This is a genomic window from Cryobacterium sp. TMT3-29-2 (assembly GCF_004564305.1).
GTDB classification, from domain to species: Bacteria; Actinomycetota; Actinomycetes; order Actinomycetales; family Microbacteriaceae; genus Cryobacterium; species Cryobacterium sinapicolor.
Genome location: NZ_SOGK01000073.1, coordinates 1 through 55,222, shown reverse-complemented (window position 1 = coordinate 55,222; position 55,222 = coordinate 1). Strand labels below are relative to the sequence as shown.

The window sequence follows — 55,222 nt, the reverse complement described above, 5'->3', positions numbered from 1 at the left end:
GAGGGCCTCCGTGGCATCGACTTGAGTGTGGTAACCCAATCGATACCGGAGGTCCTCACCTTTTTAGCTCACGCCACGCTCACAACCTCCGTGGGAAGAACACCTAGCGCGGCCCGAACGAATTCGACGGAGATTTTGCCCGGATCGGCCTCAAACTGACCGTAAAACCGCTTTCAGACCAAAATCTCCGTCGAATTGGTTCGACGCCGGCTGCTCGTTCGACGCCAAATATGGTGTCTGACCGAGTGGAATCGAAGGGATCAGCACGGCCGTGACATGGTCGCGGTGCGAGTAGCGTTGAGGTTGACGGAGTGCCGCGGATCGGCCTGAACCTGTCCGTGAACAAGGGGAGATTTTCAGATGACGGATGCCGCGATGGACCCGATCTCGGCGGTTGCGCCCCGGCTCGGCGGGCGGGCGTCCTCGAGCCAGCGTTGGTCGAATCTGATGTTCGTGCACTGGCGTGTGGAAGCCGCCCTCGTCGCGCCGCTGCTGCCGGAGGGCCTCGTGCCCGACGAAATCGACGGGACCAGCTGGGTCGGGTTGATCCCGTTCGTGCTTGACCGGGCCACCGTCTTCGGTAGCCCGCCCATCCCCTACTTCGGTTCTTTCGTCGAGGTGAACGTGCGCCTGTACGCGGTGGACGCGAATGGGCACCGCGGTGTGGTGTTCGTGTCGCTGGAGGCCTCCCGCCTCGCCGCCGTGCTGGCCGCCCGGGCGCTGTTCTCGATCCCGTACATGTGGTCCCGCACCCGTCTCGAGGTTGCGACGGGGGACTACCGGTACACGTCACGCCGCCACCTGGCCGCCGGAGCGCACACCGACATCGTGGTGCGGCCGACCACCCGCCCGGTCGTCGGTGACCCGCTCGCCGACTTCCTGACCGCGCGATGGGCGCTGTTCACGCGCACACGAGGTCGCACGGTGCACCTGCGCAACCATCACGAGCCGTGGGAGCTCTTCCAGGCCGAGCTGGTCAGTCTCGACGACACCCTGCTCGCAATGGCAGGGTTTCCCGGGCTGGCCGGACGCGCGCCGGAATCGGTGCTCTACTCGCCCGGCGTCACCACCTGGTTCGGCGCTGCCGGCTGAGTCGCGCCGGGGTCGGCGAGGCAGGGTCTTTTCCTCCACAATGTGATCCTGATCGGGTTCTCCACAGGCTGTTCCGGGGCGAGCGGATGCCGCCTCGAATGTCGGTGGGTGACCGTAACGCGTGTGTCATGAAGCCCTCATTCATTGAAGAACACGAGGCCCTCGGGGAGCAGTTCGAGGCGATCGCGGAGGCCCATCGGGCCATCGCTGCGGCGTTCGCGAGGCGGGCGGAGTTGGTCGAGGCGGCTCGCCGGTTCGGGAAGTCCCCGCGGCCCGGCTTCCCGGTTCCGCTGGGATGCCGCCGAGGTCGCGGGGCGGGAGTTTGTCAGTGAACTCGCGTGCACGATCCGGATTCCGCGGCGCACGGCGGAGAACCTGATCGCGGAGAGCCGGGCCCTGGCCGAGGAACTCCCCGCGACCCGCGCCCCTGCAGGCTGGGGAGATCAGTTGCGTTCCTGAGCGAACCGGCCACGGTCATCCACTCGGCGACGACCGCATCGTCGACCACAGCGGCGCCCGTGCCGGCGTCCCAACCACCACCACAGGGCCCGCGCCAGAAACCGGGACGGAGGCCGTGCCAGAAACCGGGACGGAGGCCGTGCCAGAAACCGAGACCTCGCCAATCTGTGACGCCCGGAGGGTAGGCCCGGCCATGAACGGCTGGGCTTCACCGCTTCCCACCTGGGCTTCAAATATGCGGTACCCGCGATCCCCTGACGCCTGACCCGGTTCAGGCGGCGCCGACAAAGGCGAGCAGGCCGAGCAACCGTGCGGCGATCCCTGCGCACGTGATCGTCGCGGCGAAGAACACGGCCACCCAGACCACGCCCGGGACGTGGGTCAGACGGGCCAGCTGATCAGCGTCGGAGGCGGTGCCGCGGGTCCGCGACCGGGAGCGCTGCAACTCGACCACGGTGCGCACGGCCCCGAGCAGCAGAAACGCCGTGATCAGCAGGGCGAAGACACTCTGCACCGGGGGAGTACCGAACCAGGTGATGCCGAAGACGAGGCCGGCGGTGACGAGCACGGACCAGAGCCCGAACCAGTTGCGGATCTGCACCAGAAGCAACGCCAGGGCCGCCAGCAGCAGCCACAGCAGGCCGATGTCGTAGCCGAGACTGAGCATCCATGCGGCGCCGAGCCCCAGCAGAGCCGGCGCCGTGTACCCGGCCAGCAGGGTCAAAACCATGCCGGGGCCGCGCGGGCGCCCGCTGCTCACCGTCAGCCCGGAGGTGTCGGAATGCAGACGGATGCCGCCCAACCGGCGGCCGCTCACTGTCGCCACCACCGCATGGCCACCCTCGTGCGCGATCGTGATGACGTGGCGGCTGACCCGCCACACGGCCGGAACCAGCACGAGCAGGGCGGCGGCGGCGATGGTCAGCCAGGCCGTGACCGCGGGCAACGGTTCGTTGCGGGCGGACAGCTGCCCCCACAGTTCGACCAGCCCATCCATGGTTTTCAGCCTAGATGACCTCGACAGAGAGTCTTATGCTGGCCGCAGACACTGGATACGAGTGAAGGGACGATCCCATGGGTGCTTCGGACAAGATCAAGAATGCTGCCGAGGAGGCCGCCGGCAAGGCCAAGGAAGCCGCTGGCAAGCTGACAGACAACGAGCGTTTGGAGGCTGAAGGCAAAGCCGATCAGACCAAGGCGAACCTCAAGCAGGCCGGTGAGAACGTGAAGGATGCCATCGCGGACTGATCGACCCAACTCCAGCGACTGACTATCAACAACAACCCATCGAACCGTGAACCATTGAAAGGCAGGGAGAATCATGAATGTCCTCCTCATCGTTATCGCGATCATCGCCGTCGCTCTTCTCCTCACCGGAGGATTCGTCGAGTCGCTCAACTTCCTGATCTGGGTCGGCATAGTGCTCGTCGTCATCGCCGTGATCGTCTGGTTGGTCCGGGTGATTTCGGGCAAGCGGACCTAGCCGGGCACCAGTCATCCACCTCACCGAGAAAAAGAGAAAGCCCCGGAAGTCCGGGGCTTTTTCTACTGTGGGCGATACCGGACTCGAACCGATGACCTCTTCCGTGTGAAGGAAGCGCGCTACCAACTGCGCCAATCGCCCCTGTGGCCGAAGCGTCAACCACGAGTTCTGATACTAGCCCACGAGCGGGTGCGTGGCGCACCTCGGGACCACCACAACACGCCGGGGCGGCCCGGTTTGAATATGCACCGGACTATCGGCTAGAGTCTTCCAAGCGCGCAGAAATGCGAGCAGTTGCGGATGTGGCGCAGTGGTAGCGCATCACCTTGCCAAGGTGAGGGTCGCGAGTTCGAATCTCGTCATCCGCTCGAATGGAATCGGCCGACAGGTCGGTTCTTTTTGATACGAATCCCAAGTGGTGGGTTGGCCGAGAGGCGAGGCAACGGCCTGCAAAGCCGTGTACACGGGTTCGAATCCCGTATCCACCTCCACTCCCGGAAAGCAATTTCCAGGAATTGGGCGATTGGCGCAGCGGTAGCGCGCTTCCCTGACACGGAAGAGGTCACTGGTTCGATCCCAGTATCGCCCACAGAATTTGTGCGAAACAAACAATCCCCCGGTGACTCGGGGGTTTTTTTGTTTGCCCGCAGGGAGCCGAGAATCCCGGTGAAATCGGCCCGTCCTCGGGGGCGCACCGTGCGGAATCGTCGGGAAGGTGCGGCGGGCTCGGCCGGAATCGGCTAGAGTCTTTCAAGTCAGCTGAAACGCCGACAAATGCGGATGTGGCGCAGTGGTAGCGCATCACCTTGCCAAGGTGAGGGTCGCGAGTTCGAATCTCGTCATCCGCTCGAATTGGGTCGGCCGAAAGGCCGATTCTTTTTGGTACGAATCCCAAGTGGTGGGTTGGCCGAGAGGCGAGGCAGCGGCCTGCAAAGCCGTATACACGGGTTCGAATCCCGTATCCACCTCCACTTCTGAAAAGCGATTCTCAGGAAATGGGCGATTGGCGCAGCGGTAGCGCGCTTCCCTGACACGGAAGAGGTCACTGGTTCGATCCCAGTATCGCCCACACAGTTCGTGCGAGACAGACAAACCCCGGTAAATTGGGGTTTTTTCTATACCCGAAATGCTGTGCCCGATCCTGTCGGGCCGGCGGAGGGGTCCCCTCCGGCGCGCCGCTAAAGTTGAGGGGGTTCGAACAACACTGAGGAGTAATACACGTGGCTGACGGCTTTGAGCTATTCACCGACCGGTCCGTTGTCGCAATGCGCGTCAACGGCGAGCTCAAGGATCTCGCCACGACGGTGACTCCGACGGATGTCGTCGAACCGGTGACCATCGGCTCACCGGACGGCCTCGGCATCCTGCGCCACTCGGCCGCTCACGTGCTCGCGCAGGCCGTGCAGACCGTGAACCCGGCCGCACGCCTGGGCATCGGCCCGCCCGTCACCGACGGTTTCTACTACGACTTCGACGTCGAGGAGGCGTTCACACCCGAGGACGTCAAGTCCCTTGGGAAAGCCATGGACCGCATCATCCGTCAGGGCCAGCGTTTCGTGCGCCGCGTCGTGACCGACGACCAGGCCAGGGAAGAACTGGCGACCGAACCGTACAAGCTCGAATTGATCGGGCTCAAGGGCGGGGCGGCGGAAACCGCCGATAACGAGTCGGTCGAGGTCGGCGGCGCCGAACTCACCATCTACGACAACGTGGACCCGAAGACGGGCGAGACGGTCTGGAAAGACCTGTGCCGCGGCCCGCACCTGCCGAACACCCGCATGATCGGCAACGGATACTCCCTGACCCGACTGGCCGCCGCCTACTGGCGTGGGTCGGAGAAGAACCCGCAGCTGCAGCGCATCTATGGCACCGCGTGGCCCACCAAGGACGAACTGCGCGCTTACCAGGCACGCCAGGAGGAGGCAGCCAAGCGGGACCACCGCAAGCTCGGCGCCGAACTCGACCTCTTCAGCTTCCCCGAGGAGATCGGCTCCGGTCTTCCCGTCTTCCATCCCAAGGGCGGCATCATCCGCCAGGAGATGGAGAACTACTCCCGTAAGCGGCACACCGAGGCCGGCTACGACTTCGTCTACACCCCGCACATCACCAAGTCGAACCTCTTCGAGACTTCCGGGCACCTCGATTGGTACGCCGACGGCATGTTCCCACCGATGAAACTCGACGCGGAGTACGACGCCGATGGCCACATGACCCGTCAGGGCGTCGACTACTACCTCAAGCCGATGAACTGCCCGTTTCACAACCTGATCTTCCGCTCCAGCGGCCGCAGCTACCGTGACCTGCCCATGCGCCTGTTCGAGTTCGGTTCGGTCTACCGCTACGAGAAGTCCGGCGTCGTGCACGGCCTCACCCGGGTGCGCGGCATGACCCAGGATGACGCGCACATCTACACCACCCGCGAAGGTATGAAGGATGAGCTCACCGGCACCCTCAACTTCGTGCTCAAGCTGCTCGCCGACTACGGTCTCGAGGACTATTACCTCGAACTCTCCACGAAGGACCCGAAGAAGTTCGTCGGTACCGACGAAGCCTGGGCGGAAGCGACCGACACCCTGCGCGAGGTCGCCGAAGCATCCGGGCTCGAGCTCGTGGCCGACCCGGGCGGCGCCGCGTTCTACGGACCGAAGATCTCGGTTCAGGCCCGCGACGCGATCGGCCGCACTTGGCAGATGTCCACGATCCAGCTGGACTTCAACCTGCCGGAGCGATTCGACCTCGAGTACACGGCCCCCGACGGCTCCCGCCAGCGCCCGGTGATGATTCACCGGGCGCTGTTCGGGTCGATCGAACGCTTCTTCGCGGTGCTCACCGAGCACTACGCCGGTGCCTTCCCGGTGTGGCTGTCCCCGGTGCAGGTCGTCGGCATCCCGGTGTCCGAGCAATACGGCCCATACCTCGACGAGATCGTCGGCCGCCTCAGAGCCGCAGGCGTGCGCGCCGAGGTCGACCACTCCGACGACCGCATGCAGAAGAAGATCCGCAACCACACCAAGGCGAAGGTCCCCTTCCAGTTGATCGTCGGTGAGGACGACCGGGACAACGGTGCGGTCAGCTTCCGGTTCCGCGACGGCACCCAGGACAACGGGGTGCCGGCCGATGAGGCCATCCGTCGCATCATCGCCGCGATCGAGACGCGCGCGCAGGTCACGACACAGGGCCAGGTCTGAGATGGAGGTACCCAACGACGAGTTCGAGGGACTCGAGCAGTCGTCGGAGTTCGCCGCGGTTCCGGATGCCTTCCAACGGCTCTGGACCCCGCACCGGATGGTGTACATCCAGGATGGCCAGCAGCCGCACCCGGACGACTGCCCCTTCTGCCTGGCCCCGAGCATGACCGACGAGAAGGCCCTGATCGTGGCCCGCGGCACCCACGCTTACGTGCTGCTGAACCTGTTCCCCTATAACAGCGGCCACCTGCTGGTCTGCCCCTACCGCCACATCGCCACGTACGACGAGGCCAGCCCGGAGGAGATCGCCGAGATCGGCAGCCTCACCCAGGTGGCCATGCGGGTGCTGAAGACGGTGTCGCACTGCGACGGTTTCAACATCGGCATGAACCAGGGCCGCATCGCCGGTGCGGGCATCGCCGAGCACCTGCACCAGCACATCGTTCCCCGCTGGGCACTCGACTCCAACTTCTTCCCGATCATCGCCGGAACGAAGGCGATTCCCCGCCTTCTGGGCGATGTGCGGCGCGAAGTCGCGGCGGGCTGGCCCCTGGATGGCAACTAGCCGTATAAAACCCTCCATCGGCACCCGCCGGACGGAACCGACCACCCCCAAGGAATAGAATCACAGCTATGACTGAAACCACTTCCGCCTTTGGTTCGAGCCGCGTCAAGCGTGGACTCGCCGACATGATGAAGGGCGGCGTCATCATGGACGTCGTCAACGCCGAGCAGGCTCGCATCGCCGAGGACGCCGGTGCTGTCGCCGTCATGGCCCTTGAGCGGGTTCCCGCCGACATCCGTTCCCAGGGTGGTGTCGCCCGGATGAGCGACCCCGACCTGATCGACAGCATCATCGCCGAGGTCTCCATCCCGGTGATGGCCAAGGCGCGCATCGGTCACTTCGTCGAAGCGCAGATCCTGCAGGCCCTGAACGTCGACTACATCGACGAGTCCGAGGTGCTCAGCCCGGCCGACTACGTCAACCACATCGACAAGTGGAACTTCACGGTCCCGTTCGTCTGTGGCGCGACCAACCTGGGTGAGGCGCTGCGGCGCATCAACGAGGGCGCGGCCATGATCCGGTCCAAGGGCGAGGCCGGCACCGGAGACGTCTCCGAGGCCATGAAGCACATCCGCACCATCAAGGGTGAGGTCGCCCGCCTGTCGGCCCTGAGCAAGGACGAGCTGTACGTCGCCGCGAAGGAACTGCAGGCCCCGTATGAGCTCGTCGCCGAGATCGCCGCCACCGGCAAGCTCCCCGTCGTGCTCTTCGTTGCCGGCGGAGTGGCCACTCCCGCCGACGCAGCCCTGATGATGCAGATGGGCGCGGACGGCGTGTTCGTCGGCTCCGGCATCTTCAAATCGGGCAACCCGCAGGCGCGTGCCAACGCGATCGTCAAGGCCGTCACCTTCTACGACGACCCCAGCGTCATCGCATCCGTCTCGCGCGGACTCGGCGAGGCCATGGTCGGCATCAACGTGTCCGACCTGCCCGCCCCGCACCGCCTCTCCGAGCGCGGCTGGTAGCCACCCGTTCGTGAGCGTTGGAGTTCTTGCTCTTCAGGGTGACTTCCGTGAGCATGCCGTGGTTCTTCGGAACCTCGGCGCCGAGGTCGAGCTCATCCGCCGCCCGGAAGAACTGGCCCGCATCAGCGGGCTCGTGATCCCGGGCGGCGAGTCCAGCGTGATGGACAAACTCGCCCGCGCGTTCGGCCTGGCCGAACCGTTGGCCGGGGCCGTGCGGTCCGGCCTGCCTGTCTACGGCACCTGCGCCGGTCTGATCATGCTGGCCGACACCGTCATCGACGGCATACAGGGGCAGCAGACGATCGGCGGCTTCGACATCGCGGTTCGCCGCAACGCCTTCGGTTCGCAGACGCTCTCATTTGAAACCGACCTCGATGTGCCGGTGCTCGGTGAGCCGCTGGTGCACGCCGTGTTCATCCGGGCACCCGTGGTGGAGTCCGTCGGGCCGCGCACCCGCGCACTGGCCACTCTCCCGGACGGCCGTTGTGTCGCGGTCGAGCAGGGCAACCTCCTTGGCACATCGTTCCACCCCGAGATCACCGGGGAGCACCGCTTCCACGCATACTTTCTGCAGAAGGTGGCCGCCGCCGGCTACCGCCGCTAGGCTCCGGTCATGGCTGGCTGGGTGGCGCTCCTGCGCGGAATCAACGTCAACGGCATCACGATCGCCATGACGGACCTGCAGGATGTGTTCCGCGCACTCGGCTGCACGGATGTCCGCACCGTCCTGGCCAGCGGCAACGTGCTCTTCACCTCGGGCGAAACGGATGCCGCGGCACTCAAGGCCGACATCGAACGTGCGCTCTCCGACACCTTCGGCTACCAGGCCTGGATCGTGCTCCTTGGCGTCGCCACCCTCGACAGCGTAGTGAGGGCGTTCCCGTTCGATGCGGAGCGGAACGGCTGGCATCCGTACGTCGTGTTCGGATCAAATCAGTCCCCGCTCGACGAACTCATCGACGCGGCGGGGGAACCGGATCCGGAAACGGAGCAGGTGCTGCCCGGAGTGGGCGTGCTCTATTGGCAGGTGCGACGAAGCATCGGCATCAACAGCCCGTTCAGCAAGTTGAGCGGGAAGGCCCGCTACCGGTCGACCACGACCACGCGCAATCTGCGCACCCTGAACAAGCTCATCGCATCGGCTCCGGGCGCGTGAAACCCGTCCCATCAGGCATCGCGGGTTAGAATGAGGCGCACCTCAAGGTGCAGCGACCAGTGGCACAACAGTGCAGCGACCAGTGGCAGCAAGCACCCCGGCGCCAATCGACAGCCACGTCACGACAGCCAAAGACAACGGGAGACTCATGTCCGGACATTCCAAGTGGGCGACAACGAAGCACCAGAAGGCGGTCACCGACTCGCGTCGGGCCAAGGCCTTCGCCAAGTTGATCAAGAACATCGAAGTCGCGGCCCGCATGGGTGGCGCCGACCTGTCGGGCAACCCGACCCTGGTCGACGCGATCCAGAAGGCCAAGAAGACCTCTGTGCCCAACGACAACATCGACCGGGCCGTCAAGCGCGGCGCCGGCCTGTCCGGCGAAGTCGTCGACTACACGACCATCATGTACGAGGGCTACGCCGCGCACGGTGTCGCCGTCATGATCGAGTGTCTGACCGACAATAAGAACCGCGCAGCTGCCGAGGTGCGCACGACGATGTCCCGCAACGGTGGCAACATGGCCGATCCGGGCAGCGTGGCCTACAACTTCCACCGCAAGGGCATCGTCGTCGTGCCGAAGAGCGCCGCCCTCACCGAAGACGACGTGCTCCTCGCCGTGCTCGACGCGGGTGCCGAAGAGGTCGTCGACGACGGCGAGAAGTTCGAGGTCTTCAGCGAAGCCCACGATCTCGTGGCGACCCGCTCCGCCCTGCAGACAGCCGGGATCGACTACGACTCGGCCGACATCGCGTTCGTGCCTCAACTCAAGGTCGAGGTCGACGCCGAGACCGCCCGCAAGGTGTTCCGGCTGATCGACGCACTCGAAGAACTGGACGACGTGCAGAACATCTACAGCAACTACGATGTGTCGCCCGAGGTCATCGCGGAGCTTCAGGCCGAAGCCGAGTAGCGCGCCGTGTCGGTCCGGGTTCTGGGCATTGATCCCGGGCTGACCCGCTGCGGTGTCGGCATCGTCGACGTCGCCGGCAACCGCTCCGCGACCCTGGTCGATGTGACCGTGCTGCGCAGCTCGCCCGATCTGCCGCTCGAGCAGAGGCTCCTGCTGATCAGTCGGGGCCTGGAGGACCTGCTCGACCGGCACAAGCCGGCCGTCGTCGCGATCGAGCGGGTATTCGCCCAGAACAACGTCAGAACCGTGATGGGGACCGCCCAAATCAGCGGCGTCGCGCTTCTCCTCGCCGCCCAGCGAGGGTTGACGGTCACCCTGCACACCCCGAGCGAGGTCAAGGCCGCCATAACCGGCTACGGGTCTGCCGACAAGGCTCAGGTCGGCACCATGGTCGCGCGGGTGTTGGGCCTGGCCGAGGTGCCCAAGCCCGCGGATGCCGCGGACGCGCTGGCCATCGCGATCTGCCACGCCTGGCGCACCGGGGCGGCTGGCGGCACCCTGCCGACCAGCGTCGACGTGGTGCCCGGCACTCTGACCCCGGCTCAGAAGGCATGGCGCGCCGCCGAGCGCAGCGCAGTGTCGCCGGTGCCCCGTAGTCTGAAGCGGTGATTTCTTCCGTTCGTGGCCTTGTCCTGTCTGCCGTGGGTCCCGCGGCCGTGATCGAGGTCGGGGGAGTCGGACTGGCCGTTCAGGTCACCCCGGCCACGGCCCTCTCCCTGCGCGTCGGCACGGAGGCCCGCCTTTCGACCACCCTCATCGTGCGCGAGGACTCGCTCACCCTCTACGGCTTCCCATCCGCCGACGAACTCGAGGTCTTCGAGCTTCTGGTCGGCGTCACCGGGGTCGGTCCGAAATCGGCCCTTGGCGTGCTCGCGGTGCTCAGCCCCGGCCAGATCGCCCAGGCCGTCTCGGCCGAAGACGACGGCGCCTTCCGCAAGGTCAGCGGCATCGGGCCGAAAACGGCCAAACTCATCGTGCTCTCCCTGGCCGGTAAGGTGTTCGTGACGACCACAGCGGCGGCATCCGCCCGCCCGGCACCCACCAGTGCGTCCGCTAACGTGCAGGCCGCCCTGATCGGGCTGGGCTGGTCGGAGAAGGTGGCCGCCCAGGTCGTGGACGAGACCCTTGCCGAAACCCTCGAACCCGAACAGGTCGGCGTCGCAGCGCTCCTCCGCCTCGTGCTCACCAGACTCGGCCCGGCCCAGCAGGCATCGGAGCGCCGCTCATGAGCGGCGGGCAGGGCCTGGCCGGTGACCCCGGCGTGGAACTGACCAGGCCGGAACTCGAAGGCGACGCCGAGCTGGCCTTCGAGGGAGCCCTCCGCCCGCGTAGCCTGGGCGAGTTCGTCGGCCAGCAGAAGGTGCGAGGGCAGCTGCAGCTGCTCCTCACCGCGGCCACCATGCAGAGCCGCACCCCCGACCACATCCTGCTGGCCGGCCCGCCCGGACTCGGCAAGACCACTCTGGCCATGATCATCGCCTACGAGGGCAACCGTCCGCTGCGGATGTCCAGCGGCCCCGCCATCCAGCACGCCGGCGACCTGGCCGCCGTGCTGTCCTCGCTGGTGCCCGGCGAGGTGCTGTTCATCGACGAGATCCATCGGATGGCCCGTTCCGCCGAGGAGATGCTCTACCTGGCGATGGAGGACTTCCGCATCGACATCATGGTTGGCAAGGGCGCCGGCGCCACCTCGGTTCCGCTCGAGTTGGCACCGTTCACCCTTGTCGGCGCCACGACCCGGTCCGGGCTGCTGCCCAACCCGCTGCGCGACCGGTTCGGCTTCACCGCCCACCTGGAGTTCTACGCCGACCATGAACTCGAGCAGGTGCTCGGTCGGGCGGCCAAACTACTCGGCCTGGTGATCGACACGGAGGCCATCGCCGAGATCGCCGGGCGGTGCCGTGGCACACCCCGAATCGCCAACCGACTGCTCCGACGGGTGCGGGACTACGCGCTGGTGCACGGCGGAGACGCCGATGTGGCAGCGGTGCACGCCGCACTGGAGCTCTACGACGTCGACGCCATCGGGCTCGACCGGCTCGACCGAGAGGTGATGCGCATCATCCTGACCCGTTTTGGGGGAGGGCCCGTGGGCCTCAACACTCTCGCGGTGTCCGTGGGGGAGGAATCCGAGACCATCGAGGCCGTCGTGGAGCCGTTCCTGGTGCGGATCGGGTTCCTGATGCGCACTCCGCGCGGCCGAGTGGCGACCACGGAAGCGTGGCGGCATTTCGGCCTCGCCGCGCCTCTGGCAGGCGGGCCGCCCGTCCCTCTTATGCTGGATGATCTATAATTCGAGTTGGTTCGCTTGGAACCATTCGTGCCGGTTCTCTGAGGAGCCGGCCCGCACAGACTTCGGCTACGTGCCGCAACCGGAAGGTCACACAGTTTTATGGATCCGTTGACTCTTGTCATGCTCGCCGTTCTCGCGGCGCTCGTGTTCTTCATGTTCCGCAACAGCCGCAAGCGCCAGAAGGACCTCGCCGCCCTGCAGGCCCAGATGGTCGTCGGCGCTGAGGTCATGACCAACTTCGGTATGTACGGCACCATTCTCGCGATCGATGAGGAGGCCAATAAGGTCGCCCTCGAGATTGCGCCCGGTACCGTCGTGCAGCTGCACCGTCAGACCATCGCGCGCGTCGTCGAGCCGATCGTGGCCGAGCCCGCAGAAGAGGGCGTCGCCGAGCTGAACCAGGGCAACGCCACCGTTATGGGCGAGCCCGACTTCGGCCAGCGCGTCGCCGACTCCGACGACGAGCCCAAAAAGGGCGACGCGTAACCAATCCCTCTCCATGCCCGCGCCCCGGCGCGGGCATGAGCATGAGCATAGAAAGCTGAGTTCTCTGGTGGCAAAGTCGTCTCCGGCCAAAAAGGCCTGGCGTTCCCTCACATGGCTGGGGGTGATCATCGTCGGCCTGATCGCGCTCAACACGGCCGGCGTTCTCACCGGCAGTGGATCCTGGACGCCCAAGCTGGCCCTGGACCTCGAGGGCGGCACGCAGATCATTCTCGCGCCGAAGCTCGAGTCGGGGCAGTCCGTGTCCTCAGAGCAGCTCAACGAGGCCGTCAAGATCATCCGGCAGCGCATCGACTCGGCGGGCGTCTCTGAGGCGGAGATCAACACGCAGGGCGGCCAGAACATCGTCGTGTCCATCCCCGGTGTGCCGGACGACGAGACGATCAACCGGATTGAGTCCTCGGCGAAGCTCGAGTTCCGTCCGGTTCTGGTGGCAGGCGCCCCGTCCGCGGCCAGCGTCGGTGAAGACATCGTGGGAGAGGACGGGGTCACGACCCCGGCCCCGACCCCCGCGGTCGACCCGAACCTGGAGAGCACCCCGACGGCGGTGCCCACCGACGGGAGCGACCTGAACTGGATCACCCCCGCTCTCCAGGCACAGTACGAGGCCTTCGACTGCAGCCGGATCGACACCACCAATGTGGCTCCGGCCGGTGAGCCACTCGTCACCTGTGAAGCCGACGGCTCCATCAAATACATCCTCGGCCCGGTCGAGGTCAGCGGCGAGAACGTCTCCGATGCGACCAACGGCCAGCAGACCACGCAGAGCGGGGCCACAACCGGCGAATGGGTTGTCAACATCACCTTCGACGGCACCGGCACCAAGGCCTTCGCCGACGTCAGCACACGGCTGAACGCCCTCACCGGAGCGCAGAACCAGTTCGCGATCGTGCTCGACGGCAACGTGATCTCCGCCCCGCGCACCCTGGCGGCCATCACGGACGGCAACGCACAGATCAGCGGTGACTTCGACCAGGACTCGTCGAAAGCCCTCGCCGACCAGCTCAAGTTCGGCGCCCTACCACTCAGCTTCGCCGTGCAGAGCCAGGACACCATCTCGGCGACGCTCGGGTCCAGTCAACTCACCGGCGGTCTGATCGCCGGTCTGATCGGACTCGTCCTGGTCGTGCTCTACTCCCTGATCCAGTACCGGCTGCTCGGCCTCGTCACGGTCGCGTCCCTCTCGGTTGCCGCGATCATCACCTACCTGCTGATCACGATCCTCTCCTGGCGTGAGGGCTACCGGCTCTCGCTCGCCGGTGTCGCGGGTCTTATCGTCGCGATCGGTATCACCGCGGACTCCTTCATCGTCTACTTCGAGCGGGTGCGCGACGAACTCCGGGACGGGCGCGGTCTCGAATCATCGGTCGAAGCAGGCTGGAAACGCGCCCTGCGCACCATCCTCGCCTCCGACGCGGTCAACATCCTGGCGGCCGGCGTCCTGTTCATAGTCGCCGTCGGCAACGTGAAGGGCTTCGCCCTCACCCTCGGGCTGACCACGCTCGTCGACGTGCTCGTGGTGATGCTGTTCACTCACCCGATGCTCCAACTACTGGCGCGCACGAAGTTCTTCAGCGACGGCCACAGGCTCAGCGGCCTCGACCCGCGGGCGCTGGGTGCCACCTACCGCGGCCGGGCAAAATTCCGCCCCTCGGATGACCTCCCGTCCGCCAAACTGTCCTCGGCCAGCCGTGAGGCGGCCAAGCGTCAGACCATCGCTGAGCGCAAGGCGTCAGAACTCGTCGGTTCCACAGCGGATCGATCGACCGACGGGAAGGATTCCTAATGGCCAGCTTCTCCCAGTTCGGCAACGACCTGCACACCGGAAAGCGCTCATTCGACATCGTCGGGCGCCGCAAGACCTGGTACTTGGTCGCCGTGGTGGCGCTCTTCGTGGCCATCGTGGTTCCTCAGCTGCGCGGCGGCTTCGTCTTCGGCATCGAGTTCACGGGTGGCTCCGAGTTCGTGGTCTCCCAGGTCGCCGAACAGGATCAGGCAGTGGCCGCCGACGCCGTGACCGAGGTCGTGCCCCTGGCGGTTCCGAAGGTGTCCAGCGTCAGCACCACCGGTATCCGCGTGCAGACCGACCAGCTCACCAGCGACGAGACCCGAGAGATTCGCGCCGCCCTGGCCGATGCCTACGCCGTGCCGGTCGAACAGGTCACCGCATCCTTCATCGGCCCGGTCTGGGGCCAGGACATCACCGGTCAGGCTCTGCGCGGACTCGTCATCTTCCTCGTGCTCGCCGCCATCGGCATGGCCCTGTACTTCCGCACCTGGAAGATGTCTCTCGCGGCCATGACCGCGCTGATGCACGACCTCGTCATCACCGCCGGGATCTACGGAATCACCGGATTCGAGATCACCCCCGCAGCCGTGATCGGATTCCTCACGATCCTCGGCTACTCGCTTTACGACACGGTCGTGGTTTTCGACAAGATTCGGGAGAACACCTCGGAGCCCGGCGCGGAGACGCGCACGTTCGCCGAGTCGGTGAACCTGGCCGTGAACCAAACCCTGGTGCGCTCGATCAACACTTCGGTCGTCGCCGTGCTGCCGGTCGCGTCGATCCTCTTCATCGGAACCCTTGTGCTCGGTGCCGGCACCCTGCGGGACATCTCGCTGGCACTCCTGATCGGCATCATCGCCGGCGCCTACTCGACAATCTTCATCGCGTCCCCCCTGTACGCCCAGATCCGCTCCGCGGAGCCGGCTGTGCGGAAGTCCGACCAGAAGGTTCTCGCCCTGCGGGCCAAGGCCGGACCCGCTCCCAGGGTGGCGGAGGAAGTCCGCGCCTAGGTGCACGGCCTGGACGGCAGATAGGCACGGGCAGGGCGGCCCGCACCCGAGCCGGAAGTGGTATCCGATTCGGCTCGGGAGCGGTGATAATTGATCAAATGGATGGAGGTGGCCAGATGACCGAACTGACAACTCCTCCTGCCTCCCCGACACCGCTGCCGCCGGCTTCCCTCCGACGCCTGGTGCCACGGATCTTCTCCCGGGCCCAGCCCGTCGGCGCGGTCGACACGCTTCTGAAGACCGTGCGGATGCACCATCCCAAGGTGGATCTGTCGATCATCGAACGGGCCTACGTCACCGCGGAGCAGGCGCACGAAGGTCAGTTCCGCCGCAGCGGGGAGCCCTACATCACGCATCCGGTCGCGGTCGCGCAGATCCTGGCCGACCTGGGCATCGGACCCAAAACCGTCTCGGCTGCCCTGCTGCACGACACCGTGGAAGACACCGAGTACACGCTCGACCAACTGCGGACCGACTACGGCGACGAGATCACCATGCTGGTCGACGGCGTCACCAAGCTGGACAAGGTCAAGTACGGCGACAGCACCCAGGCCGAGACCGTGCGCAAGATGATCGTGGCCATGTCCAAGGACATCCGGGTACTGATCATCAAGCTCGCCGACCGGCTTCACAACGCGCGCACCTGGGGCTTCGTTCCCGCCGAGTCCGCGGTGCGGAAGGCCACCGAGACCCTGGAGATCTACGCGCCACTGGCACATCGGCTCGGCATCCAGACAATCAAGTGGGAACTCGAAGACCTCTCCTTCGCGGTGCTGTACCCCAAGCTGTACGCCGAGATCGACAGCCTCGTCAAGCAGCGCACCCCGCAGCGCGAAGAGTTCGTCCAGCACGTCATTGACTCGATCGTCGACGATCTGAAGGCCGCCCGCATCCGAGGCAAGGTCGCCGGCCGGCCCAAGCAGTACTACTCGATCTACCAGAAGATGGTCGTGCGCGGCCGGGAGTTCGACGACATCTACGATCTCGTCGGCATCCGGGTGCTCGTCAACTCGGTGCGGGACTGCTACGCGGTCCTCGGCGCTATCCATGCCCGCTGGACGCCCCTGCCCGGCCGGTTCAAGGACTACATCGCCACTCCCAAATTCAATCTGTACCAGTCCCTGCACACCACGGTCCTCGGTCCGAGCGGCCGCGCCGTGGAAATCCAGATCCGAACCCAGGAGATGCACCAGCGCGCCGAATTCGGCGTGGCCTCGCACTGGAAGTACAAGGAACAGGTCAACGGCAAGAGTTCCGGGCCCGGCCCGCAGAGCGACACCGACATGGCCTGGCTCGCCCACATCTCCGACTGGCAGGCCGAAACGGCCGATCCGGGGGAGTTCCTCGACTCGTTGCGCTATGAGATCGGCGCCAAAGAGGTCTACGTCTTCACCCCCAAGGGCCGGGTCATCGGCCTGCCGGCCGACGCCACCCCCGTCGACTTCGCCTATGCCGTGCACACCGAGGTTGGCCATCGCACCATGGGCGCCAAAGTCAACGGACGTCTTGTCCCCCTGGAAAGCCCGCTCGTCACCGGAGACGTCGTCGAGGTCTTCACCTCCAAGAATCCCGACTCTGGGCCCAGCAAGGACTGGCTGAACTTCGTCAAGAGCCCGCGTGCCCGCAACAAGATCCGACAGTGGTTCACCAAGGAGCGCCGCGACGAGGCGATTGAGCAGGGTCGGGACGCCATCGCGCGTGCCATGCGCAAGCAGAACCTGCCGCTGCAGAAGCTGATGAACCAGGACTCGTTCGCCGAGGTTGCCGCGGTGATGAAGTACGAGGACGTCTCCGCCCTGTACGCGGCCGTCGGCGAGGGGCATGTGTCGACCCAGTCGGTGCTGGAGAAGGTCGTCGCCACCCTGCAGAGCGTCGAGGAAAGCGACGCCACGGATCTGCCGTTCGCTCCACACGGCCGCACCCAGACGCTCCGCAACAGCGATTCGGGTATCCTTGTGCGCGGCGCCCCCGACATCCTGGTGAAACTGGCCCGCTGCTGCACGCCCGTTCCGGGCGACAAGGTAGTGGGGTTCATCACGCGCGGCGCCGGGGTTTCGGTGCACCAGGCATCCTGTCGCAACGTGCAGTCCCTGCTCAAGGAACCTGAGCGCATGATCGACGTCGACTGGGCGCCGACCTCCAAGAGCCTCTTCCTGGTACAGATCCAGATCGAGGCGCTCGACCGCTCCGGGCTGCTCTCCGACGTCACCCGGGTCCTGTCCGAGCATCACGTCAACATCCTCTCGGCGACCGTGCATACCTCCAGCGATCGACTCGCGATCAGCCGTTTCGTCTTCGAAATGGGCGACACCACCCACCTGGACCGCGTGCTCAACGCCGTGCGCCGCATCGACGCCGTCTATGACGTGTACCGCGTCAACGAGGGCTGAGCGGGAGGCTTCAGTCCGGGCACGGATGCTCATCGAGGTACCGTTGCACCTCCCGCAGGCGGGTGAGGGTCTTAGCCTTGAACGGCTGGTTCGGGGCCAGGCACAGGCGCTGGGCGGGCTCGACGCTGGTGCACCCGGCCAGCCGCAGCAGGGCGGCGATGAGCGGAACCCGGGCGTCGTCGGCGGTCTCCCCGGGGCAGCGGGCGAGGTCGATGGCAGTGCGCAGGGGGAGTGTGACCCGGAGGTCGGAGATGGTCTGCAACTGGTCCGCGGGAGCGCGGACCTCTCGGATCTGCAGCCGGGGTGAGGGCACCAGCTTCATCCGGGCGGACGTCTGCACGCAGAAGTGGTGACGGCGGGGCTCCGGGGCCAAACCGTAGATCCAGGCAGCGGTCAGTCGTTCCGCGATGGCCCGCGACGACCTGATCAGCAAGCCGACGGCACGGGCGCGCCCGGCCGGGTCGTCGACTACGTCAACCGGGCACCAGAAGTCGCCCAGCGGGAAGAGTTCCCCGTCAAGACGGGCCCCGCACAGTTCCGCGAGCGGCAGGTCGCGGGCCGAGAGCACTGCAGGAAGGCGTGAGTTCATCGACCAAGCGTGCGACCCGGTGCGCACCCGCCCCACGAAAAACGGGGATCTGTGGACAGATCCCCGTTCGTCGTGCTGTGGACGGCGCTTTACTGGCCGATGGCCTTCAGCCACGCCTTGCGGGTCTCGAGAGCCTCCGTGGCTTCCGTGATCGCCGCTGCGTCCCCACCAGCCTGCGCGACGGCCAGCTCGGCCTCAAGCTTGGCAATGGCATCGTGCAGCTGGCCGGCCAGACCCTCGGCGCGCGCCTTGGTCTCCGGGTTGTTGCGCTTCCAGTGGTCGTCGTCGAGCTTGCGCACGGCAGCCTCGACCTTGCGCATGCGGTCCTCGACGGACTTGACCGAGTCGCGCGGCACCTTGCCGATGTCGTCCCACCGGCGCTGGATGGAACTCAGCGCGGCGCGCGCCTTGGCCCGGTCCGTCTCCGTCAGCAGAAGTTCGGCCTCGGTGAGGAGCTCGAGCTTCAGAGTCAGGTTGCCTGCGAACTCCTCGTCGTCGTGCGCGTCGATTTCAGACTTGACCGAGTAGAGCACGTCGCCGGCCGCTTTGAACTTGGCCCACATCGCGTCGTCCTGCTTCTTTCCGCTGCGGCCCGCGAGCTTCCACTCGTCGAGGAGGTTGCGGTAGGCCGGGATACCATCGGCGCCCTTAGGTGCGAGGGCCTCGGCCTGCTCGATCAGGTGCTGCTTGCGGTTGCGAACGTCCTTGTGGGCGCTGTCCAGCTCGGCGAAGAACGCCTTGCGGTTCTGCTCGATCGTGGTTCGGGCCGCACGGAACCGCTTCCACAGGTCGTTCGCCTCACCCTTGGGGATACGCGGGGCGTCGTGCTGGTGGGCCTGCCACTTCGCGAACAACGCTTCGAGTGCGGCGCTGGTCTGCTTCCACTGCGTCTTGGCCGGGTCTTCGGCGGCGAGAGCCTCGGCCTCGGCGACGATCGCGGCACGCTCGGCGACGGCGGCGGTCGCTGCGGCCTTCGCGTCGGCACCCTGCTGTTCGGTGAGCTCCGTCACTGCGCCGCCGAGGGCACCCAGGCGAGCGGCCAGCGCTGCCAGGTTGCCGACCGCGTTCGCGTTCGCCACGGTCTCCGTCAGGTGCTTGACGGATTTCGCGATGTCGGCGGCAGGTGCGCCACCCTTGGCGCGCTGCTCGAGAAGCGTGACCTGGCCGTTGAGCTCAACGTATTTACGTTCGAAGTAGGCAAGTGCCTCTTCCGGCGTCGCGTCGGGGTACTGTCCGACGGCGCGTTCGCCTGTTGCTTCGCGCACGTAAACCGTGCCGGTTTCGTCTACGCGACCCCATGGTTGCTGATCTGTCGTAGTCAAGAGCCTCACCTTATTGATGTCGTTGTGTGCTCACAAGTGAGCCAATACCCGGTCAAGCCTATTGCAAGCCCGCGCGCTGTTTGTCTGTTCTACTGAACTGATACCTGAGTGATGCTGGTCGGAACCTGCGGGGTGCCGTCCGAAGAGCCGTCGGCAACGCCGGCATCCGTGATCTTGGCCTTGATATCGTCCAGTCCATCGGTCACCCGGCCGAGGACCGTGTAGCCGCCCACCGCGTCCGCGGGGATGGTCGTGTCCTCGTAGACGATGAAGAACTGGCTGCCCATACTGTAGGCGTTTCCGCCCTGTCGGGCCATGGCCAGGGTGCCGGCCGGGTACACGTCGCCCTCGGGGGCGTTCTCGATCGGACCATAGCTGTAGCCGGGGCCACCTGACCCCGTTCCGTCCGGGTCACCGCACTGCAGTACGAAGAAACCGCCGTCGGTGAGCCGGTGACAGGTCACGTCCTGGTAGAAACCGGTGTTGATCAGGTCGATGGTTGAGGACACCGCCTGAGGGGCGAGGGCTCCGTCCAGCTCGATCTCGAGGGGGATGTCGTTGAGGGCGAGGGTGCCTGTCCAGGCGCGGTCCTCCGCCAGGGTGCTGGACGGCACGTCGCCGGTGTTCCCGTCATCCGCCGGTGCGGCGGACGCGCTGGGGGAGTCGGAGGCGGCGGCGGAGGGAGCCGTGTCGCCGGGGCCCTCGGCGAAGAACAGAACCTGGGCGCCGACGGCCAGGGCCACAACCGCGACCACACCGACGCCGGCGATGAGGTTGTCCCGGCGGCGCCGTGTCACCTGCTGCGCATTCACCGCGCGCCGAGCCTGGAAGGCGCGCACTCGCACCCGACCCTCCCGGGCCTCACGTTCTTGCTTCTTGTTCGGTACCACGACGTAGCCTCCAGGCTGCCTCCGGAAGAGGCCCGATCGAGCAGTGACGGATCCGGCGTCTAGCGCCTGAACCACGTTGAACTCTACGCAACCCGGGGAGGGCAGACAAACATCCGCTCCGAGCAGCGCCGGATTCAGGATCGGCCCGGTCACCGGCACAAACTACGCTGGTTCCATGGTGGATTCACAACCGGGACTGCGCAGCGGCGCCACACCCCTTGCCGTGCGGATGCGCCCGACGAGCCTCGAGGAGGTCGCCGGCCAGAAGCACCTGCTCACACCCGGCTCCCCGCTGGTCAGCCTGGCCAGTGACAAGACGGGGGAGCAGGGCGCAGTCTCCGTCATCCTGTGGGGCCCGCCCGGAACCGGTAAGACCACCCTGGCTCAGGCCATCGCGCGCAGCTCGGGGCGACGGTTCGTCGAACTGTCCGCCGTGTCGGCCGGCGTGCGGGATGTGCGCCAGGTGATGGAGGAGGCACGCACGAGCCGGGACCTCTACGGACTCTCCACCGTGCTGTTCCTCGACGAGATCCACCGGTTCAGCAAGGCCCAGCAGGACGCCCTCCTCCCCGGGGTGGAGAACGGGGTCATCATCCTCGTGGCCGCCACCACCGAGAACCCCTCGTTCTCCGTCATCTCGCCGCTGCTGTCGCGTTCCCTGTTGCTGACCCTCGAGACGCTGAGCGACGACGATCTCGGCATCGTCGTCGACCGGGCCGTCGTCGACCCCCGCGGCCTGGCCGACCGATTCGTGCTCGACGCCGAGGCCCGGGCCGCGATCATCCGTCTCGCGTCGGGTGACGCCCGGCGGGCGCTGACTGCCCTGGAAGCCGGTTCGGTGGCCGCGGCGTCCTCCGTCGACGCGGAGTCTGCCGCCAAGCCGGTCATCACGACCGAGATCGTCGCCCTCGCCGTGGACCGTGCGCTGCTGCGCTACGACCGCAACGGCGATGAGCACTACGACGTCATCAGCGCCTTCATCAAATCGGTGCGCGGTTCGGACGTCGACGCGTCCCTGCACTATCTCGCGCGCATGATCGAGGCCGGCGAAGATCCCCGGTTCATCTGCCGCCGCATCATCGTGCTGGCCTCGGAGGACATCGGCATGGCCGACCCGCAGGCACTGCTGATCGCCATCGCGGCAGCGGACGCCGTGCAGTACATCGGCATGCCCGAGGGGCGTATCCCGCTCGCGCAGGCCGTCGTGCATCTCGCGACCGCACCCAAGTCCAATGCCGCCTATCTGGCCTTGGATGCGGCCATCGCCGATGTGCGCAGCGGCAAGACCGGCCGGGTACCCAAACCCTTGCGGGATGCCCACTATCCGGGCGCCAAACGCCTCGGCCACGGCAAGGGCTACAAGTACCCCCACGACGACGCCCTCGGCGTGCTCGCCCAGCAGTACCCGCCGGACGAGCTCACCGAGGTGCGCTACTACGAGCCGACCGAGCATGGGCACGAGCGCGAGGTGTCGGCCCGCCTCGCCAAGCTGCGGAAGATCATCCGTGCCCGGTAGGCGGCCCGAGCGTGACGCTGTGCTAGCCTGAACTGTGCCTACAACTGGAATCGGCATGCGGCTGCGTCCGATTTCAGTCTGGATGGGTTTCGCTCTGTAGCCGGGCGTCCCGTGGCACCACCCCTCTGAACTCCCATGACGCCGTGCCTGTGCGGTCAGACTCGCCGGCCCGCGCCCTGGTTTCCCCTTGTTTGCAGTTCCATCGAAAGGACACCGTGTCTACCAAGTCACGTACCCGCAGTAAGACCCGCCTCTCGCGGGCCCTGGGCATCGCCCTGACCCCGAAGGCCGCTCGCTACCTCGAGAAGCGTCCGTACGCACCGGGCGAGCACGGTCGCACCAAGCGCAAGACCGACTCCGACTACGCCGTCCGTCTCCGCGAAAAGCAGCGCTTACGCGCCCAGTACGGCATCCGCGAAGCTCAGCTCAAGATCGCGTTCGAGGAAGCTCGCCGCGCCCAGGGACTGACCGGTGAAAACCTCGTCGAGATCCTCGAGACCCGTCTCGACGCTCTTCTCGTCCGCTCCGCCATCGCCCGCACCACCGCTCAGGCCCGTCAGATGATCGTGCACCGTCACATCCTGATCGATGGCCAATTGGTCGACCGACCCTCCTTCCGCGTGAAGCCGGGTCAGCTCATCCACGTCAAGCCCAAGAGCGAAGCCATGGAGCCGTTCCAGGTTGCAGCAGCCGGCGGTCACGTCGACGTTCTGCCCAAGCTCCCCGCGTACCTCGAGGTCGAGATCGACAAGCTGCAGGCCCGCCTCGTGCGCCGCCCGAAGCGCATCGAAATCCCCGTGACGTGTGAAGTCCAGCTCGTCGTCGAGTACTACGCGGCCCGCTAAACTCGGTCCACCCGCACCGCCGGCAGGCGCTGCAACTGAACTACGCTGGAGAGCGGATCACCCGTGGGGTGGTCCGCTCTTTGCGTAGGCGCACCTGCTCGTGAATGCCGAATCTGGAATGGATGGTTGGTCAATGTCGGGTGGAGATATCGTCGGGCTCGTGTTTGCGGCTGCCTTCCTGGGGCTGGTCGGGTTCCTGGCCGTGCCGCTGTTCAAACTCGGCCGGGTCTTCGACGAGACGACCCTGGCCATCCGTGACCTGACCCACAGCGCCACGCCGCTGCTCGAAGAATCCACCAAGACCATCCAGGAGACCAACGCCCAGCTGGCCCGGGTCGACACCATCACCTCGAACGTGGCGGATGTCACGGGCAACGTCTCCGCGCTGGTCGCCCTCGTCGCGGCCACCGTCGGCGGACCGCTGGTCAAGCTCGCCGGCTTCTCCGCGGGGGTGCGAGCAGCCCTCGGGGGTGCCCACCCGGGCGGCACCCGTCGGCGCCTCAGGTAGTCGGGTACTCTGGGAGGGAGCCGGCCCCGTCTGGGATTCGCCGGTCAGGCGGTCGTTCGAGGCACTCGAACCGCCGGGAGCACCATCGTTTCAGCACCTATCTGGGTCTCCACACATATTCAGGGAGCATTGTCATGAAGAGTTTCATCTGGTTTGTCGTCGGCGTGACTACGGGGCTCCTGATTGCCCGTGAAGGCGGCAAGACGCGTCAGGGCAAGCAATTCTTCGCCGACCTCGACACCAAGGCGCGGGAATTCGGCGAGGCCATCTCGGACGGCTATCGCAAGCGCGAGGCCGAGCTGCGGGACGCCATCGGCGACATCGCGTCGGACACCGAAGGCGCGATCGACAACCTCGCCAAGTAAGTGACATCCCATCTTTTCCGCTACAACGAACTACGGAACTAATGCAGACTGCTGAAATTCGCGGGCGCTGGCTCGACTTCTTCGCCGATCGCGGTCACACCGTCGTCCCCTCCGCCTCGTTGGTCAGCGACGACCCCACACTTCTCTTCACGGTGGCCGGGATGGTTCCGTTCGTCCCCTATCTGACCGGCCTCGTTCCGGCGCCGTACCCGCGGGCCACGAGCGTGCAGAAGTGCATCCGCACCAACGACATCGAAGAAGTCGGCAAGACGCCGCGTCACGGCACCTTCTTCCAGATGAACGGCAACTTCTCGTTCGGCGACTACTTCAAGGAACAGGCGATCGGCTACGCCTGGGAGCTGCTGACCGGCGCCGAGGCCGATGGCGGCTACGGTTTCGCCGAGAAGGATCTCTGGGTCACCGTCTACGAGGACGACGACGAGGCTTGCCGCTACTGGCGCGCCCTCGGCCTGCCCGAGCACCGCATCCAGCGCCTCGGCATGGACACCAACTACTGGTCGACCGGCCAGCCCGGGCCCGCCGGCCCCTGCTCCGAAATCTTCTTCGACCGCGGCCCGGCCTACGGCGTCGACGGCGGCCCGGCCACCGACGACGACCGCTACGTCGAAATCTGGAACCTCGTCTTCATGCAGTACCTCCGCGGCGAGGGCACCAGCAAGAACGACTTCGTCATCCTCGGCGATCTGCCGAAGAAGAACATCGACACCGGCATGGGCCTCGAGCGCGTCGCGTTCCTCAAGCAGGGCGTGCAGAACATGTACGAGATCGACCAGGTCCGCCCGGTACTCGACCGGGCCGCTGAACTGTCCGGCCGCCGCTACGGGGCTGACAATGACGACGACGTGCGGATGCGCATCGTCGCCGACCACGTGCGGTCGTCCCTGATGCTGATGAGCGACGGAGTGATGCCGTCCAACGAGGGTCGCGGGTACATCCTGCGCCGCCTGATGCGCCGCAGCGTGCGCGCCATGCGCCTCCTCGGCGTCGACGCCGCGACCTTCCCCGAATTGTTCCCGGCCTCGCGCGATGCCATGGCCGGCGCATACCCCGAGGTCAAGACCGACTACTCCCGGATCAGCCAGGCCGCCTACGCCGAAGAGGAGACGTTCCTGCGCACACTCGCCAGCGGCAGCGCCGTGCTGGACCTGGCCGTCGCGAAGACCAAGAAGGCGGACCGGGCCGTCCTACCGGGCGACACCGCGTTCCTCCTGCACGACACCTACGGTTTCCCGATCGAAATCACCCTCGAGATGGCCGAGGAGGCCGGGCTCAGCGTCAACCGCGAGGCCTTCGACACCCTCATGGCCAAGCAGCGGGCGATGGCCAAGGCCGACGCCAAAGCCAAGAAGACGCACCTCGCCGACCTGTCGGTCTACAGCGCCTTCCGGGCCGTCGGGGAGACCGTCTTCACGGGCTACGACGCCCTCCGCACCGAATCCAGCGTGCTGGGGATCATCGTCGACGGATTCTCCGTGGACCGCGCCGTTTCCGGCGAGATCGCCGAGGTCATCCTGGCCGAGACGGCCCTCTACGCGGAATCCGGCGGCCAGGAGGCGGACGCCGGCCTGATCGTGGGCATCGGCTACGAGCTCGAGGTGCTCGACGTGCAGAAGCCCGTCAAGGGACTGATCAGCCACAAGGTACAGGTTCGCTCCGGCGAGGTCGGCGTCGGGGAGGCTGCGACCAGCGTCGTCGACCCCGACTGGCGCCGCGGCGCCCGGCAGGCTCACTCCGGCACCCACGTGCTGCACGCAGCCCTGCGCCAGGTGCTCGGCCCGAACGCCCACCAGTCCGGTTCGTATAACAAGGCCGGCTTCTTCCGCCTCGACTTCTCCTGGAACCAGGCGCTGTCCCCGGCGACCCGCAGCGAGATCGAAGAGATCTCCAACAACGCCATCCGTGACAACCTGCCCGTGCTCACCCGTGAGCTGCCGCTGGCCGAGGCGAAGGCGCTGGGCGCGATGGCGCTGTTCAGTGAGAAGTACGGCGACCGTGTGCGCGTCGTCGACATCGGCGGCCCTTGGTCGCGCGAGCTGTGTGCTGGAACCCACGTCACCTCCAGCGCCGAGATCGGCATGATCAACCTCGTCAGCGAGGGTTCGGTCGGTTCCACCAACCGCCGCGTGGAATCGCTGGTCGGCCTCGAGGCCTTCCGCGACCTGGCCGCCGAGCGGGCTCTCGTCTCCCAGTTGACCGCGAACCTGAAGACGCCCCGGGAGCAGCTGCCGGAGCGGATCAACGAGCTGGTGCAGAACCTCAAGGCCGCCGAGAAGAAGATCGCGGCGTTCGAGGCTCGGGCCCTCTCCGACAAGGTACCGGCCCTCGTCGCGTCGGCCGCGCTGGCAGGGTCCGTCAGCGTCGTGGCCGAGCACATCGGAACGCTCCACTCCGCCGACGAACTGCGGATGCTGGTCACGGCCACCCGAACCCAGCTCGGCAGCACGCCGGCGGTCGTGGCCCTCGCTGCTGTTGTCGCCGACAAGCCCGTCGTCATCGTGGCCACCAACCCCGCGTCCCGGGAGGCCGGCCATCGGGCCGGCGCCCTGGCGAAGCAGATGGCCGGCATCCTCGGCGGCGGCGGCGGCGGCAAGGACGACCTCGCTCAGGGCGGCGGCACCGACACTGCTGCCATTCCGGATGCCCTCGCCGCCGTACGATCCGCCGTAGCAGGCTGATCCATGCGTCACGGTGTGCGGGTCGGAGTCGACGTCGGTAAAGCCCGGATCGGGCTGGCCCGCAGCGATTCCCATGGCATGCTGGCGACCCCGGTCGAGACCGTGAGCCGCGACCACACGGGCAGCTCTGACGTGGCCCGGATCGAGGCCGTGGTGGCCGACCTCGACGCCGTCGAGGTCGTGGTCGGGCTGCCGCTCGCCCTCTCCGGAAACAGAACCGCGTCAACGGACGATGCCGTCGGTTTTGCCGAGGTCCTGGCCCGGTCCCTGAGCGTGCCGGTGCGCCTGGTCGACGAGCGCCTGTCCACCGTGGCGGCGCAATCGGTTCTGCGCGCCGCGGGGCGGAAGGCCAAAACCCAGAAACCCGTGGTCGATCAAGTCGCCGCGGTCATCATCCTGCAGCACGCCCTCGACACCGAACGCGCCCTCGGCACACCCGCCGGCACCGCCGTCGATCCCGTGCCCGAACCGCGTTCAGCCGCGATCTCCCCAGCTGCCGCACCGAATGAAGGGCAGCCGACACGATGACACCCTCTCCCGCCGATGGCAGTGGACCTCCGAGCGACCCGAGCGACCCGAGCGTCCCGAACGTCCCGAACGTCCCGCTGGGCTCCAGCGACTCGCTGGGCTCGCGCCGGGCCATCCGCGAGTCAAGAGAAGACGGCACCCGGTCGAGTCGTCGCGCTCTGCTGGACTCCGCACCGGCGCCGCGGAAGAGGAAGCGAAGCCGTCGGAGGGTCTGGGGCTGCCTGATCGTCCTCCTGGTGATGGTGGGCCTGGCCGGCGCCGCCGCCTTCCTTCTCCAGGAACCGATCGGCACGGTGATCGCCATGGTCCAGGGACCGGCGGACTACGACGGCTCCGGAGACGACGAGGTCGTCGTGATGATCCACGACGGCGAAACGGGTCAGGACATCGCGAACTCCCTGGTCGCCCAGGACGTGGTGAAGAGTTACGACGCGTTCTACGAGCTGCTCCGCGCGGAGGCCCCGGAACCGGTGTTCCAGCCCGGCGCCTACCGCCTGGCGAGCCAGATGAGCGCCCGCGCCGCCCTCGACGCCCTGCTCGACCCGGACAGCAAGCTCGAACAGACCGTGGTGATTCCCGAGGGGACCACGACCGTGTCGGTGCTCCAGCTGATCAGCGAGGGCACCAGCATCTCCCTGGCCGATCTCGAGGCCGCGGCCGCCGACGTCGGGCCCTTCGGTCTGCCGAGCGCGGCCACCACCCTCGAAGGGTTCCTGTTCCCGGCCACTTACACGTTCCCGCCGGAGACCACGGCGACCGAGGCCATCCGCACGCTCGTCGACCGCCAGTTCGAGGCGCTTGACGCGGCCGGCGTCGCACCCGAGAACCGCTGGAAGACCATCGTTCTCGCGGCCTTGATCCAGCGTGAGGCGGGGCTCACGGAGGACTTCTACCGGGTTTCCCGCGTCTTCCTCAACCGGCTCGACCCGGCGCAGTGGCCGAGTGGACTCATGCAGTCAGACGCGACCGTGGCCTACGGCACCGGGGCGACGGATCGGGTGAAGACGACGGATGCCGAGCGCGCCGACGCCGGGAACCCCTACAACACCTACGTGCACCCCGGGCTCCCCGCGGGACCGATTTCGAACCCCGGCGACGTCGCGATCGACGCCGCAGTGAACGCGGCCGACGGCAGCTGGTTGTACTTCGTGTCCTGGAACCTCGACACGGGTGAGACTATCTTCTCGACCACGATCGAGGAGCACGACGCCGCGGTCGACAAATGGCTGGCCTGGATGGCCGAACACCCCGAATACGGCTGAGTGCACCGAGTACCGCCGAAAGCCCCGAAGAGGACTGGGACCCGACACATGACTGAACCCGGAGCATCCACTCGGCACCTCGCGGTGCTGGGTGCGCCCATCGAGCACTCCCTCTCACCGGCCCTGCACCGCGCGGCCTATCAGGTGCTCGGCCTCGACTGGCGGTACGACGCCGTGCGGGTTCCGGCCGGCGGACTGCCGGACTTCCTCGCCTCCCTGGACTCCGACTGGCTCGGCCTCTCCCTCACGATGCCCCTCAAACACGAGATCCAAGCGCAGCTCGACGGCATCGACCGGGTCGCCGCCCAGACCGGCTCCGTCAACACGGTGCTAATCGGCGAGGCCGACGGCCGGCGCACGTTGCAGGGGTTCAACACGGATGTCACCGGCCTGGTTCGCGCCCTCGCCGACGCCGGGGTGCGGCGCGCGCCGCACGTGAGCCTGCTCGGCGCCGGCGCCACCGCGGCATCGGCCCTGGTCGCCGCGGCCGAACTCGGTGCGGAGCTGGTCGACGTGCTCGTGCGCACCCCGGCGAAGGCGGCCGATTTGGTCGAACTCGGCCGGAGCATCGGGGTGGTCGTCACGGTCTACCCGCTGAGCGACCTGCCCGACCCGGCGCGCGTTTGCGAACTGGTTATCAGCACCCTGCCCGGGGGCAGCGACCCGGGCGCCGAGTTCCCGGCCGGTCTGCGCCGCCGGGCGCTCCTCTTCGACGTGAGCTATTCCCCCTGGCCCAGCGCCCTCGCCCGGTCCTGGTCGTCGGCGGGCGGCACCGCGGTGTCCGGCGAGGGGATGCTGCTGCACCAGGCCCTGATCCAGGTGCGGATCTTCGTCTCGGGAGACCCGTTCGAGCCCCTGCCGGACGAGGACAGGGTGCTGGACGCCATGCGCGGTGCCCTGACCCGACGGGCTGTGACAGGATAGTGGTCATGCTTCGTTGGCTCACTGCCGGAGAGTCCCACGGCCCCGAACTCATCGCCATTGTCGAGGGTCTGCCCGCTGGAATCCCGGTCACTCTAGATGCGATCCGCCTCGATCTCGCGCGCCGCAAACTCGGTTACGGCCGAGGCGCGCGACAGAAGTTCGAACAGGACGAACTGAACATCTCCGGCGGCGTGCGCCACGGCCTCACCATGGGTGGTCCAGTCGCCCTGCGGATCGGAAACACCGAATGGCCCAAGTGGGCCGAGGTGATGAGCCCCGAACCGGTGGAAACCACCTCGGTGCGGGGCCGCGGCGCACCGCTGACCCGTCCGCGTCCCGGACACGCCGACCTGGTCGGCATGCAGAAGTACGGCTTCGACGAGGCCCGGCCGGTTCTGGAGCGCGCCAGCGCCCGCGAAACTGCGGCCCGCGTCGCTCTCGGCGCCGTCGCCCGGTCGTTCCTGGCCGAGCTCGGCATCACCCTGGTCAGCCACACCCTGTCGATCGGGCCGGTCCGGGTGCCCGACGACGCTCGGCTTCCCGAGCCCGGCGACGTCGACGCCCTCGACGCCGACCCGCTGCGCTGCTTCGACGCCGCCACCTCCGCCCTGATGGTGGCCGAGGTCGACCTGGCTCACAAGGAAGGCGACACTCTCGGCGGCGTCGTCGAGGTGCTGGCCTACAACCTTCCCCCGGGACTGGGTTCGTTCGTGCACTGGGACCGCCGCCTCGATTCACAGCTGGCGGCCGCCCTGATGGGCATCCAGGCCATCAAGGGCGTCGAGGTCGGCGACGGTTTCCTCACCACCACCCGGCGCGGCTCCCAGGCGCACGACGAGCTCGTGCAGGCCGACGGCCGAATCCAGCGGGTCAGTGACCGGGCCGGCGGCACCGAAGGCGGCATGAGCACCGGTACCGTCCTGCGCGTGCGCGCCGGGATGAAGCCCATCTCCACCATCCCGCGTGCCCTCCGCACGGTCGACGTGGCCACCAGTGAGGCCGCCCCCGCGCACCACCAGCGGTCGGACGTCTGTGCTGTGCCGGCCGCCGGCGTGGTCGCCGAGGCCATGGTCGCCCTGGTGCTCGCGAACTCGGTCCTCGAGAAGTTCGGCGGCGACGGGATCGCAGAGACGCGCCGCAACCTGGACTCCTACCTGGCCGACATGCCGGCGAACCTCCGGACGGGCGCGTCCAGCGACGCCTCCCTCTAAAGCCGCCGAAGACCTCTGATGGCCGCACCGACGCATCCGATCCTGCCGCTCGTCTTCATCGGTCCCATGGCCGCCGGCAAGACCAAGATCGGCCGACGTGTGGCGAAGGCCCTCGACGTGCCGTTCATCGACACCGACCACCGCATCGTCGACCTGCACGGGCCGATCACGGACATCTTCGAGCAGCACGGCGAGGAGCACTTCCGGGCGCTCGAACGCCAGGCCGTGGCCCTCGCCCTCACCGAGCAGGCCGTGGTCTCGCTCGGCGGGGGAGCCGTGCTCGACGGGGAGACCCAGGCCGACCTCGCGGAATGCTCCGTGGTGTACCTGAGCGTGTCCGCTCGCGCCGTCGGGGCACGCATCGGCGGAGCCAAACGGCCGCTGCTGAAGGGCGGTATCGCCGACTGGAAGCGCATCTACGCGGAGCGGCGCCCGATCTATGAGTCGCTGGCCGGCATCCGTTTCGACACCTCGCACCGTCCCCTGGACGCCATCGCTGATGACGTCGTGAAATGGACCAAGAAAAGATCATGACCGGAGCACCTGTGCCTGATTCCACCGAGCCCACCATTGAGCCCGCCACGAAGCCCACTACCACCGAGCCCGCCACCACCGAGCCCACCACCACTGAGCCCAGCACCACCGTGATCACGGTCGCGGGCGTCGACAGCTACCCCGTGCTGATCGGGCGCGGCCTCGTCGACGACGTCGTCGAACAGCTCGGCCCGACGGTGGCGAAGGTGCTCATCGTGCACACGTCCCACCTGGGGGCCCGCGCCGTCGCCCTGCGTGAAAGCCTGCTGGGCAGATTCGAGGTGCTGATCGCCGAGGTGCCCGACGCCGAGGCCGCGAAGCGCGTCGAGGTGGCCGCGTTCTGCTGGCAGGTCATGGGCCAGGCCGACTTCAGCCGCACGGATGCCGTGATCGGCTTCGGCGGCGGCGCCGTCACCGACCTGGCGGGCTTCGTCGCAGCAACCTGGCTCCGCGGGGTGCGACTCGTGCAGATCCCGACCAGCGTGCTCGGCATGGTGGACGCGGCCGTCGGCGGCAAGAACGGCATCAATACCGCCGAGGGCAAGAACCTCGTCGGAACCTTCTACGCGCCCGCCGCCGTCATCTGCGACCTGGACGTGCTCGACGACCTGCCGCGTAACGAGATCCTGGCCGGCTTCGCCGAGATCGTGAAGGCGGGCTTCATCCAGCTGCCCGAGATCCTCGACATCGTCGAAGCGGATGTCGCGGCCGTCACCGACCCGCACACCCCGCAGTTCCGGCGCGTGCTCGAACTCGCGATCGGGATGAAGGCCCGGGTCGTCGGGGAGGACTTCAAGGAGTCCGGCCTGCGCGAGATCCTGAACTACGGGCACACCCTCGGCCACGCGGTCGAGCACGCCGAACGCTACGGCTGGCGCCACGGGGCCGCCGTCGCCGTCGGCATGATGTTCGCGGCCGAGGTCGCCCGGCTGAGCGGCCGGCTCTCGGATGAGGCCGTCGACCGGCACCGCAGCATCCTCGAATCGCTTACCCTGCCGACCACCTATCCGGTCGGCCGCTGGAGCACCCTGCTCGCCACGATGCAGCGCGACAAGAAGACCCGCAGCGGCATGCTGCGGTTCATCGTGCTCGACGATATCGGTAAGCCGACGGTGCTCGAAGGACCGGACTCGTCGTTGCTTTTCGCCGCCTATCAGGAGATCGGCTCCTAACCGATCGCGCCGCAGCGGGGGGCTTAGGCTGATCCCCAGGCCGGGCACCCGGTCGCCCCTGACCAGAGCTGTTCGGAGGTTTCATGACGAGTCCGTGGATCGTCCGGTCGGCCGGTGATACCGGGAGTGGCTCCTTCGCGAACCTGGCGGCTGCCCACGAGGCCGCCGTCACGGAACGCTTCATCGGTCCGGGCGTGCGCAAACTGGTGCAGGAGTCCTGGCAACGGTCGCTCTCTCTCAGCCTCGATCCGCTCCGGCTCGCCCCGGAACACGAACTCAGCTCCGACGAGTTGCGCGAGTTGCGCGACCGGCATCCGCTGGCCGCCGTGCTCCCCGTGGTGCATAACCTGCTCATCCGGCATGCCTTCCACTCCGGCCTGATCGTGGCCATCGGTGACGAGTTCGGCCGCCTGCTCTGGATCGACGGTGACCGAAGCGTGCGGAGCAAGGCGGAGGGGATGCTGTTCGTCGAGGGGTCGGACTGGTCCGAGCGTCGGGTCGGCACGAGCGCGCCAGGCACGGCACTGGCCCTCGACCACGGAATCCAGATTCAGCGAGCCGAGCATTTCAACCAGCTGGCACATCCGTGGAGCTGCACGGCCGTGCCCATCCACGACCCGCATTCCGGCTCCATCCTCGGCGTCATCGACATCACCGGCGGCGACGAGGCCGTGGCCCCGCAGACCCTCCCGCTCGTGGAGGCGGCCGTCGCGGCCCTCCTGGAGGCGGAGCTGCGCATCCAGCGGCTGAGCGCCGCCTCTACTCCGCCCACGGTGGCCCGATTCTTCGGATCGGCGCCGCAGACCACTTTGGTGCGGTCGTCGCCGGCCCGGTTGGAGGTGCTCGGCCGAGACCACGGCCAGCTCGACTACGCCGACGGCCCGGTCGAGATCAGCCCCCGGCACGCCGAGATCCTCGCCCTGCTGGCGTGGAACCGGGCGGGCTCTCCGCCGACCGTTTGTCGCTGCTGCTCACCGACCAGGCCAACGCGGTCGACGGCCGAGCTGCAGCCCGACGGCTCCGCGACCGGTGCCCGCAATTTCCCGCAACGTTGAAGCAACATTCTCCTTCTTAGGCTCAAGGCCAGGTCCGCGTCCCGCGGTTCCACCCGACAACGTCGTCGACGAGGAGACATCATGACCGTCTATTCCAACCCCGGAACACCGGGCGACCTAGTGACCTTCAAGCCCCGCTACGAGAACTGGATCGGCGGCGAGTGGGTCAAGCCCGTCAAGGGCCAGTACTTCGAGGACATCTCGCCCGTCAACGGAAAGCCGTTCGCCGAGGTGGCCCGCGGCACCGCGGAGGACATCGAACTGGCACTCGATGCCGCGCACCGGGCCGCACCGGCGTGGGGGAAGACGTCATCGACCGAACGCGCCGCCGTGCTCAACTCGATCGCCGACATCATCGACGCGAACCTCGAACTGCTCAGCGTCGCCGAGACCTGGGAGAACGGCAAGCCGGTCCGCGAAACGCTGAACGCGGACATCCCACTCTGCTCCGACCACTTCCGCTATTTCGCCTCCGCGATCCGGGCCCAGGACGGCGACCACGCCGAACTGGGCGGGGACATGGTCTCCTACCAGTTCCACGAACCGCTCGGCGTCGTCGGGCAGATCATCCCGTGGAACTTCCCGCTGCTGATGGCCGTCTGGAAGCTGGCCCCGGCCCTGGCCGCCGGCAACGCGATCGTTCTGAAGCCGGCCGAACAGAGCGCCCCGCGGCGTGCGATTCCTGCTGCGCTCCCGACTGATGGAGTCGTTCGAGTAGCCTCTCCTCCACCGATCCCTCCCGGACACCGCCCTGTGCACGGCGGCCGCAACGGATGCCCGCACGGCCAGTCTGGGTCGCATGACTTCCCCACTTCGCGTCGAAGACGCTCCCCCCGTGACCACGACCGTCGAGGCGCGAGAACGCGTGGCCGATCTCATCGGTTACGCGATCAGCCGTCAGCTCTGGTTCATCCTGCTCGACGCCCGGGGTCGGCAGATCCCCCTGCTGATTCCCGTCGACGACATCCCGCTCCGTCCTGAACCCGGCGGCGCGGCCGTCTTCGCCGCCGCGGTCAACCGGCTCCTCTCCGTGCACGGGCCGGGTGGCAGCGTCATCCTCACCCTCGAACGCCCGGGCACCCAGGGGCTGACGGCACCCGACCAGGCCTGGGCCCGGGAACTCTCCGCCTCCTTCGGCAAGCTGGTGCGCATCACGGGCATGTTCGTCGCCCACGACGAGGGTGTCTGCGAACTCGTGGCGCCGGTCGGGTGAGCGGTGGCAGACTGGCACGATGATGGTCGACTATGAGTGCTTGATCGCCGGTGCCCCGTCGGTCGGCGTTCGGCTGAGCGGGAGGCCGGCGGATGCCTGAGCGCACCCTGATCCTGTTGCGGCACGCCAAATCGGACTGGTCGGGCGGGCAGGCCGACGTCGACCGCCCGCTGGCGGAACGCGGGGTGCGCCAGGCGCCGCGCACCGGGGAGTGGCTGGCCCACAGCGGCTACGCGATCGATCTCGCGGTCGTGTCCCCGGCGGAGCGCGCGCGGGCCACCTGGGACCTCGTCGCGGCCGAGTTCGACAGCGCCCCGCCGATCCATGTCGACGAAGCCGTCTATGCCGCCTCTGGCGGCGAACTGAAGGGCGTCGTCCGTGCGCTGCCGGACACGGTGCACGTCGTCGTCCTGGTGGGTCACAATCCAGGACTCGAGGATCTGGCCGGCGATCTCGCCGGCAGACCCGTGCCGCTGCCGACCTCGGCCGTCGCCGTGATCGGGTGGGAGGGTCCCTGGTTGCGAGCCGGCCGCACCCCGTTCGCCCTCCTGGCCCAGGGCCGGCCGCCCCAGGGGGAAGTCCCGCCTCCCTAGCGCACCGGGTGTCGCTCCGGCCTTCACGCATCCGGAGCCGTTTTCCTGGCCCGTCGGGAGGCCTTCCTGGCGGCGCTCTCTGAGGCCATGAGCGCGCGGGTGGCCGTGACGTCGCCGAGCAGGAGACGTAACCAGCGCGCGGCCGGATCGGAATCGACGAGGAGCATTCGCATCAGTAGGGTGAGCGGGGTCGCGAGGAGTGCGCCGATTGGCCCGATGATCGCCGACCAGACCAGCAGGGACACGAAGGTGATCGTCTGGCTGAGGGCGACCGCGTTGCTGACCAGTCGTGATTGGATCGCACCCTGCACGATGGCGTTGACGAGAGTGTAGACGATTACGACGGCGATAGCCGTCTCCCAACCGCCCTCGAGGAATCCGAAGGTGACCGGCGGGATGAGTGCGACGAGGTAGCCGAGGTTCGGAATGAAGCTGCCCAGGAACGAGAGCACACCCCAGAGGAACGCTCCCGGCACGCTCAGGAGCACCAGGGCGAGGCTGTTGAGCGCACCCTGCACCACACCGAGCACCGTGGTCGTGACCATGTAGCGGCGCACGTTCGAGCCGTAGGTCCGGAGCGCATCGACCAGGCTCGGTCGGGCCGGCTCGAGCTCGCGCAGCAGCGTGTGCAGATAGCTGGCATCCATCGCCATCAGCAGCAGCGTGGTGACGATGACCACCAGCGTGCCGGTGAGACCGGCAACGTTCCCGAGCAGGTTCGTCACGAACGCGGCGATGCGCTCCGGATCGAATCCCGAGACGATCGTCTGCACCTGCTCGGTACCGACGCCGAAATTCGTCAGCACGACTCCCAGCGCCGCGGCCATCTCGGCCAGCTCCGTACTGTACTGGTTCAGCAGGGTCGGGAACTGCGCGAGGGCCAGCAGCAGCGCCACCATGAACCCGCCGAGATCGAGGAACACCGCGGCGGCGACCGAACCCGTGGCCAGCCCGCGAGGCACACCGCGTCGTTCCAGGGCGTTGCGGAGCGGATGGACGCAGATTGTGAGGATCAGGGCCAGTAACACGGGGGCCGCAATGGAACGGATGGCGGCCAGGCCGAATGCGACGACCGTCGCGCCGGCCAGGCCGATCAGGATGGCGTCACCCCGAGGCAGACCCCTGGGCGGGGCCAGGTTCGGGGCGGGGATCACGGTTGCACCGGAGCCGGGGGCGGAGCCGGGGGCCGGAACCGCGCCGACGGTTCCCAATGATCCTGCGCGGGGGGGCTTTCGTCGTTGCCACCGCATGGGGTTCCCCATCCTGATCGGGTCATCCGGCTCATCCGGCGGGTTTGCCCCGAATGTAGACCCGCGCGGCCCGGCCGGATACGACTGACGAATTCGACGGAGATTTTGAGCCATCCGGCGTGTGCGGACCGATTTCGGGTGCGTACGGCCAAAATCTCCGTCGAATTCGTTCGGGACTGGGGGAGTGCGGGCAGGGGGAGTGAGGCCGGGATATGCGTGCAGGAACTGGGGGACTGGGCGCGGGGACGGGCAGGGACGCGGGTTACAGGCCGAGCCAGGACCAGTGGCTGAGCGGCCAGTTGATCACGAACGCCCGGCCGACCACATTGTCGACGGGAACGAATCCGTGGCCGGGCGTGTCCGAGTGCAGCCGGCTGTCGGCCGAGTTGTAGCGGTTGTCACCCTCGACCCAGAGAGACCCTGCGGGCACGGTCACGGAGAAATCGGACTCGGACGTGCGGGCGACACCCGGCGGTAACTTGAGGTAGGGCTCGCTGATCGGTTCGCCGTTGACGGTGGTGCGGCCCGAGGGGTCGCAACAGGCCACCTCATCGCCCGGAAGCCCGATGACGCGTTTGACGAGGTGGTCTCCGGATTCCGAAGCCTCGAGGCCCGCCTGAGCGGAGAGCCACTGGATGCCGTCGGCGACGGGGTTCCCTGCCTCGAGCGGGGCCGATCCGGCCGGCCCCAGCCACCCGCCGGGGTCGACGAACACGACGATGTCGCCGTGACCGACGTCGACCACGTTTGGGACGAGCTGGTTGACGATGATGCGATCGTTGATCTGCAGGGTGTTCTGCATCGATCCGGTTGGAATGTAAAACGACCGGACCAGGAATGCCTTGGTCAGGAACGAAACGACGAGGGCGATCGCGAAGATGACGACCAGGTTGCGGAGCACCCGGCGCCACCGGCGTGTGGAACCGTCGGCGCCGCCCGCGGCGTTGCCGCGTCGGTCGTCCCGAGGCCGTCGCCCCGCGATCTCGAAATCTGTCACTGTGTCCCCTGACGTGATGCGTGATGCGTGATGCGTGATGGTGCACTTCGACCGATACGGGGCGACTTCAGGGCCTGGGCAGGCACAGCAAGGATGCACCCGGCGGCCGATTCCTGCCAGAGCGGAGCAGATCTCACTGGGTCACCGGACTGCGGCCTTCGGCTCTGCCGACAACGAACTCGGCTCTCCGACAACGAAATCGGCTCTCCGACAACGAACTCGGCTCTGCCGACAACGAACTCGGCTCTGCCGAGAACGAACTCGGCTCCGACGCATGATCGGTCGAGTGCTGCACGCCAAAATCCCCATCGACGACTCCACCCGAGCCGGCGCGTTCCATCGCGCGGTGTCCGGCTGGGAGGGCACGCAGTGGGGACCGTCCGTCCGCCGGACGCTCTCCGGCGACGAACCGGGTCCCGGTGCGGAGGGTGGCGTGACAATTTGCTCCGTGACGCCCGAGGGAGTCGTCAGCTACGTCGACGACATCGACGAGGCCCTGTCAAGGGTTGTCGAGGCCGGGGGCGCGCCGGTGACCGACCGGATGCCCATTCCGACCAGGGGCTGGATGGCCCACCTCCGCGATTCCGAGGGAGATCTGATCGGCCTGTCCCAGGCGAACACCGCAGCGGGGATGCCCGCAGCCCTGGGCGAGGCCTGAGCCGCGGTTGTCACCGCCGCGGATATCGTCGGCTGGGGCTCAGTCCGTGGGGCGGCTGCGCGGGCTGACGTTGGAGCGCAGAGACTCGACCTGCTCCCGGGCCTCGTCTTCCGTGCGGTACGTGTCTGGCGACGGAATATTCTGCCCGTTGTCCGCCGAGAAACAGAACCGGTAGCCGCCCGACGGGTCCTGATAGATTTCGAATTTTCCGGCCATGTCACACCCTCGTCCTTGGCCTGGTACCGGCCAAACAACCGGCCTCGTCACCCTACCGCCACGGCTCCGAGTCGGATAGGGGGGCCGCGGTGAGCGGCAGCCCGATCTCGCTGGGCACGGGTCCCGCACAGACTTCGCGGCTTATGATTGACAAAGATCTACGACCCGATGGGAACCCTTTTCGCATGATTGCGCGCGCACCATTCTTTGTTCGCAATCGGGTCGACGGCACCGACGGGGCTCTCGCCGGCCGGGCCGACGGCGCGGGCATCCGTGACACGGTCACGCGGTACTATTCGCTGACCAAGCCTGGTGTGCTGTACGGCAACGCCCTGACGGCCGCGGCCGGCTTCCTGCTCGCGGCCCGAGGTCAGGTCGACCTCGCCTTGTTCGCGGCGCTGTGCGTGGGAACCACACTCGTGATCGCCTCGGCCACCGTGCTCAACAATGTGCTCGACCGTGATATCGACACGGTCATGGAACGCACCAAGAAGCGTGCCACCGTGACCGGCCGCATCGGCGTGCGCAACGCGGTGATCTTCTCGAGCCTGATGTTCGTCCTCGGCATGGCCATCCTGATCGCCTGGACGAACTGGCTCGTCGTCGCCGTCGGACTGGGCGGGTTCCTCGTCTATGTGGTGCTCTACGGCATGCTGTCCAAGCGCATGTCGATCCACGGCACCCTGGTCGGAAGCGTCTCGGGCGCCGCGCCCATCCTGGCCGGTTACGTCGCCGTCACCGGCGCGATCGACATCGGGGCCGTGCTCGCCTTCCTGGCCGTGTTCCTCTGGCAGATGCCCGAGTTCTACTCCATCGCCATCTACCGCCACGACGAGTACGCCCGCGCGGGCGTGCCCGTCATCTCCGTGGTGCGCGGCATCCCGAACACCACGGTGCAGATCCTCGTCTACACGGTGGGATTCGTCGTATCGACCCTGCTCCTGTCGGTGTTCGGCTACGTGGGCTACGTCTACACGGCGGTCATGGGCGTGCTCGGCGCCTACTGGATCTGGCTCGGCCTCGTCGGCCTGCGCGCCACCGATCCCTCCGCCTGGGCCAGACGGATGTTCCGCTACTCCCTGGTCATGATCCTGGTCTACTGCGTGATGATCTCGGTCGGGCCGATCCTGCCCTGATCCTGCCCTGATCCTGTCCCGGTCCGGCCTCGGTCCGGCCTCGGTCCTGTCCCGGTCCGCCCTGGCCCGGCCCGGGCGGTGGGCGCCCGCCGGTGGGCACGCACTCCCTTAGGCTGTGTGCATGAGTACAGTCCTCGTTCTGAACGGCCCGAACCTGGGGCGGCTCGGCAGCCGCGAACCCGACGTCTACGGCTCGGCCGACCTCGACCAGTTGCGTTCAACGCTGGCGCAGGCCGCCCCGGCTGGGATGACGGTCGACGTGCGCCAGACGGATGACGAGGCCGAACTCATCCACTGGTTGTACGAGGCCGTCGACGAGCGCATCCCGGTCATCCTGAACCCGGCGGCGTTCACGCACTACAGCTACGCGCTTCGGGATGCCGCCGCTCTCGTGACCAAGGCCGGTGTCACCCTGGTCGAGGTGCACCTGTCCAACCCGCACGCCCGGGAGACGTTCCGGCACACGAGCGTCGTCAGCGCCGTGGCCACCGGAGTGATCGCCGGCTTCGGCTTCGACTCCTACCGCCTGGCCCTGGACTTCATCGCCCGATCGGTGCCGCGGGTCTCCTGACCGGCCTGCTCCCCGCGCCTTTGGTGCACGGGCTGCGGGGCAACTACACTCGTTCAAGGCCGATTCGGCCGCGCACCTTCCTAATTGAACCAAGTGAACGGAACACCTTTTCATGGCATCAACCGCCGATATCCGAAATGGCGTCGTACTCAACATCGATGGCCAGCTGTGGGCAGTCACCGATTTCCAGCACGTCAAGCCGGGCAAGGGCGGCGCCTTCGTCCGCACCAAGCTGAAGAACGTCGTGACGGGCAAGACCGTCGACCGCACCTTCAACGCGGGCGCGAAGATCGAAACCGAGAACGTCGACCGCCAGGACTTCCAGTACCTGTACGCCGACGGTGACTCCTACGTCTTCATGGACGTGTCCGATTTCGATCAGCTGCACGTGCCGGCGGTCGTCGTGGGCGATGCGGTCAACTTCATGCTCGAGAACCAGAACGTGACGATCGCCCTGCACAACGGCAACCCGCTCTACGTCGAGCTGCCGGCATCCGTCGTGCTCGAGATCACGTACACCGAGCCGGGCCTCCAGGGTGACCGGTCGACGGGCGGCACCAAGCCGGCCACCGTCGAAACGGGCTTCCAGATCCAGGTTCCGCTGTTCCTCGAGCAGGGCACCCGCGTCAAGGTCGACACCCGCACCGGGGACTACCTGGGCCGCGTCAACTAGTGAGCGCTCGGACCAAGGCGCGCAAGCGCGCGATCGACATCCTGTACGCCGCCGACGTGCGGCAGAGCACCATCCCGGAGTCGCTCGCCCTCGAGGCGCAGCGCGCCGCGAGCGAGCCGGCCCGGATGGCCTCATGGCTCTACGCCCGGGACATCATCGACGGCGTGGTCGACCACCGCGAGGAGATCGACGAGCTCATCGAGACGTACTCGCAGGGCTGGACACTGGCGCGCATGCCCATCGTCGACCGCGCCATCCTGCGCATCGGCATCTGGGAGATCCTCTTCAACGACGCTGTTCCGCACGCCGTCGCCATCGACGAGGCGGTCGAGGCCGCCAAGATCCTGTCGACGGATGACTCGGCCGGCTTCGTGAACGGACTCCTCGGGCGCATCGCCCAAACCGCACCATCCGCGTAGTCCGTTCTGCCAGGGGGAACGTATGACCAGCACCGAGCCCGAACCGACCCGCGCCCCGGAGCCGTATTCGCCGGCCTACGGGCACCCGCCGTTCCCGGCGGCGCCGAAGACGAACACCCTGGCGATCATCTCGCTGGTGTCCGCCTTCTTCGTCTCCCTGGTCGCCGTGATCACCGGGCACCTCGCCCTCGGGCAGATCAGACGCACGAATGAAGGCGGCCGGGGGCTGGCGATCGCCGGGCTCGTGCTCGGCTATGTGGGCGTCGTGACCACCACCCTCGCGATCGTGCTGGCCATCGTCTTCGCGGCGACGGTGATCCCCCTGATCCTGTCGGTTGTGGGCGGCAACGCGGCCGGCCTGCCGTCCCTCTCCGCCACGAACGAGCCCGAGACGGACGAGCCGACCGGGGATGCGCCGCAGCAGGCCCTGCCCACCGGAACCGTCGGCGCGGCCCATTTCGACGACGGCTACCTCTCGGTCGGCACCGGAGCCCAGGTCGTCGACGTCTATTTCGACCCGATGTGCCCCTACTGCCGCCAGTTCGAGGAAACGAACGGTGGGCAACTGGCCGCCCTCGTCACCGACGGGAGTATCACCCTGCGGCTGCACTCGCTCACCTTCCTCGACCGGGTGTCGCAGGGAACGGCCTACTCGACCCGGGCATCCGCCGCGCTGACCTGCCAGGCCACCCTCAACCCGGAGCGCCTGCTCGCCTACCAGGCTGCCCTCTTCGCCAACCAACCGGCCGAGGACACCGCCGGTCGGAGCGACGCCGAACTCGCCGGCCTCGTCGAGAGCCCCGCCGATATCAGTGCGTGCCTCGCGGCCGGTGAGTACCAGGGCTGGTCTCAGGCGAACACCGAACAGGCCTTGAACGGCCCGATCGAGGATGCCGACATCACTCGGATCCAGGGCACGCCGACCGTGCTCGTGAACGGCAGCGTCTACGCCGGCGGGCTGACCGACCCGGTCGAGTTCCGGGACTTCCTCACGGCCGGCTCAGTCGGCTGAGTCGTTCCGTCGGCCGGGCTTCCGGGCCAGGTCAGGCTCGGGGGAGCCCTGCCAGGTGCTAGAGTGAAGTCCGGAAATGACATCCTTTAACAACCGTCCGGTGAGGCGGGGAAGGAGGTCGGGTTGATGGCACGCACCGTGTTGAACCAGGCTGATATTGCTCGAGCGTTGATTCGAATCTCCCACGAGATCCTGGAGTCCAATCGAGGCGCCGAGAACCTCGTGATCCTTGGCATCCCCACCCGCGGGGTCGTTTTGGCCCGCCGCATCGCCGAGGCCATCGCGCGCATCGAGCCCACCGCGACGGATGTCCGGGTCGGCTCCCTCGACGTCACCATGTACCGCGACGACCTCGGCCACACCCGCACCCGCACACCGTCCCGCACCCTGGTGCCCGGCAGCATCGACGGCGTCACGGTCGTGCTCGTCGACGACGTGCTCTACTCGGGCCGCACCATCCGCGCCGCCCTGGACGCCCTCGGCGACCACGGGCGGCCGAAAATCGTGCGCCTGGCGGTCCTCGTGGACCGCGGCCACCGTGAACTGCCGATCCGGGCCGACTTCGTGGGCAAGAACCTGCCGAGCTCGACCGCAGAACGCATCAACCTGCACCTGCTCGAGGTCGACGGGGACGAATTCGTCAGCATCGACGGCGGGCCTGTCGACGGCGGAGACACGGAGGGCGCGTCATGAGGCACCTCCTGTCGACCAAGGGCATGAGCCGCGACGAGGCGATCCTGCTGCTCGACATCGCCGAGGACATGGCGGATGTCGCCGACCGTGAGGTGAAGAAGCTCCCCACCCTGCGTGGCAAGACCGTGGTCAACCTGTTCTTCGAGGACTCGACCCGCACCCGGATCTCCTTCGAGGCCGCCGCGAAGCGGCTCAGCGCCGACGTGATCAACTTCAGTGCCAAGGGCTCGAGCGTGTCCAAGGGCGAAAGCCTCAAGGACACCGCCCAGACCCTCGCCGCGATGGGCGCCGACGGGGTCGTCATCCGGCACCCGGCCTCCGGCGCCCCGCACGTGCTCGCCGAGAGCGGCTGGATCGACGCGGGCATCATCAACGCGGGCGACGGCACCCACGAGCATCCGACCCAGGCCCTGTTGGACGCGTTCACCATCCGTCGCCGCCTGCACGGGGGTGCTGCGCGCGGCAAGGGCCTGGACGGGGTCACGGTCACCATCGTCGGTGACATCCTGCACTCGCGGGTGGCCCGCTCGAACCTGTGGCTGCTCACCACGCTCGGGGCGCACGTGAGCCTGGTCGCTCCGCCCACCCTGCTGCCGATGGACATGAGCGGCTGGCCGGCCGAGTCCGGCTTCGACCTGGACGCGGCCATCGACGCCGGACCCGACGTGGTGATGATGCTGCGCATCCAGCAGGAACGAATGAACGCCGCCTTCTTCCCGAACAGCCGCGAGTACTCGCGCCGTTGGGGGCTGGACGACGAGCGGTTCGGTCGCCTGGCCCGGACTACCATTGTGATGCACCCCGGCCCCATGAATCGCGGCCTGGAAATATCTTCAGCGGCGGCCGATTCGGCCGGTTCAACCGTGCGCGAACAGGTCGCCAACGGAGTTTCAGTGCGGATGGCGGCACTGTACCTGCTGCTGTCCGGCGATCGGGAGGAGTCATAGATGTCCAGCGACACCGCTGCCAGCACGCCGTATCTGATCCGGGGCGCGACGCTCGCGGACGGCACCCGCACCGACTTCGTCCTCGCCGACGGCCGGATCGCGGAAATCGGCTCCGGCCTCTCCCGCGCCGGGGCGAGCATCGTCGACGCGGCCGGTCTGATCATCCTGCCCGGCCTGGTCGACCTGCACACGCACCTGCGCGAGCCGGGCTTCGAACAGAGCGAGACCATCCTGACCGGCAGCCAGGCGGCGGCCGTCGGCGGCTTCACCAGCGTGTTCGCGATGGCCAACACCTCACCGGTTCAGGACACCGCCGGCGTCGTCGACCAGGTGCTCGCCCTCGGTGAGCGGGCCGGTTACGTCACCGTGCAGCCGATCGGCGCCGTCACGGTCGGACTCGCGGGGGAGCGCCTGGCCGAGCTGGGCGCCATGGCCACCAGCCGCGCCCGGGTTCGGGTCTTCTCCGACGACGGTTTCTGCGTCTCCGACCCGCTGCTGATGCGCCGGGCCCTCGAGTACGTCAAGGCGTTCGACGGCGTCGTCGCCCAGCACTCCCAGGAACCGCGCCTGACCGAGAAGGCCCAGATGAACGAGGGTGCCCTTTCCAGCGAGCTGGGGATGGTCGGCTGGCCCGCAGTGGCCGAAGAGTCGATCATCGCCCGCGACGTGCTGCTGGCCGAGCACGTCGGGTCCCGCCTGCACGTCTGCCACGTGTCGACGGCCGGCTCGGTCGACGTCATCCGCTGGGCCAAGGCCCGCGGCATCCAGGTGACCGCCGAGGCCACCCCGCACCACCTGCTGCTCACCGAAGACCTGGTCGTCGGTTACGACGCCCGGTTCAAGGTCAACCCGCCGCTGCGCCGCCGCGAAGACGTCGAAGCCCTGCGCGCCGGCCTGGCCGACGGCACCATCGACATCGTCGCCACGGACCACGCCCCGCACCCGGTCGAGGCGAAGGAGTGCGAATGGGACGCCGCTGCGAACGGCATGGTCGGCCTCGAAACCGCCCTCTCCGTGGTGCATTCGGCCGTCGTCGACACCGGACTGCTGGATTGGACGGACATCGCGCGCGTGCTCTCCAGCACCCCGGCGAGGATCGGCCGGCTCTCCGGCCAGGGGCAGGGTCTGCTCGTCGGGGCACCCGCCGAGCTCACCCTCTATGACCCGGCCGCGAGCCGCGTCTTCGGGCGCGGCAATCTGGCAGGCAAGAGCGCCAACTCGCCCTATCTGGCGATGACCCTGCCGGGCCGGGTGCTGGCCACGTTCCACCGGGGCTACGCCACGGTGCTGGACGGAGCGCTGCGGCCCGCCGACGAGATCTCGGCACTCGGGGGGCGCACCGATGGCTAGGACCCTCGCCACCGTCATCACCGTCGCCGTGCTGCTCGGCCTGCTCGGCCTCATGCTGCGCAGCTGGCGGCGTCGCAGCCGCCGGGATGCCGCCCTGCCGGCCGGCTACCCGCTACCGGTCGACGCCGCACTGGAGCTGGCCTCCGTCGCGGTGCTCTACGTCGCAACGACCCTGCGCGCCCGGCCGCTGGAACGCTTGAACATCCCCGGACTGGGTTTCCGCGCCCGGGCTCGCCTGACCATCACCGAGGCCGGTGTGATCCTCGCCCTGGCCGGCGAGGAGGCGGTGTTCATCCCGGCCTCGGCCATCGCCGTGCTGGAAGACGCCACGGTCGCGATCGACCGCGTCGTGGAGACCGACGGTCTGCTGCTGCTCGGCTGGCGGCTGCCCGGCGTCGACGGCCAGGTCGTCGACAGCTACTTCCGCATTCTTGACCCATCCGACCGCGTCAGTGTGAACGACGTCATCCGAACCATTGCGGCCGACGCCCTGCGCCCGGCCGCGCATGATGAAAGCGAGGCGTAGCGTGAGCAACGCAACGACCCCCGACCGACCGAATCCCGCTGTGCTCGTGCTGGAAGACGGCCGCCGTTACGAAGGGCGTGCCTACGGCAGTGTGGGACAGACCCTCGGCGAAATCGTCTTCGCCACCGGCATGACCGGCTACCAGGAGACCCTCACCGACCCGTCCTACGCCGGTCAGGTCGTGCTGATGACGGCACCGCACATCGGCAACACGGGTGCCAACGACGAGGACATGGAATCCCGCCGCATCTGGGTGTCCGGCTTCGTCGTGCGGGAGCCCGCCCGCATCGCCTCCAACTTCCGGTCCACCCGCAGCCTCGACGACGACCTTGAGAACGGGGGAGTCGTCGGGATCAGCGGCATCGACACCCGTGCGATCACCCGCCACATCCGCTCGGCCGGCGCCATGAGGAGCGGAATCTTCTCCGGCGACCGCTTCACCCTCTCTGACGGTGAGCAGCTGGAGCTGGTGCGCTCCGGCGCCGGCATGCGCGGACGCAACCTGTCCGATGAGGTGTCCACGGTCGAACCGTTCTCGATCCCCGCGCAGGGCGAGCGCATCGGCTCCGTCGCGGTGCTGGACCTCGGGGTCAAGACCTCCACGCTCAATCATTTGGCCGCGCGCGGCTTCGAGGTGCTGGTGCTGCCGCAGTCGGTCACCGCCGAGCACGTGCTGTCTCTGAACCCGTCGGCCCTGTTCTTCTCCAACGGCCCCGGCGACCCGGCCGCCTCCGACCTGCACGTGGACCTGCTGCAGGCGGTGCTGCGGGCCGGCCTGCCGTACTTCGGCATCTGCTTCGGAAACCAGCTGCTCGGCCGGGCACTCGGCTTCCGCACCTACAAGCTGCCCTTCGGGCACCGGGGCATCAACCAGCCCGTGCTCGACAAGACCACCGGCCGGGTGGAGATCACCTCGCAGAACCACGGGTTCGCCGTGGACATGCCCATCGAGGGTGTGCACGAGTCACGGACCGGCTTCGGCCGGGTGGAAGTGAGCCATTACAGCCTCAACGACCAGGTGGTCGAGGGCATCCGCTGCCTCGACATCCCCGCCTTCTCGGTGCAGTACCACCCGGAGTCTGCGGCCGGCCCGCACGACGCCGAGTACCTTTTCGATCGGTTCAGGGATGTGGTGGTCGCCAATCGAGCGGCTGCCGGAGCAGGAGACGCCAAGTAATGCCCAAGCGCGACGACATCAACAGCGTCCTTGTCATCGGCAGCGGACCGATCGTGATCGGCCAGGCCTGCGAATTCGACTATTCCGGAACCCAAGCCTGCCGGGTGCTGCGGGCCGAGGGGGTGCGGGTCATCCTGGTCAACTCCAACCCGGCCACCATCATGACTGACCCCGACTTCGCCGACGCCACCTACATCGAGCCGATCACCCCGGAGATCCTCGAGACGATCATCGCCAAGGAACGTCCGGATGCGATCCTGCCGACCCTCGGCGGCCAGACCGCACTCAACGCGGCCATCGCGCTGCACGAGCGCGGCATCCTCGAGAAGTACGACGTCGAGCTCATCGGCGCCTCGTTCGACGCGATCCAGAAGGGCGAGGACCGCCAGATCTTCAAGCAGCTGGTGCTCGATGCGGGCGCCGGCGTCGCCCGGTCCTACATCGCCCACACGGTCGAGGAGGCCGTCGGGTTCGCTGGCGACCTCGGCTATCCCCTCGTCGTGCGCCCCTCCTTCACCATGGGCGGCCTCGGCTCCGGCTTCGCCTACACCGAGACCGAACTTCGCCGCATCGTCGGCGACGGGCTGCACCAGAGCCCCACCAGCGAGGTCCTCCTCGAGGAGTCCATCCTCGGCTGGAAGGAATACGAACTCGAGATGATGCGCGACACGGCCGACAACACGGTCGTCGTCTGCTCCATCGAGAACGTCGACCCGGTCGGCGTGCACACCGGCGACTCGATCACCGTCGCCCCGGCGCTGACCCTGACCGACCGCGAGTACCAGAAGCTGCGCGACATCAGCATCGACATCATCCGGGCCGTGGGCGTGGACACCGGCGGCTGCAACATCCAGTTCGCGATCAACCCGGCCGACGGCCGGATCATCGTGATCGAGATGAACCCGCGCGTCTCCCGCTCGTCCGCCCTGGCGAGCAAGGCGACGGGATTCCCGATCGCCAAGATCGCAGCGAAACTCGCTCTCGGCTACCGGCTCGACGAGATCCCGAACGACATCACCGGCGTCACCCCGGCCAGCTTCGAGCCCACCCTCGACTACGTCGTGGTCAAGGTGCCCCGGTTCGCGTTCGAGAAGTTCCCGGCCGCCGACCGGCGCCTGACCACCACCATGAAGTCCGTGGGCGAGGCAATGGCCATCGGCCGTAGCTTCACCTCCGCTCTGCAGAAGGCGCTCCGCTCCCTGGAAAAGCGCGACTCGTCGTTCCACTGGGGCGCCGAGCCCCGCACGGTGGAGGAACTACTCACGGTCGCCGAGGTGCCCACTGACGGCCGGATCGTGACCGTTCAGCAGGCCCTCCGGAGGGGCGCCACGATCGATCAGGTCTTCGAGGCCACCAAGATCGACCCGTGGTTCATCGACCAGATCGTGCTGATCAACGAGATCGCCGACCAGATCGCGGCCGCCGAGCGCCTCGACACCGACATCCTCCGCACCGCCAAGGACCACGGCTTCTCCGACGCCCAGATCGGCGCGCTGCGCGGCTTCGGCGAAGCGGATGTGCGCACGGTGCGCCACATCCTCGGCGTGCGCCCGGTCTTCAAGACCGTCGACACCTGCGCGGGGGAGTTCCCCGCACTCACGCCGTACCACTACTCCAGCTACGACCAGGAGACCGAGGTCGTGCCCAGTGACCGCCGGAAGGTCGTCATCCTCGGCTCCGGCCCGAACCGGATCGGCCAGGGCGTCGAGTTCGACTACTCCTGCGTGCACGCCTCGTTCGCCCTCTCCGAGGCCGGCTACGAGACCATCATGATCAACTGCAACCCGGAGACGGTCTCGACCGACTACGACACCTCCGACCGGCTGTACTTCGAGCCACTCACCCTCGAGGACGTGCTCGAGGTCATCCACGCCGAGAGCCAGAGTGGCGAGCTCGTCGGAGTGGTCGTGCAGCTGGGCGGCCAGACCGCGCTCGGCCTGGCCAAGGGCCTCGAGGCCGAGGGCATCCCGATTCTCGGCACCACCCCGGAGGCGATCGACCTGGCGGAGGAGCGCGGACTGTTCTCCGGCATCCTCGACCAGGCGGGCCTGCTCGCGCCGCGCAACGGCGTCGCAACCGACTACGCCGGCGCCGTCGTGGTGGCTGAGGAGATCGGCTACCCCGTGCTCGTGCGCCCGAGCTATGTGCTCGGCGGCCGCGGCATGGAGATCGTCTACGACTCCGCTTCGCTGGCCGACTACTTCACCCGGATGGCCGGGCAGGGCATCATCGGCCCGTCGCATCCGCTGCTCGTGGACCGGTTCCTCGACGACGCCATCGAGATCGACGTGGACGCCATTTACGACGGCACCGAGCTCTACATCGGCGGCGTGATGGAGCACATCGAGGAGGCCGGCATCCACTCCGGTGACTCGAGCTGCACCCTGCCGCCGGTCACCCTCGGCCGCGCGGAGATCGATCGGGTGCGCGAGGCGACGCTGGGCATCGCCCGCGGCATCGGCGTGCGCGGCCTGCTGAACGTGCAGTTCGCCATCGGCGCCGGCGTGCTCTATGTGCTCGAAGCAAACCCGCGCGCGTCGCGCACGGTGCCGTTTGTGGCCAAGGCCCTGGGAATCACCCTGGCCAAGGCCGCCGCGCTGATCATGGTCGGCACGACCATCGCCGAGCTCAAGGCCGAGGGCAAGCTGCCACTGATCGACGGCTCGCGGGTGCCGATGGATGCCCCGGTGGCCGTGAAGGAGGCCGTGCTGCCGTTCAACCGGTTCCGCACGCCCGAGGGGCTCGTCGTGGATTCCGTGCTCGGCCCGGAGATGCGCTCGACCGGCGAGGTGATGGGCATCGACCGTGACTTCCCGCGGGCCTTCGCCAAGAGCCAGCTCGCCGCGTATGGCGGAATCCCGCTCACCGGCACCGTCTTCGTATCGGTCTCCGACCGGGACAAGCGCGCGATCATCCTGCCCATGCTGCGGCTGCAGCAGCTGGGCTACTCCATCACCGCCACGGAGGGGACCGCCGAGGTTCTGCAGCGGAACGGCATCCGCGCCGGCATCGTCATCAAGTTCAGCGAGAAGGCCGACGAGGAGGACGTATCGATCGTGGAACTGATCCGCCGTGAGGAGGTGCACATCGTCATCAACACGCCGGGCGGCCGCACCGCCCGCGCCGACGGCTACGAGATCCGCGCGGCCGCGGTCGCCGCGGATCTCCCGTTGTTCACCACCATCGCCGAGTTGAGCGCCGCCGTGGCCTCGATCGACGCGATCCGCGGCGGCTTCGAGGTGACCTCGCTGCAGGAGTACGCCCTCACCCGGACTGCGGCCCTGTGAGCGTCGCGCACGACCCGGACGGGTCGCCCGCTCCAGCCGGCCCGGCGGCATCGGGCGCCTTCGGCGACCGGCTGGAGAAGACCTTCTCGGTCCACGGACAGGTCTGCGTCGGTATCGACCCGCATGCCTGGCTCCTCACCGAGTGGGGTCTGCCGGACACGGCCGCCGGTGCGGAGGCCTTCGGCCGCCAGGTCGTGGCCGCCGCCGCCGGCCAGGTCGGCCTGGTGAAGCCCCAGGTGGCCTTCTACGAGCGTTTCGGCTCCGCCGGGTACGTCGCCCTGGAACGGGTGCTGGCCGACGCCCGGGCGGCCGGGCTCCTCACCATCGCGGACGTCAAACGCGGTGACCTCGGCACCAGCGTGGAGGCCTACGGCCAGGCCTGGCTGGGCGAGGGGGCTCCCCTCGAGGTCGACGCCATCACCGTGAACGCCTATATGGGTGTCGGCTCGCTGGAACCGGTGTTCACCCTCGCCGCCGAGACCGGCAAGGGGGTGTTCGTACTGGCCGCCACGTCGAACCCCGAGGCGGCGGAGCTCCAACGCGCCGTGATCACCGAAGGGGAGCAGGCCGGCCAGACCGTCGCCCGGTCGGTCTTCGACGCCGCCGGCGAGCGGAATGCCCGGTCCGGTGCCTCCTCGATCGGCTCGGTCGGGGTGGTGCTCGGCGCCACGCTGGACCTGGCTACTTTCGGTCTGGACCTCTCGAAGGCACCCACCCGGGGACTCACCCCCATACTCGCGCCCGGCTTCGGCCACCAGGGGGCGAAAGTGGCGGAACTGAGGAACTTGTACGGGGGGTACGCTCAAGGCGTTATCGTGAGTGAATCGCGCAGCATGCTAGCGGTCGGCCCCGACCGAATCAAACAAGCGATTGCGCGCCGAGTAGTTGAAGCAGGAGCTGCCCGTGGCTGAGAATCGCCCCACCCCGCCCGACGTCGATCGGGTTGCCGCCTCGCGTGCCGCCGTGGCTGCGCGCCGCGCGCGCGCCGCAGTTAAAAACCAGATCGCCGAGGGAAAACGCACCGCGCTCGAGGTGTTGGCCGCTGCGACCGACAGTCCGGAGGGCGTCGAAGGGCGCCTGCGAGTGACCGAGTTCCTGATCAGCATTCCGGCCATCGGCGTCACCAAGATGCACCGCATCATGGAGAAGCTCGAGATCTCGCCGTCGAAGCGGCTGGGAGGACTGGGCAAGCACCAGCGCGACCGGCTGCGAGATTTTCTCACCACGCGCACCGCCGCCAGGCGGATGGATTCCTCCGCGAAGCTCGTCGTGCTCGCCGGTCCAACCGCGGTCGGCAAGGGAACCGTCGCGGCGCACATCCGTCAGCATTACCCGGACGTGCACCTGTCGGTGTCGGCCACGACGCGGGCACCTCGCCCGGGCGAGATCGAGGGTGTGAGCTATTTCTTCGTCGACGACGCCGAATTCGATCGGATGGTCGAGGCCGGCGAGTTGCTCGAGTGGGCCACCGTACACAACGCGTACCGCTACGGCACCCCGCGGGGCCCCGTCACGGGGGCTGTGAGCGAGGGCCACAGTGTGCTCCTGGAAATCGATATCCAGGGTGCTCGGTCCGTCCGCCGGGCCATGCCCGAGGCGCGACTGGTCTTCCTGCTCCCGCCGAGTTGGGACGAGCTGGTGCGCCGGCTGATCGGTCGGGGCACCGAGGCGCCCGCTGAACAGGCCCGCCGGCTCGAGACCGCCAAGCTCGAATTGGCTGCCCAGGGGGAGTTCGATTACCGGGTCGTGAACCACGACGTGGGCGAAGCGGCCCGTGAGGTCGTAGACTTGATGAATCTGCGTCCGGCGCCGTTGCTGCCGTAGCGCCCGTTTTCCGTGATTCTGCGCGTTCCGCAGCACAAACCGCTCTGAAGGAGTGACACCAATGGCTACCAAGCTCACTGGCATCATTGACCCGCCCATCGACGATCTGCTCACCAAGGTCGACTCCAAGTACGCCCTCGTGGTCTTCGCCTCCAAGCGCGCTCGTCAGATCAACGACTACTACGCCGACCTGCACGAAGGCAGCCTGTTCGACAACGTCGGCCCGCTCGTCGACTCCACCGTCGACGACAAGCCGCTCTCCGTCGCGCTCCGCGAGATCAACGAGGACAAGCTCACCTCGCGTCCCATCGTCGAGTAACGCACCCACCAAGCGCGCAGGATGTCGTCGGGTCGCACGATCGTCGTCGGGATAACCGGCGGCATCGCTGCCTACAAGGCCGTCAACGTCGTGCGCGCTTTCGTGTTGCGGGGGGACTTCGTGCACGTCGTGGCGACGCCGGCGGCGCTCCGCTTCGTCGGCAAGCCCACCCTGGAGGCCATCTCCCGCAACCCCGTGCACACCGACCTCTATGAGGGCGTCGCCGAGGTGCGGCACGTGGCCATCGGCCAGTCCGCCGATCTGATCGTCGTCGCTCCGGCCACCGCGAACAGCATCGCCAAGCTCGCCGCCGGCCTCGCCGACGACCTGCTCGGCAACACCATCCTGGCCAGCACCGCCCCGCTCGTGATCGCTCCGGCGATGCACACCGAGATGTGGAACAACGCGGCCACGGTCGCGAATGTGGCCACCCTGCGTTCCCGCGGCGTCATCGTCGTCGGCCCGGGCGTCGGCCAGCTGACCGGCTCCGACACCGGGGCCGGCCGGATGGAAGAGCCCGACACCATCGTCGCCGCGGCCCTGGCGGCCCTCGCCGACGCCGACCGTGACGCCGGGGTGCTTGCCGGTGCGGGCGCCGCCCTGGCCGGCAAGCACGTCGTGATCACCGCCGGCGGCACCCGTGAACCCCTCGACCCGGTGCGATTCCTCGGCAACCGCTCCAGTGGCAAGCAGGGGGTCGCCCTGGCGCACGCCGCCTTGGCCCGGGGCGCCACCGTGACCCTGATCGCCGCGAACCTCGAGGTCGCCCCGCCCACGGAGGTGGAGCTGCGAGCCGTGGGGTCCGCGCTCGAACTCGAGGTGGCCGTGACCGCCGCCGCCGCCGTGGCCGACGTCGTGATCATGGCGGCAGCGGTCGCCGACTACCGGCCGGTCGCGGCGCGCGCCGACAAGATCAAGAAAGACGAGACCGGCGGCACCATGCTGCTGGAACTGACCCGCAACCCCGACATCCTCGCCGGGCTAGCACGGACGAAGCGGTCGGGCCAGGTCCTGATCGGGTTCGCCGCCGAGACGGAGACGGATTCGGTTCGCCTGCTCGAGCTCGGCCGCGAGAAGATGGCGCGGAAGGGCTGCGACTTCCTGGTGGTCAACCGCGTGGGCTGGGCGGAGGGTTTCGCCTCGGACCGTAACGCGATCACGGTGCTCGATCACGGCGGAGATATAGTGTGTGAGGCCTCGGGGAGCAAGTTGTCGGTGGCCAGTCGCATCCTTGACCTGATCACCTGAGTCGGTCCCGGGCATCCGGTCACTGTCGTTACAGCTTGCCGGCAACGGCGGCGCTCGTCACCGCTGCTGATCCTTTTCCATGTTCTTTTCTTCCCTACGTTGTTCAGCAACAGAGACGGGCCAGATGCGCGATCTACGCCTCTTCACTTCGGAGTCGGTAACCGAGGGTCACCCTGACAAGATCTGCGACCAGATCTCCGACAGTATTCTCGACGCACTCCTGAGGGAAGACCCGCACAGCCGGGTCGCCGTCGAGACCCTCGTCACCACCGGTCTCGTGCACGTCGCCGGCGAGGTCACCACGGAGGCCTACGTCGAGATCCCGTCAATCGTGCGCAAATGCATCACTGACATCGGCTACGACTCCTCGGACGTCTGGTTCGACGGCCGCTCCTGCGGTGTCGAGATCTCCATCGGTGGCCAGTCGCCCGACATCGCGCAGGGCGTGGACAACGCCTTCGAACGCCGGGAGGAATCCAGCGTCGAGGACTTCGACCGCCAGGGCGCCGGCGACCAGGGCATCATGTTCGGTTACGCCACGCGGGAGACCCCCGAGCTGATGCCGATCCCGATCTGGATCGCGCACCGCCTCGCCGAACGCCTCGCCGAGGTGCGCAAGTCCGGCGAGCTCGACTACCTCCGGCCCGACGGCAAGACGCAGGTCACCATCGGCTACGACGGCATCACGCCGCGCACGGTCCAGACCGTCGTGCTCTCGACCCAGCACTCGCCGAAGGTGTCCAACGAGCAGCTGCGCTCGGAGGTCGAGGAACTCGTCATCCGCCCGGTGCTGGGCCGCGTGGAGCTGGACTCGTCCGGGCTGAACATGCTGATCAACCCGACCGGGCGATTCGAGATCGGCGGCCCCCAGGGCGACGCCGGCCTCACCGGCCGCAAGATTATCATCGACACCTACGGCGGATCCAGCCGACACGGCGGTGGGGCGTTCAGCGGCAAGGACCCGTCGAAGGTCGACCGCTCGGCCGCCTACGCCATGCGCTGGGTGGCCAAGAATGCCGTGGCCGCCGGGCTGGCGGAGCGTCTCGAGATCCAGGTGGCCTACGCCATCGGCAAGGCCTCACCCGTCGGACTCTACGTGGAGACCTTCGGCACCGGGGTCATGGCCGACCGCGACATCACCGCGGCGATCCGGGAGGTCTTCGACTTGCGCCCGGCCGCGATCATCCACTCGCTCGACCTACTGCGCCCGATCTACGCGCAGACCGCCGCCTACGGCCACTTCGGCCGTGAGCTTCCCGACTTCACCTGGGAGCGCCTCGACCGGGTCGCCGAGCTGAGAAGCGCTGCCGGACTGTGACCCGGCACACACTGTGACCCGGCAGGCGCGCCGCCGATGACCCGCCCAGGCCTCGTGGCCCGGGTGCTCATCGACTCGCCGCTGCCGCAGCTCGATCACCTGTTCGACTACAGCATCCCCGACGAGCTCGCCGGAATCGCGCTGCCCGGCGTGCGCGTGCGGGTTCCGCTGCGCTCGGCGGGCCGCGTCGCCGACGGGTACCTGATCGAGGTGCTCGGCGCTGCCGCACCGGACAGAAACCCGGAGGCGCTGGCCGGACTCGACGCGGGCACCGACTTCCGGGGCGCGCTCAGCCCGATGGACAGTGTGGTCTCCGCCGCCCAGGTGCTCACGCCCGAGGTGTGGCAGCTCGCACGCCGGGTGGCCGACCGGGCCTCCGGGAACGCGAGCGACATCATCCGTCTCGCCGTGCCCCCTCGCCAGGTGCGGGTGGAGAAGGCCTGGCTGGCGGCGCGGGCAGCGGAGGCCGTCGCACCGGTCGACGGGACGGCGGGGGTAGCCGCCGCCGGCGAGACTGCCGTTGCCGCTGGCGCTGCCGGTGGTGTTGCCGCTGACGCCGTTGCCGACCCGG

54 protein-coding genes, 7 tRNA genes and 2 pseudogenes are annotated in these 55,222 nt (G+C 67.7%); 55 read left to right on the top strand and 8 right to left on the bottom strand.

Going from position 1 to position 55,222, the window contains the following annotated elements:
- The first annotated feature begins 360 nt into the window (after nucleotides 1-360).
- Nucleotides 361-1,092, top strand: coding sequence for a YqjF family protein (locus tag E3O67_RS09140; RefSeq protein ID WP_134430978.1), 732 nt, complete (start codon nucleotides 361-363; stop codon nucleotides 1,090-1,092).
- Between the two features lie 730 nt (nucleotides 1,093-1,822).
- On the opposite strand, the gene E3O67_RS09135 is transcribed toward E3O67_RS09140, so the two are convergent.
- On the bottom strand, nucleotides 1,823-2,548 hold the full coding sequence (locus tag E3O67_RS09135) for a M50 family metallopeptidase (protein ID WP_135102511.1): 726 nt from the start codon (nucleotides 2,546-2,548) through the stop codon (nucleotides 1,823-1,825).
- A gap of 77 nt (nucleotides 2,549-2,625) precedes the next feature.
- On the opposite strand from E3O67_RS09135, the gene E3O67_RS09130 reads away from it, so the two are divergent.
- Together E3O67_RS09130 and E3O67_RS16930 are read left to right on the top strand one after the other, a co-directional pair.
- Nucleotides 2,626-2,799, top strand: coding sequence for a CsbD family protein (locus E3O67_RS09130; RefSeq protein WP_134430985.1), 174 nt, complete (start codon nucleotides 2,626-2,628; stop codon nucleotides 2,797-2,799).
- Between the two features lie 73 nt (nucleotides 2,800-2,872).
- On the top strand, nucleotides 2,873-3,034 hold the full coding sequence (locus E3O67_RS16930; RefSeq protein ID WP_166787003.1) for a hypothetical protein: 162 nt from the start codon (nucleotides 2,873-2,875) through the stop codon (nucleotides 3,032-3,034).
- Between the two features lie 68 nt (nucleotides 3,035-3,102).
- On the opposite strand, the gene E3O67_RS09125 is transcribed toward E3O67_RS16930, so the two are convergent.
- Nucleotides 3,103-3,175 (bottom strand) — tRNA-Val (locus E3O67_RS09125).
- Nucleotides 3,176-3,330: 155 nt separating this feature from the next.
- On the opposite strand from E3O67_RS09125, the gene E3O67_RS09120 reads away from it, so the two are divergent.
- The 19 genes from E3O67_RS09120 to E3O67_RS09030 all read left to right on the top strand — a co-directional run bounded on the left by E3O67_RS09120 (nucleotide 3,331) and on the right by E3O67_RS09030 (nucleotide 17,807).
- Nucleotides 3,331-3,402, top strand: a tRNA-Gly gene (locus E3O67_RS09120).
- Between the two features lie 49 nt (nucleotides 3,403-3,451).
- Nucleotides 3,452-3,525 (top strand) — tRNA-Cys (locus E3O67_RS09115).
- A gap of 26 nt (nucleotides 3,526-3,551) precedes the next feature.
- A tRNA-Val gene (locus E3O67_RS09110) sits at nucleotides 3,552-3,623 on the top strand.
- A 187-nt stretch (nucleotides 3,624-3,810) separates the two neighbouring features.
- Nucleotides 3,811-3,882: transfer RNA gene (locus tag E3O67_RS09105), tRNA-Gly, on the top strand.
- A gap of 49 nt (nucleotides 3,883-3,931) precedes the next feature.
- Nucleotides 3,932-4,005 (top strand) — tRNA-Cys (locus E3O67_RS09100).
- A 26-nt stretch (nucleotides 4,006-4,031) separates the two neighbouring features.
- Nucleotides 4,032-4,103, top strand: a tRNA-Val gene (locus tag E3O67_RS09095).
- A gap of 196 nt (nucleotides 4,104-4,299) precedes the next feature.
- On the top strand, nucleotides 4,300-6,222 hold the full coding sequence (gene thrS, locus E3O67_RS09090) for a threonine--tRNA ligase (protein WP_241982088.1): 1,923 nt from the start codon (nucleotides 4,300-4,302) through the stop codon (nucleotides 6,220-6,222).
- Nucleotide 6,223: 1 nt separating this feature from the next.
- Nucleotides 6,224-6,787: an HIT domain-containing protein gene (locus E3O67_RS09085; RefSeq protein WP_134430991.1), complete on the top strand. Its 564-nt coding sequence runs from the start codon at nucleotides 6,224-6,226 to the stop codon at nucleotides 6,785-6,787.
- 68 nt (nucleotides 6,788-6,855) lie between these two features.
- Complete coding sequence (gene pdxS, locus E3O67_RS09080) at nucleotides 6,856-7,752, top strand: pyridoxal 5'-phosphate synthase lyase subunit PdxS (protein WP_135102507.1); 897 nt, start codon at nucleotides 6,856-6,858, stop codon at nucleotides 7,750-7,752.
- 10 nt (nucleotides 7,753-7,762) lie between these two features.
- Nucleotides 7,763-8,356, top strand: a complete 594-nt coding sequence (pdxT, locus tag E3O67_RS09075) for a pyridoxal 5'-phosphate synthase glutaminase subunit PdxT (RefSeq protein WP_134430996.1) — start codon at nucleotides 7,763-7,765, stop codon at nucleotides 8,354-8,356.
- Nucleotides 8,357-8,365: 9 nt separating this feature from the next.
- Nucleotides 8,366-8,908, top strand: a complete 543-nt coding sequence (locus tag E3O67_RS09070) for a DUF1697 domain-containing protein (RefSeq protein WP_135102505.1) — start codon at nucleotides 8,366-8,368, stop codon at nucleotides 8,906-8,908.
- Nucleotides 8,909-9,056: 148 nt separating this feature from the next.
- Nucleotides 9,057-9,821: a YebC/PmpR family DNA-binding transcriptional regulator gene (locus E3O67_RS09065; protein WP_134431002.1), complete on the top strand. Its 765-nt coding sequence runs from the start codon at nucleotides 9,057-9,059 to the stop codon at nucleotides 9,819-9,821.
- A gap of 6 nt (nucleotides 9,822-9,827) precedes the next feature.
- Nucleotides 9,828-10,430, top strand: a complete 603-nt coding sequence (gene ruvC, locus E3O67_RS09060) for a crossover junction endodeoxyribonuclease RuvC (protein WP_134431005.1) — start codon at nucleotides 9,828-9,830, stop codon at nucleotides 10,428-10,430.
- The gene (ruvA, locus tag E3O67_RS09055) at nucleotides 10,427-11,050 is read left to right on the top strand and encodes a Holliday junction branch migration protein RuvA (RefSeq protein ID WP_134431008.1); all 624 of its coding nucleotides are present in this window, start codon (nucleotides 10,427-10,429) and stop codon (nucleotides 11,048-11,050) included. Before ruvC ends, ruvA begins: the two co-directional genes overlap by 4 nt.
- A complete protein-coding gene (gene ruvB, locus E3O67_RS09050) occupies nucleotides 11,047-12,114 on the top strand; it encodes a Holliday junction branch migration DNA helicase RuvB (protein ID WP_135102504.1) in 1,068 nt (355 codons plus the stop codon). Before ruvA ends, ruvB begins: the two co-directional genes overlap by 4 nt.
- Nucleotides 12,115-12,234: 120 nt before the next feature.
- Nucleotides 12,235-12,600: a preprotein translocase subunit YajC gene (yajC, locus tag E3O67_RS09045; RefSeq protein WP_241979297.1), complete on the top strand. Its 366-nt coding sequence runs from the start codon at nucleotides 12,235-12,237 to the stop codon at nucleotides 12,598-12,600.
- Between the two features lie 67 nt (nucleotides 12,601-12,667).
- Nucleotides 12,668-14,404 (top strand): protein translocase subunit SecD, encoded by a 1,737-nt coding sequence (gene secD / locus E3O67_RS09040; RefSeq protein WP_135102502.1) that lies wholly within the window; start codon nucleotides 12,668-12,670, stop codon nucleotides 14,402-14,404.
- Nucleotides 14,404-15,417 (top strand): protein translocase subunit SecF, encoded by a 1,014-nt coding sequence (gene secF / locus E3O67_RS09035; protein ID WP_135102500.1) that lies wholly within the window; start codon nucleotides 14,404-14,406, stop codon nucleotides 15,415-15,417. Before secD ends, secF begins: the two co-directional genes overlap by 1 nt.
- 116 nt (nucleotides 15,418-15,533) lie before the next feature.
- A complete protein-coding gene (locus E3O67_RS09030; RefSeq protein WP_134431023.1) occupies nucleotides 15,534-17,807 on the top strand; it encodes a bifunctional (p)ppGpp synthetase/guanosine-3',5'-bis(diphosphate) 3'-pyrophosphohydrolase in 2,274 nt (757 codons plus the stop codon).
- Nucleotides 17,808-17,817: 10 nt separating this feature from the next.
- On the opposite strand, the gene E3O67_RS09025 is transcribed toward E3O67_RS09030, so the two are convergent.
- The 3 genes from E3O67_RS09025 to E3O67_RS09015 all read right to left on the bottom strand — a co-directional run bounded on the left by E3O67_RS09025 (nucleotide 17,818) and on the right by E3O67_RS09015 (nucleotide 20,608).
- Complete coding sequence (locus tag E3O67_RS09025) at nucleotides 17,818-18,396, bottom strand: hypothetical protein (protein WP_134431026.1); 579 nt, start codon at nucleotides 18,394-18,396, stop codon at nucleotides 17,818-17,820.
- Between the two features lie 89 nt (nucleotides 18,397-18,485).
- Entirely contained in the window at nucleotides 18,486-19,718 is a 1,233-nt protein-coding gene (locus tag E3O67_RS09020; protein WP_134431029.1) for a DUF349 domain-containing protein, read from the bottom strand.
- Between the two features lie 89 nt (nucleotides 19,719-19,807).
- Nucleotides 19,808-20,608, bottom strand: coding sequence for a peptidylprolyl isomerase (locus E3O67_RS09015; protein WP_134431032.1), 801 nt, complete (start codon nucleotides 20,606-20,608; stop codon nucleotides 19,808-19,810).
- A 175-nt stretch (nucleotides 20,609-20,783) separates the two neighbouring features.
- Between E3O67_RS09015 and E3O67_RS09010 the strand changes: the two genes are divergently transcribed.
- The 15 genes and pseudogenes from E3O67_RS09010 (at nucleotide 20,784) to E3O67_RS08940 (ending at nucleotide 35,030) form a co-directional block, all read left to right on the top strand.
- Entirely contained in the window at nucleotides 20,784-22,124 is a 1,341-nt protein-coding gene (locus E3O67_RS09010) for a replication-associated recombination protein A (protein ID WP_134431035.1), read from the top strand.
- A gap of 215 nt (nucleotides 22,125-22,339) precedes the next feature.
- Nucleotides 22,340-22,969, top strand: coding sequence for a 30S ribosomal protein S4 (gene rpsD, locus E3O67_RS09005; RefSeq protein WP_104100497.1), 630 nt, complete (start codon nucleotides 22,340-22,342; stop codon nucleotides 22,967-22,969).
- Nucleotides 22,970-23,102: 133 nt separating this feature from the next.
- Nucleotides 23,103-23,477 (top strand): DUF948 domain-containing protein, encoded by a 375-nt coding sequence (locus E3O67_RS09000; RefSeq protein ID WP_135102499.1) that lies wholly within the window; start codon nucleotides 23,103-23,105, stop codon nucleotides 23,475-23,477.
- Nucleotides 23,478-23,611: 134 nt separating this feature from the next.
- Complete coding sequence (locus E3O67_RS08995; protein ID WP_135102498.1) at nucleotides 23,612-23,842, top strand: hypothetical protein; 231 nt, start codon at nucleotides 23,612-23,614, stop codon at nucleotides 23,840-23,842.
- 41 nt (nucleotides 23,843-23,883) lie between these two features.
- Nucleotides 23,884-26,538: an alanine--tRNA ligase gene (gene alaS, locus E3O67_RS08990; RefSeq protein ID WP_135102496.1), complete on the top strand. Its 2,655-nt coding sequence runs from the start codon at nucleotides 23,884-23,886 to the stop codon at nucleotides 26,536-26,538.
- Between the two features lie 3 nt (nucleotides 26,539-26,541).
- Nucleotides 26,542-27,066, top strand: a complete 525-nt coding sequence (gene ruvX / locus E3O67_RS08985; protein WP_174776816.1) for a Holliday junction resolvase RuvX — start codon at nucleotides 26,542-26,544, stop codon at nucleotides 27,064-27,066.
- Nucleotides 27,063-28,328: an endolytic transglycosylase MltG gene (gene mltG / locus E3O67_RS08980; protein ID WP_241982086.1), complete on the top strand. Its 1,266-nt coding sequence runs from the start codon at nucleotides 27,063-27,065 to the stop codon at nucleotides 28,326-28,328. The genes ruvX and mltG overlap by 4 nt, the downstream gene beginning before the upstream one ends.
- A 48-nt stretch (nucleotides 28,329-28,376) precedes the next feature.
- Nucleotides 28,377-29,252, top strand: a complete 876-nt coding sequence (locus E3O67_RS08975; protein ID WP_135102494.1) for a shikimate dehydrogenase — start codon at nucleotides 28,377-28,379, stop codon at nucleotides 29,250-29,252.
- Nucleotides 29,253-29,257: 5 nt separating this feature from the next.
- Entirely contained in the window at nucleotides 29,258-30,463 is a 1,206-nt protein-coding gene (gene aroC / locus E3O67_RS08970; RefSeq protein ID WP_135102493.1) for a chorismate synthase, read from the top strand.
- Between the two features lie 18 nt (nucleotides 30,464-30,481).
- Nucleotides 30,482-30,997 carry a shikimate kinase gene (locus E3O67_RS08965; RefSeq protein WP_174776815.1) on the top strand — a complete coding sequence of 172 codons (516 nt, stop codon included), beginning with the start codon at nucleotides 30,482-30,484 and terminating at the stop codon, nucleotides 30,995-30,997.
- Nucleotides 30,994-32,169 (top strand): 3-dehydroquinate synthase, encoded by a 1,176-nt coding sequence (gene aroB, locus E3O67_RS08960; RefSeq protein WP_135102492.1) that lies wholly within the window; start codon nucleotides 30,994-30,996, stop codon nucleotides 32,167-32,169. Before E3O67_RS08965 ends, aroB begins: the two co-directional genes overlap by 4 nt.
- Nucleotides 32,170-32,252: 83 nt before the next feature.
- Entirely contained in the window at nucleotides 32,253-33,224 is a 972-nt protein-coding gene (locus E3O67_RS08955; protein WP_135102490.1) for a GAF domain-containing protein, read from the top strand.
- Nucleotides 33,225-33,305: 81 nt separating this feature from the next.
- A pseudogene (locus E3O67_RS17440) lies at nucleotides 33,306-33,887 on the top strand (aldehyde dehydrogenase family protein); the annotation flags it as partial.
- A gap of 202 nt (nucleotides 33,888-34,089) precedes the next feature.
- The gene (locus E3O67_RS08945) at nucleotides 34,090-34,437 is read left to right on the top strand and encodes a hypothetical protein (RefSeq protein WP_135102486.1); all 348 of its coding nucleotides are present in this window, start codon (nucleotides 34,090-34,092) and stop codon (nucleotides 34,435-34,437) included.
- Nucleotides 34,438-34,529: 92 nt separating this feature from the next.
- Complete coding sequence (locus E3O67_RS08940; protein WP_135102485.1) at nucleotides 34,530-35,030, top strand: histidine phosphatase family protein; 501 nt, start codon at nucleotides 34,530-34,532, stop codon at nucleotides 35,028-35,030.
- 23 nt (nucleotides 35,031-35,053) lie between these two features.
- On the opposite strand, the gene E3O67_RS08935 is transcribed toward E3O67_RS08940, so the two are convergent.
- Nucleotides 35,054-36,241 carry an AI-2E family transporter gene (locus E3O67_RS08935; RefSeq protein WP_167726552.1) on the bottom strand — a complete coding sequence of 396 codons (1,188 nt, stop codon included), beginning with the start codon at nucleotides 36,239-36,241 and terminating at the stop codon, nucleotides 35,054-35,056.
- Between the two features lie 301 nt (nucleotides 36,242-36,542).
- Nucleotides 36,543-37,277 (bottom strand): signal peptidase I, encoded by a 735-nt coding sequence (lepB, locus tag E3O67_RS08930; RefSeq protein ID WP_338145399.1) that lies wholly within the window; start codon nucleotides 37,275-37,277, stop codon nucleotides 36,543-36,545.
- 274 nt (nucleotides 37,278-37,551) lie between these two features.
- Between lepB and E3O67_RS08925 the strand changes: the two genes are divergently transcribed.
- Entirely contained in the window at nucleotides 37,552-37,935 is a 384-nt protein-coding gene (locus E3O67_RS08925; RefSeq protein WP_135102482.1) for a VOC family protein, read from the top strand.
- Nucleotides 37,936-37,974: 39 nt separating this feature from the next.
- On the opposite strand, the gene E3O67_RS08920 is transcribed toward E3O67_RS08925, so the two are convergent.
- A complete protein-coding gene (locus E3O67_RS08920; RefSeq protein WP_135102480.1) occupies nucleotides 37,975-38,151 on the bottom strand; it encodes a DUF1508 domain-containing protein in 177 nt (58 codons plus the stop codon).
- A gap of 185 nt (nucleotides 38,152-38,336) precedes the next feature.
- Between E3O67_RS08920 and cyoE the strand changes: the two genes are divergently transcribed.
- From cyoE to E3O67_RS08835, 17 genes and pseudogenes are all read left to right on the top strand, one after another.
- The gene (cyoE, locus tag E3O67_RS08915; protein ID WP_167726550.1) at nucleotides 38,337-39,287 is read left to right on the top strand and encodes a heme o synthase; all 951 of its coding nucleotides are present in this window, start codon (nucleotides 38,337-38,339) and stop codon (nucleotides 39,285-39,287) included.
- Between the two features lie 121 nt (nucleotides 39,288-39,408).
- Nucleotides 39,409-39,858 (top strand): type II 3-dehydroquinate dehydratase, encoded by a 450-nt coding sequence (locus tag E3O67_RS08910; protein ID WP_134431078.1) that lies wholly within the window; start codon nucleotides 39,409-39,411, stop codon nucleotides 39,856-39,858.
- A gap of 112 nt (nucleotides 39,859-39,970) precedes the next feature.
- Nucleotides 39,971-40,531 carry an elongation factor P gene (efp, locus tag E3O67_RS08905; protein ID WP_104100509.1) on the top strand — a complete coding sequence of 187 codons (561 nt, stop codon included), beginning with the start codon at nucleotides 39,971-39,973 and terminating at the stop codon, nucleotides 40,529-40,531.
- On the top strand, nucleotides 40,531-40,950 hold the full coding sequence (nusB, locus tag E3O67_RS08900) for a transcription antitermination factor NusB (RefSeq protein WP_135102478.1): 420 nt from the start codon (nucleotides 40,531-40,533) through the stop codon (nucleotides 40,948-40,950). Before efp ends, nusB begins: the two co-directional genes overlap by 1 nt.
- 22 nt (nucleotides 40,951-40,972) lie before the next feature.
- Nucleotides 40,973-41,962 (top strand): DUF4190 domain-containing protein, encoded by a 990-nt coding sequence (locus E3O67_RS08895; RefSeq protein ID WP_167726546.1) that lies wholly within the window; start codon nucleotides 40,973-40,975, stop codon nucleotides 41,960-41,962.
- 123 nt (nucleotides 41,963-42,085) lie between these two features.
- The gene (gene pyrR / locus E3O67_RS08890; protein WP_135102477.1) at nucleotides 42,086-42,655 is read left to right on the top strand and encodes a bifunctional pyr operon transcriptional regulator/uracil phosphoribosyltransferase PyrR; all 570 of its coding nucleotides are present in this window, start codon (nucleotides 42,086-42,088) and stop codon (nucleotides 42,653-42,655) included.
- Nucleotides 42,652-43,602 carry an aspartate carbamoyltransferase catalytic subunit gene (locus tag E3O67_RS08885; protein WP_134431091.1) on the top strand — a complete coding sequence of 317 codons (951 nt, stop codon included), beginning with the start codon at nucleotides 42,652-42,654 and terminating at the stop codon, nucleotides 43,600-43,602. The genes pyrR and E3O67_RS08885 overlap by 4 nt, the downstream gene beginning before the upstream one ends.
- Nucleotides 43,603-44,952, top strand: a complete 1,350-nt coding sequence (locus E3O67_RS08880) for a dihydroorotase (protein WP_135102476.1) — start codon at nucleotides 43,603-43,605, stop codon at nucleotides 44,950-44,952.
- The gene (locus E3O67_RS08875; protein WP_134431097.1) at nucleotides 44,945-45,478 is read left to right on the top strand and encodes a hypothetical protein; all 534 of its coding nucleotides are present in this window, start codon (nucleotides 44,945-44,947) and stop codon (nucleotides 45,476-45,478) included. Before E3O67_RS08880 ends, E3O67_RS08875 begins: the two co-directional genes overlap by 8 nt.
- Nucleotides 45,462-46,655, top strand: coding sequence for a glutamine-hydrolyzing carbamoyl-phosphate synthase small subunit (carA, locus tag E3O67_RS08870; protein ID WP_174776814.1), 1,194 nt, complete (start codon nucleotides 45,462-45,464; stop codon nucleotides 46,653-46,655). The genes E3O67_RS08875 and carA overlap by 17 nt, the downstream gene beginning before the upstream one ends.
- Nucleotides 46,655-49,942, top strand: a complete 3,288-nt coding sequence (carB, locus tag E3O67_RS08865) for a carbamoyl-phosphate synthase large subunit (RefSeq protein WP_135102475.1) — start codon at nucleotides 46,655-46,657, stop codon at nucleotides 49,940-49,942. The genes carA and carB overlap by 1 nt, the downstream gene beginning before the upstream one ends.
- Nucleotides 49,939-50,853, top strand: a complete 915-nt coding sequence (gene pyrF / locus E3O67_RS08860) for an orotidine-5'-phosphate decarboxylase (protein ID WP_174776813.1) — start codon at nucleotides 49,939-49,941, stop codon at nucleotides 50,851-50,853. Before carB ends, pyrF begins: the two co-directional genes overlap by 4 nt.
- Nucleotides 50,846-51,766: a guanylate kinase gene (gene gmk / locus E3O67_RS08855; RefSeq protein ID WP_134431103.1), complete on the top strand. Its 921-nt coding sequence runs from the start codon at nucleotides 50,846-50,848 to the stop codon at nucleotides 51,764-51,766. Before pyrF ends, gmk begins: the two co-directional genes overlap by 8 nt.
- Before the next feature lie 61 nt (nucleotides 51,767-51,827).
- Nucleotides 51,828-52,085, top strand: a complete 258-nt coding sequence (gene rpoZ, locus E3O67_RS08850) for a DNA-directed RNA polymerase subunit omega (protein WP_134370719.1) — start codon at nucleotides 51,828-51,830, stop codon at nucleotides 52,083-52,085.
- Nucleotides 52,086-52,106: 21 nt separating this feature from the next.
- On the top strand, nucleotides 52,107-53,333 hold the full coding sequence (coaBC, locus tag E3O67_RS08845; RefSeq protein WP_135102473.1) for a bifunctional phosphopantothenoylcysteine decarboxylase/phosphopantothenate--cysteine ligase CoaBC: 1,227 nt from the start codon (nucleotides 52,107-52,109) through the stop codon (nucleotides 53,331-53,333).
- A gap of 124 nt (nucleotides 53,334-53,457) precedes the next feature.
- Entirely contained in the window at nucleotides 53,458-54,651 is a 1,194-nt protein-coding gene (gene metK / locus E3O67_RS08840) for a methionine adenosyltransferase (RefSeq protein WP_134431109.1), read from the top strand.
- A 36-nt stretch (nucleotides 54,652-54,687) separates the two neighbouring features.
- Nucleotides 54,688-55,222, top strand: a pseudogene (locus E3O67_RS08835) (primosomal protein N'); the annotation flags it as partial.

Excerpts from the sequence above, each read along its gene's own strand:
- E3O67_RS09000 (WP_135102499.1), top strand. The coding sequence starts at position 23,103 with ATGTCGGGTGGAGATATCGTCGGGCTCGTGTTTGCGGCTGCCTTCCTG.
- E3O67_RS08895 (WP_167726546.1), top strand. The coding sequence starts at position 40,973 with ATGACCAGCACCGAGCCCGAACCGACCCGCGCCCCGGAGCCGTATTCG.
- carA (WP_174776814.1), top strand. The coding sequence starts at position 45,462 with ATGAAAGCGAGGCGTAGCGTGAGCAACGCAACGACCCCCGACCGACCG.
- cyoE (WP_167726550.1), top strand. The coding sequence starts at position 38,337 with ATGATTGCGCGCGCACCATTCTTTGTTCGCAATCGGGTCGACGGCACC.
- E3O67_RS08955 (WP_135102490.1), top strand. The coding sequence starts at position 32,253 with ATGACGAGTCCGTGGATCGTCCGGTCGGCCGGTGATACCGGGAGTGGC.
- ruvB (WP_135102504.1), top strand. The coding sequence starts at position 11,047 with ATGAGCGGCGGGCAGGGCCTGGCCGGTGACCCCGGCGTGGAACTGACC.
- E3O67_RS09085 (WP_134430991.1), top strand. The coding sequence starts at position 6,224 with ATGGAGGTACCCAACGACGAGTTCGAGGGACTCGAGCAGTCGTCGGAG.
- aroB (WP_135102492.1), top strand. The coding sequence starts at position 30,994 with ATGACCGGAGCACCTGTGCCTGATTCCACCGAGCCCACCATTGAGCCC.
- E3O67_RS09130 (WP_134430985.1), top strand. The coding sequence starts at position 2,626 with ATGGGTGCTTCGGACAAGATCAAGAATGCTGCCGAGGAGGCCGCCGGC.
- secF (WP_135102500.1), top strand. The coding sequence starts at position 14,404 with ATGGCCAGCTTCTCCCAGTTCGGCAACGACCTGCACACCGGAAAGCGC.
- E3O67_RS09070 (WP_135102505.1), top strand. The coding sequence starts at position 8,366 with ATGGCTGGCTGGGTGGCGCTCCTGCGCGGAATCAACGTCAACGGCATC.
- E3O67_RS08975 (WP_135102494.1), top strand. The coding sequence starts at position 28,377 with ATGACTGAACCCGGAGCATCCACTCGGCACCTCGCGGTGCTGGGTGCG.
- E3O67_RS16930 (WP_166787003.1), top strand. The coding sequence starts at position 2,873 with ATGAATGTCCTCCTCATCGTTATCGCGATCATCGCCGTCGCTCTTCTC.
- alaS (WP_135102496.1), top strand. The coding sequence starts at position 23,884 with ATGCAGACTGCTGAAATTCGCGGGCGCTGGCTCGACTTCTTCGCCGAT.
- E3O67_RS09010 (WP_134431035.1), top strand. The coding sequence starts at position 20,784 with ATGGTGGATTCACAACCGGGACTGCGCAGCGGCGCCACACCCCTTGCC.
- E3O67_RS08940 (WP_135102485.1), top strand. The coding sequence starts at position 34,530 with ATGCCTGAGCGCACCCTGATCCTGTTGCGGCACGCCAAATCGGACTGG.
- ruvX (WP_174776816.1), top strand. The coding sequence starts at position 26,542 with ATGCGTCACGGTGTGCGGGTCGGAGTCGACGTCGGTAAAGCCCGGATC.
- thrS (WP_241982088.1), top strand. The coding sequence starts at position 4,300 with ATGCGCGTCAACGGCGAGCTCAAGGATCTCGCCACGACGGTGACTCCG.
- E3O67_RS08965 (WP_174776815.1), top strand. The coding sequence starts at position 30,482 with ATGGCCGCACCGACGCATCCGATCCTGCCGCTCGTCTTCATCGGTCCC.
- E3O67_RS09025 (WP_134431026.1), bottom strand. The coding sequence starts at position 18,396 with ATGAACTCACGCCTTCCTGCAGTGCTCTCGGCCCGCGACCTGCCGCTC.
- E3O67_RS08995 (WP_135102498.1), top strand. The coding sequence starts at position 23,612 with ATGAAGAGTTTCATCTGGTTTGTCGTCGGCGTGACTACGGGGCTCCTG.
- E3O67_RS08920 (WP_135102480.1), bottom strand. The coding sequence starts at position 38,151 with ATGGCCGGAAAATTCGAAATCTATCAGGACCCGTCGGGCGGCTACCGG.
- E3O67_RS09065 (WP_134431002.1), top strand. The coding sequence starts at position 9,057 with ATGTCCGGACATTCCAAGTGGGCGACAACGAAGCACCAGAAGGCGGTC.
- mltG (WP_241982086.1), top strand. The coding sequence starts at position 27,063 with ATGACACCCTCTCCCGCCGATGGCAGTGGACCTCCGAGCGACCCGAGC.
- rpoZ (WP_134370719.1), top strand. The coding sequence starts at position 51,828 with ATGGCTACCAAGCTCACTGGCATCATTGACCCGCCCATCGACGATCTG.
- E3O67_RS08875 (WP_134431097.1), top strand. The coding sequence starts at position 44,945 with ATGGCTAGGACCCTCGCCACCGTCATCACCGTCGCCGTGCTGCTCGGC.
- coaBC (WP_135102473.1), top strand. The coding sequence starts at position 52,107 with ATGTCGTCGGGTCGCACGATCGTCGTCGGGATAACCGGCGGCATCGCT.
- carB (WP_135102475.1), top strand. The coding sequence starts at position 46,655 with ATGCCCAAGCGCGACGACATCAACAGCGTCCTTGTCATCGGCAGCGGA.
- metK (WP_134431109.1), top strand. The coding sequence starts at position 53,458 with ATGCGCGATCTACGCCTCTTCACTTCGGAGTCGGTAACCGAGGGTCAC.
- E3O67_RS09030 (WP_134431023.1), top strand. The coding sequence starts at position 15,534 with ATGACCGAACTGACAACTCCTCCTGCCTCCCCGACACCGCTGCCGCCG.
- E3O67_RS08880 (WP_135102476.1), top strand. The coding sequence starts at position 43,603 with ATGTCCAGCGACACCGCTGCCAGCACGCCGTATCTGATCCGGGGCGCG.
- aroC (WP_135102493.1), top strand. The coding sequence starts at position 29,258 with ATGCTTCGTTGGCTCACTGCCGGAGAGTCCCACGGCCCCGAACTCATC.
- efp (WP_104100509.1), top strand. The coding sequence starts at position 39,971 with ATGGCATCAACCGCCGATATCCGAAATGGCGTCGTACTCAACATCGAT.
- pdxS (WP_135102507.1), top strand. The coding sequence starts at position 6,856 with ATGACTGAAACCACTTCCGCCTTTGGTTCGAGCCGCGTCAAGCGTGGA.
- E3O67_RS09140 (WP_134430978.1), top strand. The coding sequence starts at position 361 with ATGACGGATGCCGCGATGGACCCGATCTCGGCGGTTGCGCCCCGGCTC.
- yajC (WP_241979297.1), top strand. The coding sequence starts at position 12,235 with ATGCTCGCCGTTCTCGCGGCGCTCGTGTTCTTCATGTTCCGCAACAGC.
- E3O67_RS08910 (WP_134431078.1), top strand. The coding sequence starts at position 39,409 with ATGAGTACAGTCCTCGTTCTGAACGGCCCGAACCTGGGGCGGCTCGGC.
- E3O67_RS08885 (WP_134431091.1), top strand. The coding sequence starts at position 42,652 with ATGAGGCACCTCCTGTCGACCAAGGGCATGAGCCGCGACGAGGCGATC.
- E3O67_RS08925 (WP_135102482.1), top strand. The coding sequence starts at position 37,552 with ATGATCGGTCGAGTGCTGCACGCCAAAATCCCCATCGACGACTCCACC.
- E3O67_RS09135 (WP_135102511.1), bottom strand. The coding sequence starts at position 2,548 with ATGGATGGGCTGGTCGAACTGTGGGGGCAGCTGTCCGCCCGCAACGAA.